Raw genomic sequence first — 57671 nt, forward strand, 5'->3', positions numbered from 1 at the left:
CAATAGTTTAAATATCAGTAAGTTAGATACCCTTACTATTATCCCATTATCTACCTGTACCTTTATGTAATTCTATGTCCTTTTTTAACCAGTCTCTTACCAACCCTAGTTTTGCTCAGCAGTTTTTTGCAGCCCCTGTACGCTTACTTGCGCCTATGGAGGGGCTTACTGACCCGTTAATGCGACAAATATTAACCCAAATCGCCAGTGATTTAGGGCGTCCTTATGATTGGTCAGTGAGTGAGTTTATTCGAGTCACGCAGCATGTATTGCCTAACCATGTTTTTTATCGCTTTGTTCCAGAACTCAAAACGGACAGTAAAACTCAAAGTGGTACCCCTATTCATGTACAGCTACTTGGTAGCGAGCCTGAGCTGATGGGTGAAAATGCGCTAGCTGTATGTGATCTGGGCGCACCCGCTATTGATTTGAATTTTGGTTGCCCTGCCAAGACGGTCAACAATCACCGCGGCGGTAGTGTACTACTTGATGAGCCTGCGTTAATGCGCGATATCATTGCCGCAGTGCGAGACAAAGTACCTAATAATATTCCAGTTTCGGCAAAGATACGACTCGGTTATACCGATACGGATAATATGGACTCTATAAGAAGTGCGATTGCAGATAGCGGTGCAGACTGGCTAACGATACACGCCCGCACCAAAACGCAAGGATACAAACCGCCAGCGTACTGGGATAAAATTGAGCGCTTTACTCAGCTTCCTATTCCAGTTATTGCTAATGGTGAAATTTGGAATCGTGAACAGGCTCAGAGCTGTATAGACAAATCCAATACCGAACACCTTATGTTAGGTCGTGGCGCAGTGACTCGACCAGATTTGATCGCTCAAGTAGATGGTATGCAACGCGATTTGGCGTGGCAGAGTCTGATAGCGTATCAGATTGAATTTTTAAATGGTGATGCTAAGAATGATACCGTATTGGTTGGACGATATAAACAGTGGCTAGGTATGCTTAGTAAAGGCTACACTGAAGCGAGAACCTTATGGGAGAAAATCAAACGTATTCGTGAAAAGCAAGTGATTATTGAATTACTAAAACAACAAAATTAGGCTTTATAAATTCAGGCTTAAATAACCAGCCAACCTTCATCTCTTATCGACAACATTTAAGTCGCCATTCTTATCGAAAGATAAAACAACATAATACAGCACACCATTGATAATCCCCAAAGAATAGAGCGAAGCGTTGGTAAGTTTATTATATAAGCAATGCCGTAAAACACCCTTAGCGATACATACAATACTGCCAAATAATTAATCACCATTTGCGGCACAAAAAATAGCATCGACACAATCACCGCTGCCAAAAATATAGGCAAACTCTCAAAGCTATTTTGCTGTGCTGCATTAGCGCGTGCTGCATGCCCCTCATACTGATTGAGCCGTGCCCGGGGATGAGCGTTGTCTTTAAAACTAAATCCACCCAATGCCTTAGCGATGATGGCAAATAGCAGAGGTAACACACTGGCGATGATCATCGACCAAATTGCGGTACTTGGAGAATTCGGTATTAATGTAAATAACCAGCTCATGTGTTTTCCTTTTACTTGTCTAGCTTCACTTGTTGTCTAGCTTTACTTGTCTAGCCTAGCGTGTACTGACCAAACTGTGAAGCACACTCATCTTTAGCCAAAGATTAATCGCTATATACGTATTTAATAATAAAGCTTATAGGTCAACTATGACATTGTGCTCTTTATAAACAAGGGTCATTATGCTGACCTCTATTCGATAGTTTATGCGTCCATATTTAAGACAACCGGATTTAAGAGACGCTGACTATGCTATAGGCATTGTTATGCGCTTAATTTAATACTCTATCTTATCCGTTTATAACGTCATAACTGTGAGTTATATGCACGCCTCCAGCGGCTAACATTTTACTTGCTGAACAGTATTTTTCTGCGGATAGCTCAACTGCTTTGGCAACTTGTTTGTCTTTGATGTCGCTGCCTGTAACGATAAAATGTAAATGAATATCAGTATATACCGCAGGCACTGAATCTGCACGTACTGCTGATAATTCGCAGCGCACATCATTGATGTTTTGGCGACTTTTTTCTAATATACCAACCACATCGTAGCTTGCACAGCCTCCCAAACCCAACAGTATAAGCTCCATTGGACTGGCGCCCTCAACTTTATTGGCATCAATATTAACGCGTTTGCCTGAGGGCGCTGTACCAATAAAATGTCTATCTTGTTGCCACGTCACCTCACCTTGTAATGGCATTTGTTTTGGCTCAAGATTGGGAGTGTCGTTATTCATAGAATATTCCTAGTTAGCGTAATTGGTCAGAGTAATTAAACAAGTATATTTAGTAAACGCGCAGCCGTTAGACACCCATTAACTTTAAAAGTCTTTTAGTTTTGTTATGCCTTATTATAAAAAATCTGCAAATCGAATAAGACAATCAAAACAAGATAATCCAGCTTAAATAGAGTCGAAGAAGTCTAAAATGGTTACAAGGCAACCGAGCGCAAGTAGCAATTAATACTAAGGCAGGAGTAGGCTTAGCGAGGTTAACGCCGTAACCGTCTAGTAGTTCGCTGACTATAGATAACTGCTATTATAAACGTCAAAAAGGTTAGACAGTACCCTGTTTAACCTTTTATTTGCATCACTTAAACATTTACTATATACAGTTAGCTGGTGAGTTAGCTAATAAATATATGAAGAGTAGGGACTTATGGATTAAAACGAACTACTTAGCTCAATAAATACGCTCGTCGCTTCATCATCATCACCTGAGGCATGCGACACCCCCGCACTGGCGATTATTTTATCAAATTTACGCGCCAAGCCTAACGTGACGTCGATACTTTCATCATCTATACTCGCTGTGGGCGTTGTAAAGATCATATCAGAGACCGTATTCAAGCGAGTTTTGAGCTCTTCATGGTCATCATCAATCTGCTTTTGAAAGCTAATATCGCCAAACAGGTTGAGGTTATCATCCACATAAGTATTGGCCTTAACCCCTAAGGCACCATACACGGTATCGTACTTTTGCTCATCAAACTGCATGCCAACGGGGTCGCTCATATCCGCATCTCCAAAAGCATCCAGTGTCACCCAACTTCCTGACGCCCCTAGATAAGGCGTGAACGTGGTATTGGTAAACTGCGCTTTGTTGCTAACGCTTATCGGATAGCCTGCTTGGACGGTGGCAAAATACCGCTCGCCACTTGTTTCAGTTTGATATTGGCGGGTGTAATTGTCTAAGGTAACCTGACGGTTAAGATCCATATCCAAATCATCATAACCTATGGCTGCACTCAATTGTATATTCGCAATGTTTTGTCGGTGATACAGCCCCAAGCCCAATTCATCAAAATCAATATTATTAATACCTGATCGAACGCTACTATCTAGCTCTGCTTGACCCATGCGCGCATATATACCGCTAGTAGCATGTGGCATATTGTTATGATGAAAGTCTACGCCCAGTAGTAGCTGCGTATTCCCGCTACTCTCGAACCCTGCCACATCAAGTGCGTTCACATCTACCGATGCCCATACTTTAGGGCCTTGTTCATTATGAGTTATTGACCCTTGTTGAAGCTGATTGATGTGATTTTGTACACGCTTGCTGGTTGCTAAACCTGACTGAGTCGCAATATGGGGCAATAAGCCCACTTGGCTTGGTGTGGTCACTACAGAACTTGCAAAGTCGGCTATCATACGGTGCGCTCGTCCTGTAGGATGGATGCCGTCTGCAAAGAAATAGCTGTTATTGGCATCAGGTTCAACCAAGTCGTCTGGCCCACAGGTTAAAGAACTAACCTCTCCACATGCCTTGTCTGTCACATTTGTATAGCCATATGCAGCGGAGTCTTGAGAGACTTGTTGCAACAGGGAGAAAGTATCTAAAGGTATAATATTGGCCCCTGTTGCTTTAGCGCCATCATATAATGCTGTGTTGTACTGAGTAGCAAACTGAGTGCTTAAGTTTTGTACAAATTCTCCCCCTGCAATCGCATTAGGGGTCAAACCCACATCAGGTATATTAGGTACCAAAATATAGTTGGCACCATTTTGATCCAATCTCTGGATAATCCCAATCTGATCTTGTGTGGCCTCAGTAATAATACTATTGGCATTGCCCAAATCCTGCACAACAGATAATAAATCGTTGGCACCAATCCACACTGTATATAGCCCATCGCTGTCAACGGTATTGGTGGACAAATAGTCATCCAATTGACTTTGCGCAGACGCCACGGTGATACCCTCTCTTTGGACATCAACACCCGCTCGCGCTCCGCCGATGGCATAGTTATTAATACCACTATTGGCGTCGGCGCTATTCGTACCTATCGTATTAGGAACAGCTGTTAAGCCTAATTGCTCTGCGAAAGGGGTTGCCCATGTATTATCTGGGTTGGTGGTGAATTGACCTGCATTATCTTGCGATAACGTGGGTTTGAAGTAGCCCCCATCTGTCAGACTGTCACCAAAAAATGTCAAGCTACTGTATTCACTGGCATAGGCAGTGCTACATGCTGCCATTGTTACAGCTAATATAGCTTGCGACAATTTCTTGATGGTTGGATAAACTTTATTGTTAGCATCTAAATCACGACGATTCGCCATGATGGACTTTGCTATAGCTTTATTAGTCGTTTTGGTTAAATCCGTAGAGGCGTGATCTATATTGGAGCAGGTAGATAGCTTAGAAATATGCTTTGGCATCTCGACTTCCTTGTCATAAGTACTGCTTATGAGTACAAGTAATGAATACTTATTTTAAATACTCTTCTATTAATCTGTTAAGTGGGTGTTTATAAGAGTATCACCATGATTGACTAGGCTTTACTTCTTTGCCTAATTAAAATGTAATTAAAACCCAATTAAAACCTAAATAATATTAGGTACGTCGCATCGACTTTATATAATCATATAAACAGGGATACCAGTGTATACCCTGATATAAATTCTAGCAACCAAACCCATCTTAACTATCGTCTTGCTACTGACATAAATACGTTATTTAAAACTTTTATAATTTATTGATTTTGCTTGAATTTAATCAATTATAACGCTTTGCAAAGATAGAATAGCTAAGTAAACCTAATGAAACATTTTATATCAAAATAATATTATCATTTAACTTGAATTATTGCTTTAATAGTAAGTAATGATTATCAATCTGTCTGTTTGTATTTTATACGTTTGTTTATGATGGTTATAACTATGCGTATTTTTTTAATTTGAATGATGAATAAAGACAAGATTGATTTTATATTTTAATAACATTTATTTTTATAATTTTTAAAACATCTAATAATTGCTATTTTAAGGATTTAGTCATGATTGATGCAGACGGCTTTAGAGCCAATGTCGGTATCATCTTGGCAAATACACGAGGTCAAGTACTATGGGCAAAACGTGTTGGACATAACTCATGGCAATTCCCTCAAGGAGGGATAGATACAGGTGAAACACCGATTGATGCTATGTATCGAGAGTTATGGGAGGAAGTTGGATTATATCCTAAACATGTACAGCTTTTAGCTGCTACTAACAATTGGTTGAGATATCGTTTACCCAAACGTTATATCCGCCATGGACAGCATCCTTTGTGTATTGGACAAAAACAAAAGTGGTTTTTGCTCAAGCTAGATGAGCCGAATACGCAACATATTCGATTTGACACAGCCAAGCCAGAGTTCGACCATTGGGAATGGGTGAGCTATTGGTATCCGCTGGGTCAAGTTGTTCATTTTAAACGAGGGGTATATCGCCGCGCTTTGCGAGAGCTGGCACGCGAATTACCACTAAAAAAAGAGTTGGTTCTCCCTGAGAATACAAATCATCTACTTCCAGTGTGATTTGACAACTCTATATAATTTTATTGTGATTTTAAGGCTTGTATCTATTGGTACAGGCCTTTCTTTATGGGCTCAGGCATCATTGATACTTAAGACCTTTTATAGTCGTCGAACACCTAAACGGTTACGGTGTTAACCTCGGTAAGCCTATGTGAGTAGCCCTTGCACTCGTCTGCCATGTAACTCTTTTAGACTTGTTCACTATAGTTTGTCCACCTTTTCATTCCTTTTCTATTTCTTCTACCTTTTAAGTGACATCCTGTATCATCTCTACGCAGACTGGTGATCGTAGGAGCGACTGTTTAATATCAGTTTGAGAGAAGAGGCGAGCTGAGTATCGTCTGATTTAGCGCGCTGTATGGTTAACACACTTTGAGTACGCGTGCCATAGGTAGGCATCTCGGGAGTATCTATGCAGATAGAAGATAGCGACTGTTCAAGCTTAGGTGGCATGCCCGTATCAGGTAATTGATCGCCTGGTGCTTCAAGGGTATCGGATAGTACCCAGAATGCGGCGGGTTGCCAATAGCTAAAGTCGCCTTGATGCCGTTCTATACTTTCACTGATTAATGGCAGCACTTCTTGTCTGACTCGGCCACGTAACCGTTCAGACTTAAACCACGCTTCATCGGGTTGTCCGTTTGAAATAATGTGTAATCCATTATGTAGTGCCGTTGGTGGAAAGCCTCTATTGTTCACCAATACCGCTTGTTTATCATTACCAATGATAAGATTGAATCCTGCGTAAGCTTGCTGATCTAATTGTCTGGCGTATGCTAAAGGCGATAATGTGCTTGTTAAGAAGTTAGTCACTAACTCGCCGCGTGAGCGCTGATCAGCACTAGCCTGCACCCCATCACGGAAATTTAATACAGCGGCCCAGCGGCCATTTTGATACCCAATGCTATCTGCACTTTTGGTCTGCTGTTGATGAATACCTAGCCACGTTCCACCACTTTTATCATCTCGCCCCGCATATATGGGCGCATCTTCCCATTGATGTGCCTTAGTCGTAGGTCTCGCCAAAAATTCATCACGATTAGACAACAGCACTAGTGGCATGTCCTCAAATAACTGCCACGCTATGGCAACAATACACATAACTTATCCTTTTTGATGATTAGAGTCATATAAAAACTAAACATTGATGGTTTTGACCTCGCTAAGCTGACTTAATTAGGGTCTGTTGAACATTTTATATTGTCTATAGGTCTTAAACCTTATCACTGTTATTGACAAACTCAAAAGGTTTGAATTTGAATGGCCTGTCTATTTTAAGCCTCTCCACCAATGCGATTTGAAAAACGCAATATATTGAAACTCCTGAATATCTGAAACCCTAAATGTTTGAATAAATTGATTATTAGACATTGTTCATGGATTTACTGCTTTTTTTAAACGCTAAATAACTTAAAAGTAGTGCAATTATCAAACTATTTGTTCAATTTGGTGCAGTTTATTTAATAATTGCGCTCATTATGGATAAAAAATACGTTATTAAGGTGGCACAGATATTGAATTATTAAATACAGTTGTGCCTCAAACGCACTGATAACTCAAATTCAAAATTTAGGAGCTCTTCATGTCTGTTCAAACCACCTTAAATGACTTTAATCAACAAAACAGCAAACATAACATTTTTAACTCTAAACTGTCTTTGATGGCAGTGGCGATAGCGGGCAGCCTAAGCCTTATTGGTTGTCAAAAACCAGCAGAGACAGCAGCTCCAGAAGCTGAGCCAGAAGCGACTACAGAAACGACCAAGACGACCGAACCTGCAGCGGATGGCGATACGATTAAAGTTGGTATTTTACATTCTTTATCAGGCACCATGGCTATCTCTGAAACCTCGCTAAAAGATACCGCCTTAATGACTATTGATGAAATTAATGCCAATGGTGGTGTGCTTGGTAAGCAGCTTGAGCCAGTTGTCGTTGATCCTGCCTCTGATTGGCCACTGTTTGCTGAAAAGGCGCGTCAGCTGTTAACGCAAGATAAAGTAGATGTTATTTTTGGTGGGTGGACATCTGTATCACGTAAGTCTGTATTACCTGTTGTTGAAGAACTTAACGGGTTGATGTTCTACCCTGTTCAGTATGAGGGTCAAGAACAGTCAGAAAACATCTTCTATACGGGCGCTGCGCCAAATCAGCAAGCCATTCCAGCGGTCGAATATCTCATGAGTCCAGAGGGCGGTAGCGCCGAGCGTTTTGTATTACTAGGTACTGACTATGTTTATCCCCGTACTACCAATCAGATTTTACGAGCTTTCCTAAAATCTAAAGGCGTGGCAGAAGAAGACATCATGGAAGAGTATACGCCATTTGGATTTAGCAACTATCAAACCATCGTATCTAACGTTAAGAAATTTGCAACTGGCAAGAAAACTGCGGTGATCTCAACCATTAACGGTGATTCTAACGTACCGTTTTATCGTGAGCTTGCCAACCAAGGTATCGAAGCTTCTGACATTCCAGTCATGGCTTTCTCAGTAGGTGAAGAAGAGCTACGCGGTATTGACACCAGCTTATTACAAGGTCACTTGGCGGCATGGAACTACTTTATGTCGATCAAAAACCCTGCAAACAACGATTTCACATCTAAGTACAAGAAGTTTGCACTGGATCAAAACTTACCAAATGCCGAAAAAGTCGTGACGAACGATCCTATGGAAGCCACTTATGTGGGTATCAACATGTGGAAGCAAGCGGTGGAAGAGGCAGGCAGCACGGATGTTGATAAAGTACGTATGACCATGGGCGGTCAAACCTTTGATGCCCCTTCTGGATATACACTAAAAATGGATGAAGAGAACCACCATTTGTGGAAGCCGGTTATGATTGGTCAGATCCGTGCAGACGGTCAGTTTGATGTGATTAACAAAACGCCTGAGGTGATTCGTGCTGAGCCTTGGAGCCAGTACATTCCAAAATAACTCGTGCCAGCATAGCCTTAGAAACTATGCTACATAAGTAAGTCGGCAAATGTCGTATTTATCATAAAACCTAACCTTTTATATAGCGCGGATAGCCAAATGTATGGCTATCCGTTAAACACCTGATAAAAGTAAGCAAAGTAAGCCATTATATAAACGATGCATCAAAAAGCTTTTGTTTATAGTTTGTTATATAGCTTTCTTCTATTGGTACCCGGCGCATCCAAATTACCGCATTTATCTCGACTTCTACTTAGTTTAATTGACGTTAGTTGTAATCCTGTCAGCTTAAACGCAGTTAAGTTATGGTTTGAATGCATTAGGGTGCATCGATTTTAAAATCGCTATGGAGCCGTTAAAGATGTTACCTTCCATTTTACAGCCAACACCTGCCCTACTAAAGACAATCACTAAAAAACCCATTTCATTAAAAATTGTCACAGCCGGTCCGTTTAGAGACTTTAATCAGTCGTTTCACTCTAGATATAAGATGCATAAACAAGGGTTGATAACCCCATTGGTAAACCTTTGTTTATGGGTACTCATATTAATTGCGGCTGTTTGCGTTAGCCTGTCGTTAAGTATCGCGCCAGCTTATGCAAGTAGCAGTGAAGCGTCAAATGCTGTAGCGTCAAATGCTGATCAGCAACAAAACTCGCTACCTCTTGATACTGCGACTATCACTTCAGACATGGTGAATACACCCAATAGCAATGTTATGCAGCAAAACGAGCAGTCTTTAACGACTCCCGCTGCGGATGGCGCTACAGAAGCTTTAAATTCGCAAAGCAATATAAATACTGATCAGGATGCTATTGAGCAATTCGTCGCAGGAGACTTTACCCAGCGTCAAGCTATGCTAAATGACTGGCCAGGTTCTGTTGAAAACTTAGACACTTTGGTTGAGCTTATTAGTAACGATGAGTTATACCAAGGAAACGGCGGCCAAACGTACCTATTAAATAGTGACGATCAGCTGTTTACCTATCCAGACAGACAAGAAACCAGCGACTGGCCAAATGACTTATCGCAAGTGACTTTAACCAATACACTGCGCTCAGCGCTAATATTTGGACAAGCCAAAGCAAAACTCAATTCAGAAAATCCAGTTCAACGCTTAGAAGCCGTAGAAATATTATCTGAAAATATCAATCAAGTAGATCCGGCTACCATCACAACTGCCGCTGCCTCAGAGAGCAATAGTAAGGTCGCCGACGCATTGGCTGAGCTTCAAGCCCGTATTGATTTTAAACAAGGGGATGAAGCCACCAAGCTTGCTGCAGTCAATGTGTTGTCAAAAAGCGACAGCCCACAAGTCTTGGTAAATATTCAAAATGCACTAAAAGATGACACCTTATCCGCTGATTTAAAAGCGGCTTTGATAAGCGCAGAGAGCAGCGTTGCCAATCGCATCAAGATCAGTACGTGGGCGGGTCATTTGTTTACCGGTATGAGTACCGCTAGTATCTTGCTATTGGCAGCACTTGGTCTAGCAATTACTTTCGGCCTGCTGGGCGTAATTAATATGGCTCATGGCGAGCTGATTATGATCGGGGCTTACGCAACGTATGTGGTACAAAACCTGTTTCAAACCTATTTACCCAGTATGAGTGGCTGGTATCTCATTGCTGCAATACCTGTCGCATTTTTGGTCAGTGCCATTATCGGCATGATCATCGAACGTATTGTGATTCGCCCTTTATACGGACGAGAGCTTGAAACCCTGCTTGCTACGTTCGGTATTAGCTTAATATTAATGCAGCTAGTACGTATGACCTTTGGCGCGCAAAACGTCGAGGTGAGTAATGTGGATTGGCTAAGCGGTGCATATCAAGTGTCGGCAAGCTTATCGCTACCTTACAACCGTATTGCGATTATCGGCTTTACCGTAATCGTCTTGGCGCTTTTAATCTACCTACTCAACAAAACCCGCTTTGGATTGTTTGTTCGTGCGGTTACTCAGAATCGTCAAATGGCGCGTGCGGTTGGTATCCCGTCCGCTCGCATCGATATGCTTGCGTTTGGTCTTGGCTCGGGCTTAGCTGGACTTGCAGGCTGTGCTTTGGCGCAAGTAGGTAATGTGGGCCCAGATTTAGGACAAACCTATATTATCGACGCATTTTTAGTCGTCGTGGTAGGCGGTGTTGGTCAAGTTTGGGGTGCTGTTTTAGCTTCTCTAGGTCTTGGCATTAGTGGTACTGCGCTTGAAATCGGTATCGGCGCTGTATTGGCTAAGATTGTGTTATTGGTTCTTGTGATTCTGTTTATTCAGAAACGTCCACAAGGTTTATTCGCCCTAAAAGGCCGCTTTGTGGATTAAGGAAAACATCATGCGATTTACTCAACTACTGTCTGATTCACCACGTAACTCTATATTGATTGGATTATGTTTTTTAGTACTACTGATTTTACCGTGGCTGCACTTGATGCCAGAAACCTCAAGCCTACATTTATCTGCATATTGGATAACGCTTATCGGCAAAATTATGGCCTTGGCCATGGTGGCACTTGCTCTAGATTTGGTATGGGGATATGCAGGTATCCTAAGCTTGGGACACGGTCTTTATTTTGCCTTAGGCGGTTATGCCTTTGGTATGTATCTTACTCGGGAAACAGCTGGACCAGGTCTTCCTGATTTTATGCGGTTTTTAAGCTGGACTGAAATGCCATGGTATTGGGCGGGCACACAGCACTTTTGGTGGGCGATGGCCTTAGTGGTCTTAGTACCAGGTTTGGTAGCGTTTATTTTTGGTTTCTTTGCATTTAGATCCAAAATTAAAGGAGTTTATTTTTCTATCATTACTCAGGCCATGACCTATGCCGCCGCTCTACTGTTCTTTCGTAATGAAACTGGGCTTGGCGGTAATAACGGCTTTACTGGGTTTACCACTTTACTGGGTTACGACATTACCGCAGCATCTACCCGTGCCATGTTGTGCTTTGTGACGGCTTTAGCGCTATTGTTATCCTACCTTGGATTGCGTTATTTGATGAATCAGCCTTATGGACGGGTGCTGGGTGCCATTCGTGACAGCGAAAACCGTTTGCAATATTTAGGCTATCGTACACTGTGGTATAAGCTATCGGCTTGGGTACTTTCAGCAGTGATTGCGGGTATCGCAGGCGCACTGTATGTACCTCAAGTAGGTATTATTAATCCAGGTGAGATGAATCCGGTGAACTCTATTGAGATGGCCGTGTGGGTAGCCGCTGGCGGACGCGGTACTTTAATAGGCGCTATTGTTGGTGCAGGCGCTGTCAATGCCATTAAAACCTATTTTACTGTCGCCTACCCTGAATTCTGGTTATTGATACTAGGGGGATTGTTTGTGGTTGTGACGCTGTTTTTACCCAATGGCATTATCGGCCTACTGGACCGCTTTAAAAAGGAGAAGGAATAATGTCTAAACCATCCATAACACCTAATGCCAGTATCGAAAACAGCAATCAAAGTAGCACTGTCTCAACAAATAACGGAGCGAATAATAATTTGTCTACGATACCGTCCACTCAAGACATAACGGCTGCTAAAGATACGGTCAGTCAGGCGACTAAAACTCAACCGGTGCAATCGGTTACGGCGATGACTGGCCATGCGGATGACCCTCTTATCGATGAGGACTTTGGAACCGGAATAGATGGCCTTGTGCATCCCGTACCCAAATCGGGGCCTGATTTGAGCCACGGTATTGCCCTATATCTTGAAAATGTGAGTGTGTGGTTTGATTCATTTCGCGCGCTAAACGATCTATCGTTATACATTGAAGAAGGTGAGCTTCGCTGTATTATTGGTCCTAATGGGGCGGGTAAAACGACGTTGATGGACGTCATTACAGGCAAGACACGTCCTACAGAAGGCAGTGCATTCTTTGGACAAGTACATAACTTAGCGACTTTGTCGACGGAGCAAATTGCCGAAGCAGGTATTGGACGTAAGTTTCAAAAACCCACGGTATTTGAAAACTTTACCGTGCTAGATAATCTCATGCTTGCTGCGCCAAAAGATAAGCGTGTATCAAAAAGTTGGTTTACCAAGATGGATGCCGATACCCAAAACACGTTAGATTCAACATTGGATCAGATTCGTCTGCATGACATGATTAATAAGCCTGCAGGTTTGCTGTCACATGGACAAAAGCAGTGGCTTGAAATTGGTATGTTATTAATGCAAAGCCCAAAGCTCATCTTACTTGATGAGCCAGTGGCGGGCATGACAGATGCAGAAACAGAACACACTGCTGAATTGTGCTTACGATTAAAAAAAGACCACACCTTAGTCGTGGTCGAGCATGACATGACCTTTATTGACGCCATCAGCGAAAAAGTAACCGTACTGGCCAATGGGGCTATATTAGCTGAAGGTACTTTGGATGAAGTCCAAAACGATGAGGCGGTGATTGAAACTTATTTGGGTCGCTAATTAAACTGGTCAACAAAGCTTGACAAAAAAGCTTTTTAAAAAGCTGGTCTAGAAAACTAGTCTGAAAAGCTAGTCAATAAGTAGGAATCACCTACTTTGGTTAGAGAAGAAACAGCATTGTATTCATAAATTTTAGGGCGTTTATATGTTAGAAGTTAATGCTATAAATCAATATTACGGCGGCAGCCATATCTTACGAGATGTGTCATTTATGGCGCCAATTGGCGAGTGTAGTGTGGTACTTGGGCGCAATGGCGTTGGTAAAACTACCTTACTTAAATGCTTGATGGGCATTTTACCTATTAAGTCGGGCGAAATAATTTTAAATGGCAAAGACATTAGCAAGCTTACGCCTGAACAGCGAGTACGCGCAGGACTTGCATATGTGCCTCAAGGTCGGGATATTTTTTCAACCTTAACCGTTGAAGAAAACATTCTTATCGGTATGGCCAAGTTTTCTCAACGTAAAGCCAGTAAAGTGCCTGAACATTTGTATGACATATTTCCGGTGCTCGATGAGATGAAACATCGCCGCGGCGGTGATTTGTCTGGTGGTCAGCAGCAGCAGCTTGCTATTGCTCGCGCACTGGCTTCAGAACCTACCGTACTAATTTTGGATGAGCCTACCGAGGGTATTCAGCCGTCTATTATTAAGGACATAGGGCGCGTAATTCAAGATCTCGGACGTCAAGGCAATATGGCGATTGTTTTGGTAGAGCAGTTTTATGAATTCGCCGAAGAGTTGGCAGACAACTATACCGTGCTGTCGCGTGGTCAAGTAGTGGCGCAAGGACGCGGCACTACAATGGCTGCCGATAATATACAAGAGTTAGTTGCGATATAAAGTTTTATATCTTAATTATAAAAGAGCACTTTTTATGGCAATATTATCAAATATTGCCATTGTCACATGATATATAGCGGCATAGTTTTATCAGTCGTACAGATTAATTAGTTGCACAGATTAATTAGTCCACTGATTAATGCCCTATCTCCTATTTTTTGTTATCATGACGCTTATTCGAATAACAATGTAGACTGATGTCATGATGATTCATCCCCAGTTTGACCCAGTAGCTTTATCACTCGGACCTATACAGGTGCATTGGTATGGCTTTATGTACTTATTGGCCTTTGCCGCCGCCTATGGATTAGCGTGGTATCGCAGTACCAAACGTGAAGGCTGGACCACCGACATGGTATCAGATCTCGTATTCTTTGGTGCCCTCGGTGTTATTTTAGGCGGTCGCATTGGGTATGTACTGTTGTATCAATTCGGTGAGTTATTGCAAAACCCGGCCTATCTATTAAAGGTTTGGGAGGGTGGTATGTCGTTTCATGGCGGTTTCGTCGGTGTCGCCTTAGCCATGATATATTTCGCTAAAAAATACAAAAAGCCGATTTTTAGTGTGCTCGATTTTATTGTACCTTGTGTGCCAACGGGCCTACTGTTTGGCCGTCTTGGTAATTATATTAATGGCGAGTTATGGGGACGTGTCTCCGATGGCGGCTATAATTGGTTAACCTATTTCCCCCAAGCTGCACAATTTGACTCTGCGCTTATCACCACCAACCCTGCCATGCAGTCGCTGATGACTCAAGTAGATGGCAACTATCTTTTGCCACGTCATCCTTCACAGCTTTATGAAGCCTTAGCTGAAGGATTACTGACGTTCATTTTTGTATGGTGGTTTTCATCCAAACCACGCCCACGTATGGCGGTCACCGCTTTATTCATGCTATGTTATGGTATTAGCCGCTTTGTGATTGAGTTTTTCCGTCAGCCGGACCCAGGCTACGAGCTACTGATGGGCTGGATGAGTAAAGGTCAACTATACACGTTACCCATGATTATCATTGGTATCGTGCTTATGGTATTGGCTTATCGCCGCCAAGTGTACGATTGGGGCAAATACGCAACCAACTAATAACAATCCCTACTTTGATAAGACGTATACTCTAATAGGTTTTAACGCGCTATAAAGTAGCTATTTACTGATTAAAATATGTTAGGGTCTGTTGAACATTCAAATATGGAACTGGCGGCAGTTATTTTTTAGTCAATATGCAGGGAAATTTTAGACACTTAGTTATTCTAAGTTAGAAAATTTCACAATATATTGACAAAAAATAGCCCCGCCCCGTAGGGCTGATGCTAAAATTACCCCAAACGTTGTTATAAACCTAGCTAAGGTCTAGACATTATCGTCGGTTTATGCCTAGTTTGGAACAATTTTAGCTATCAGCAGTCCTAATATTTGAATGTTCAACAGACCCTAAATAAGCTATCAGATATAACGATACTTCTGAATTTTTAAAGATTATATTTTATACCAAGTATGAAAATTAACCTATTAAGCAAAACCAGTGCAAACGCTACCAGTAGTAGGGTGGGCGAGTTTGACAAGGATAGGTTATTTTTTAGAACAGGTATTATTATTCGGTTACTGCAACTATGATAACAACCAAAAATGAAGCCGCTTATCTTGATTTGATCCGATATGTTCGCGATCATGGTGCTGAAAAAGGCGACCGTACGGGTACGGGCACACGCAGTCACTTTGGGGCGCAAATGCGCTTTGATTTAAACGATGGTTTTCCGCTTTTAACCACCAAAAAAGTACATATGAAATCTATTACCTATGAGCTATTTTGGTTTTTAAGTGGTGATACTCATGTTAAGTACTTGCAAGATAATGGGGTCCGCATTTGGAATGAGTGGTCCACTGCAGAGCAAACGGCACGCTTTGGGCGTCCTGAGGGTGATCTTGGTCCTATTTACGGTCATCAGTGGCGTAATTATGGTGCAACCAAAGACGCTAAGGGCAACTATAATCAAGACGGTGTTGACCAAATCAAAAACGTGGTTGAGCAGATTAAAAACAATCCCAATTCACGTCGATTGATTGTCTCTGGCTGGAATCCTGCTGAAGCCAATCAAGTCGCGCTCCCCCCATGCCATACTTTATTTCAATTCTTTGTCGCAGACGGCAAATTATCTTGTCAGTTATATCAGCGTTCGGCCGATTTATTTTTGGGTGTCCCTTTTAACATTGCCAGCTACTCACTTCTTACGCATATGATTGCTCAAGTATGCGACTTAGAGGTCGGTGAATTTGTTTGGACAGGTGGCGATTGTCACTTATATCAAAACCATATCGATCAAGTTAATGAGCAGTTATCACGTACCCCATACGCGTTGCCAACACTGTGGTTAAACCCTGAGGTTAAAGATATTTTTAGTTTTACTTTTGATGACATTATGATAGAGGGTTATGAGTCTCACCCCGCTATCAAAGCTCCTGTCGCGGTTTAAAATCGGTCCGATGCCTTGTAACAGGCGCTATCCTTGTGACAGACACTGTTCTTGTGACGGACACTATTTAATAACCATGAAAGTAGTTAAACTAGGGTCTCTTGAACCAATAACGTAGCTATAAAGCATAATAAACATATTTGCATATAAGGACATCCTCATGAGTTACGCGCATACCCAAGTTGCTCAAATAGCGGCCATTAGCAACAACCGTTGTATTGGTAAAAATAATGAGCTACCTTGGCATATATCTGAAGATTTAAAACATTTTAAAGCCAAAACAACCGCTGAAACTGATCCATATTCTGATAGTGGCATGAAAGGTATTGTCATTATGGGTCGTAAAACCTTTGAATCTATGGGGTCAAAGCCACTACCAAACCGAGTGAATTTCATCATCACCACTCAGTTAGATTATGCTCAAAAAATGGGACTAGAAGACAATGATGATGTACACATTGTGCATAATTTAGACGATGCCTTAACGCATTGTGCTAACGTTGCGCACGGTCTGAACTTCGATACCATTTGGGTGATAGGCGGCGAAAAAGTGTTTACCAACGCTATGATGTTTACCGATCGTCTTGAATTAACCATTGTCGATACTGAGATTGAAAACGGGGATGCCTTTTATCCTGAAATCCCAGAGAATTTTGAGCTTACAGAGGAATCTGAATCATTTACCGATGAAAAAAGCGGTATGAGCTATAAGTTTGTGACTTATATGGCGAAGAAGGGTTAATCGTTTTAATAATACTGCAGTCGAAATAAATTATATGCGTGATTTCTTGAACGAGGTTAAAACTATATCCCTTTTTATAGCGAATTGACCTCACCTGTCTATTAATAAATAGAATATCATCACAATCTGTCTCATATGTTTAACTATAACTATTTAAGTATAAGATTCTCACATGCTAAAAAATATTTTTACATTATCATTTACGATGGCATTAGCAGCATTAAGCTTTGGCTGTCAAGAGTCGACATCAACTGCTACTTCATCAAATCTCTGCAGTGATGAAGCCTTTTTAAGTATGACTGATGAAAGTTTGAGAATGTCAACTACTATGGAATTTGAATCAAACTATGACGAGGCGAATAAAATTGTTGATACTCTTAACATACAGCTCGACCCACTTTCAAAGCCTAATAATGTCGACAGTGACGGATATGAATGTGAGATATTAGTCAAAATTAATTTTGACAATGCCAGTCATAATGCAGAAGGATATGAGTCAATTGAACAACAGGTAACTGTTATAACCAATGGTGGTTTTAATGAAGATTCTGAGTTTTTAGTAACAATAGGTATTGTTGATGAAGGATTATTAAACGATATACGCAAGAAAGTTATTCAAATTATCTCAGAAAACCAATAAAATTTTATAGGTTTTACGCACCTACCTTACCAATTAATTATTATATATAGTCAGCGAACTACTAAACGGTTACGGTTTAAACCTCGCTCGCCCTAATATAGTAGTACTTGTACTCGGTTGCCTTGTAACCATTTTAGATTTCTTTGGCTATAATTGGTGTAAGAATAAGCCCCTCTTTTAAAACTAAAAGAGGGGCTTATTAATAAAACAGATGTTTACGAATATGACTTTATTCTTAAATCGCCTTCGTACGCTCTGTTAACCACTCCAGAGCATCACCATCTACTCTATCTTTTAACTCATTATAAACCGTATGATGATAGTTATTTAGCCACTCAATTTCTTCTGAATTAAGCAGCTGAGTTTGAATCAACCGAGTATCAATCGGGCACAGTGTCACGGTTTCAAAATATAAGTAGTTACCAAACTCTGTTTCAGTTGGCGTAGAGACTGGCTGATTGACAACTAGGTTCTCAATACGAATCCCCCATTTGCCCTCACGGTATAAGCCTGGCTCATTGCTGGTCAGCATGCCCACTTTCATTGATCTCTGAACAGTAGGTGGCGCTGTGTAGGAGATACCTTGTGGCCCTTCATGGACATTTAAGAAATAACCCACTCCATGACCAGTACCATGCCCATAATCAAGCTGCTCTCTCCATAACGGCGCTCGGCATATGGCATCTAACAAGGGAGCAGATAGCCCGTCTGGAAAATGCGCGCTCGCCAGTGCAATATGTGCTTTTAGGACGATAGTAAAGTCTCGTCTTTGTGCCTCACTTACTATGCCGATACCCACCACACGAGTGATGTCAGTAGTACCGTTTTGATACTGAGCCCCCGAGTCGATGAGCAATAAGCCATCGCCATCTAGGTAGCTAAACTTGTCTTCGGTTGCACGGTAATGTGGCAGTGCGCCATTTTCATTATAGCCTGCGATGGTTGGGAAACTAGGTGATACGTAGTGTGGCTGCTTACTACGCACATCAATAAGCATGCTGTCGACGTCCAGCTCACTGAGTCGCTCGCCTTGATTAAGGCGGGCTTCAAATTCGGAGAAAAACTGACACAGGGCCGCGCCATCTTGACGCATGGCTTCACGTACATGCTCAATGTCTTCTTTAGATTTAACCGATTTTAATAGGCTACTTGGGGCAATTTGCTCAATCATTGCAATGTCATCGCCCAGCTTATCCAGTGTGCCTACTGCGACTTTGCTTGGGTCTAATAGCAGTAAGTCGTCTGGTGTGAGCTGACTTAAAGCTGATTGCACTTGAGCGTATTCTCCAGTCTCAATGCCTGCCACGTTCAATAACTCGCCTATGTCTTCCCCTACCTTGCTGCTATCGACAAACAGCGTCGCTGTATCTGTACTAATGAGTATGTGCGCTAAAAATACAGGGTTATAATCGACATCACTGCCGCGTAAGTTGGTGAGCCAAGCAATGTCATCCAAACTTGAGACGAGATGATGAGAGGCGCCAATTTGTTGCATTTGCGCACGTACCTGTGCCAGCTTCTCTTGGGCAGTTTGGGACAAGAACTGCGCTTCGTGCGCATAAAGTGGTGCACTTGGTAACGCAGGGCGATCTTCCCATAACGGTGTCAACAAGTCCATTTCAGTAATCAATCGAATACGTTCTTTATCATCGTTTGAGCCCTTTTCATCTAAGCACTTTTCATCTAAGCCCTTTTCATCAGAGCCAGTAGCATCAGAGGCAGCATCAAAGGCGTCTAGCAGACGATCTTGTTCAGACAGAGACAGGACATTGCCATCAATCGCTACATTATCGCCTGCCTGCAAATGTGTGGCCAGCCACTCGATATGATCGGGCGCACCTTTTTGCAGCTTCATAAAGCGAATACCCGTATCGGACAACTGATCTTCGGCTTGTACCCAGTAGCGGCTATCTGTCCACATACCGGCAAAGTCTTTGGTGACCACCAGCGTGCCTACAGAGCCTGTAAATCCAGTCAGCCACTCGCGCGCTTGCCAATATTCAGGCAGATACTCTGATAAGTGCGGGTCGGCAGTGGGTACCACAATTGCATCAATATCTTGGTTAATAAGCAGCTGTCTTAGAGCGGCGATACGGGCTTTATAAGTTTGTTTATCATAAGTTTGTTTACTACAGACAGCGTTATCTGCGGCACTATTGTTTGAAGTAGCGTTATTATTTGAGGTAGCGTTATTATTTATGGAAGTACTATTATTCATATTAAATCCTAATAAGGTTTTAAAGAGGCTTTAAATTTTAATGAAGGGTCTATTGTTTAATGGGTCTTATATAGCCAGCGAACTAGTAAACGGTTACGCCCTTAACCTCGCTAAGCCTACATGAGTAGTACTTGAACTCGGTTGTCTTGTCACCATTTTAGACTTCTTTGACTATACAGGGTAAAGCATCCAGTACAAAACTATAAAACCCGCTTAATCTAAGATTAAGCGGGCATTAGCATTTATAGACTCAATTAAACGAGCTTGAACTGGTTGACAGTTGTAGTGCTGTATTTAGCTTATAGTTGATGGCTGTTTTACGTCCACAGTCTTATTCAGTAACCGCTTCTTCACCGCCAAGACTCATGTCATCAGCAACTTCTACATTTTCAGAAGTTTGAGAGCTTGTATCTGGTTCACCAGCAACGGTAGCCGCCGCTTCTGCCTCATCAGTTGTTGCTGCGACCGCTTCTTCGGCACTTTGTACAGGTTCTTCAACCTCAGTTTCTGTACTTTCGGTAGCAGCACTAACTAAAGCAGTATCATCTGCCGCGCCTACAATATCTGTTGCCGTGCCTTCAGTTAAAGGAACTTGTGCAGCGTCAGTATCTACCACTTCTTCATCGATAGTAACAGTTTCTTCAGCTTCAACAGGCTCAGGCTCAATATGGTCGCCTGCGGGACGTAAGAAAGCCGAAATACCGATAAGCAGTACAAGGGCTAAAAAACCAACAATACCAATTAAAGCGTAAACAAGTTCTTTTTTGGGTTTATTTTGGCTTGCATCTGCCATAGGTCACCTATCTATATGAATAATAAAGGTTGAAGGATATGTTGTCAGTTTATATGGTCAATTGTTAGGGCCATAAATAGTGACGGAACGGTTTATATTTCTTGTCATTATATCTTAATTTGCTACGTTTTGTTAAAACGCCTTAGTCTTTTTGTGGATTAACAGTCTATTTTAAAACACCATTATGAACGGCTTGCTCGTCTACCCACGATACTGAGCAGTAAGATTAGCGCTATAATGAATAATATAGGATAATTTCCAAATCGCACAAACGGCGTTATGCCTGTACGAGATTCAACTTCGCCGCGCAGTACGGTACGCTCAAACTGCGGGGCGCGAGCCACTATTTTGCCGCGATGATCGATAATAGCGGTGACTCCTGTGTTGGTGGCTCGCATAAACCAGCGGCCCGTCTCTAACGAGCGCATTTGTACCATTTGTAAATGCTGTAGAGGGCCTGCTGAAGTACCAAACCAAGCATCATTTGAAATGGTTAATAAAAAATCAGTATCTTTCGCATTACGGCGTGTGGTCTCTGGATAAGCCACTTCATAGCAGATTGCTGATCCCATATTATGCCCTCGGACTTGTATGGGCGATTGATTGCTGCTACCTCGGCTATAATCCATAACCTCATCACTACCTGCTAGATTCGGGAACAGGTTCAAGACGCCTTTAAAGGGAATGTATTCGCCAAACGGTACTAGGTTTTGTTTTTTGTACAGTCCTTCGGCTTGCGACCCTAATGCAATGACACTGTTATAAAAAGGCGCGTAGTCTTGCGTTGCTGGATCGTAAGCATCTTGATCTTTGTAAGGAATACCTGTCACCCATGTGGTGTCAGTTTGCTTAGCCGCTTTTACCACTTCTGATATAAAAGGCCATGCTTCGGTCTGAAACATAGGTATAGAGGATTCAGGCCATATCACCATATCCTGATCCCACTCCGTTCGAGTCATCGTGGCATAAATCTCAAGTGTCTTATAACGGTACTGAGTTAACCATTTCAAATCTTGTGGGATATTGCCTTGAATTAGCGAGACTTTTAAAGGCTCTGTATTTGGTTTGGGCTGAGTCCACGCAGGATTAAATAACCACAGTCCTATACTCATAAGCAAAAGTATCGCTGTTGCCACAAGATATCCTGCCCGTTTGCGAAACACCTCAACCACACTGGCACCAAGCAGCACTGCCACAAACGACACTGCAAAGACACCAGCGACTGGTGCCAATGACGACAGCCAATATTGTTCTGTAAAAGCATAGCCCACAAATAGCCAAGGAAAGCCTGTAAATAGCCACGTTTTAAGCCACTCTTGTAGCACCCAAAGCGCCGCAAACGCCAAAGGCTGCTTGCCAACAAAACGGTTAAAAATGACTGCAAGCACTGCATGAAACAGCCCCATGCCAAGCCCCATAATGGCTATAGCCAGTAGTGCAAGCGGTACAGAGACATTGCCATACTCATGAATAGAGGTATATAACCAAAACGCGCCCACACACCATAGCCCCATGCCATAGGCTTCACCAATAAAAAAAGCACGTTTTTTAAACATCGGCGCCAATAATAGCGCATACAAAATGGCGGGGGAGACTAACGCAATAATCCAATATCCATAAGGGGCCAGCGATAGCATAAACATCGCTCCTGCCAACCACGCGACAAGCAGCGCAATACCGATTGGTAGTTTAGGAGCGTCTGAGGTAGCACTTAACTTGGATACAGGCGTTAGGCGGTTACTAACGTGTTGGGTTGAGGCGCGCATGAAGGCTCCAAGCAATAATTCAATAGGTTTTTAAAGTATTATTTGACAGTTTAATTCGTAGGGGTCTATTTATTATAGGCGTATCATAACAGCCTTAAACCAAAAAATCTTAAGCCGTGTACAGTATCTGCAAGTGGTAGTGCGGAAATATTATAATATGTTCTATAATCAATAGCATTAAGGTCTGTTGAACTGATCCTAATTACATACCGCTTCGTGTTATCTTTATATTTTAATAAGAGCTTCTAATGCCAACATCGTCAAACGCTCCTCAGCATCCTTTAAAAGACAAACTGCCACCCAGCGCGGTCGACTTGCCTGTTAATGCCTTATCTGGTGTTGGGTCAAAGATTGAAGGTCAGCTTGAGCAATTGGGTGTGACCCGTTTGTTTGATTTATTGCTTCATTTGCCAAGAGATTATGAAGATCGTAGCCGATTGGTATATATCAGTGACTTACAAGATGGACAATCTGCACTCATAGAGGGTGAAATAACGTATGTAGATAATAAGCGCGGCGGTATGACCGTGGTCATAGAAGATGCTACGGGTGCCATTCAGCTACGGTTTTTTAAAGTATATGCCTCATTAGTACAGTCCATGCGTCTTGGTGCGCGCTTACGTCTGTTTGGCGAGGTTAAGATAAGCCGATACGGCATGCAGATGGCACACCCTGAGTATACGATGGTAAGTGCAGGCACCCCTGTGGTTAATACCGGTCTACAGCCCATTTATCCCACCGTAAAAGGACTACATCAAAACAAACTGCGTACCCTCGCAAAGCTTGCACTACATACTATTAATCAGCAAGGAACAACGCTTAGTGTCTTTACAACTACTGATTGGGAGGCGGTTAATCAGTTGCCTGCACCTCTACCCGGTTTATCTGCCACCCCTCCCATATACCCCAAATCCTCACCTGACACGACCACTACAACAGCACACAATGTACCAAGTTGGCAGACGCTAACATTATTTGAAGCACTGACCTTAATACATACGCCGCCGATGCATACAGACATAGCATTGCAAGCGGCTCAATTAGAACAATTAAAAGACCGTACTCATCCTGCGTGCCAGCGTCTGATTGTTGAAGAGCTGACCGCACATCAGTTAAGTATGTTATACCGCCGTAAGCAGCTGCATCAGCATAAAGCACCTAAATGTGATGACACCAGCCCATTAGCGGACAAACTACTGGCTAACCTGCCGTTTAGCTTAACTAACGCTCAAAACCGCGTGATTAAAGAGATTACCAATGACATGAGCACCTCAATTCCAATGCTCCGCTTAGTACAAGGCGATGTGGGTGCTGGTAAAACCCTAGTAGCGGCACTGTCGGCTTGCTATGCGTTAGACAGTGGGTGGCAAGTGGCAGTGATGGCACCGACTGAAATCCTTGCCGAGCAGCATTTGATTAACTTTAAGGCGTGGTTTGAGCCTTTGGGTATCGGGGTGGGATGGCTTGCGGGCAAACAAACCGCCAAGCAGCGCCGAGACGCTTTAGAAGCCGTGGCAGAAAATGAGGTGCAAGTGGTGGTCGGTACGCACGCTTTGTTTCAAGACAAAGTAGTTTTTGCCAAGCTTGGTATGGCCATTATAGATGAGCAGCACCGCTTTGGGGTTGAGCAGCGAATGGCCTTGACCAATAAAGGCGTAGCAGACAGCACCCCGCATCAGCTTATCATGACCGCCACTCCGATTCCGCGTACGCTTGCGATGAGTGCCTATGGTGATATGGACACCTCAATCATAGATGAGCTGCCGCCAGGTCGTACGCCGATTACCACGGTTACCATTGACCGTGCACGCCGTGATGAGGTGATTGACCGTATTGCTGCTAACTGCGCTGAGGGCAAACAAGCATACTGGGTGTGCCCCTTAGTTGAAGATTCTAATACCTTAAACGCTCAAGCTGCCGAAGCGACTTATGCCGACCTCGACGACCGCCTTGATATCCGCATTGGCATGGTGCATGGCAAAATGAAGTCAAAAGAAAAGCAAGCGATCATGGCAGCGTTCAAAAATGCGGAGCTTGATTTACTGGTTGCGACAACGGTTATTGAAGTGGGTGTGGATGTACCAAACGCCTCGCTGATGGTGATAGAAAATGCGGAACGCTTGGGCTTATCGCAATTGCATCAGCTACGCGGGCGCGTAGGGCGCGGCTCGACCAAAAGCTACTGCGTACTGTTGTATCAAACCCCGCTATCGGAGACAGGCATCGAGCGTCTAAACGTACTGCGTGACAGTAATGACGGCTTTGTTATTGCCCAAAAAGACTTGCAACTGCGCGGTCCTGGCGAGCTGCTTGGCAAACGCCAAACCGGTAACGTGGGCTACTATGTGTCCGACTTGATGCGCGATGAAAACCTATTAATGATAGCCAGTCACCTTGCCAAACGGTTAATTGATGACGACGCGCGTAAAGCTGAGGTCACTCAGTTGATTCACCGCTGGATGCCAGAGGCCAGTAAATATACCAATGTTTAGGGCTAAGCGCATTAAGATGATATTGTGTCTGTCTTAACCCAAATCTTTCATTCTATTTGAATAGAGTCTATCTAATATGGAAACCTTAAACATCGTCTACCTTGTTGGATCGCTACTTATATTCTCTAGCGTGATGGCAAGTACCTTGTCGGCACGTTTGGGCATGCCGCTGTTACTCCTATTTTTAGTCATAGGTATGCTGGCAGGTGAAGAAGGGCTGTTGGGCATTGAGTTTTCGCAGTACACAATGGCGAATCTAGTGGGGCAAGCGGCACTGGCGTGTATCTTGTTAGATGGTGGGCTTAGAACTTCATTCCAGTCCTTTAAGGTCGGGTTAAAGCCCGCAGTGACCCTTGCCACATGGGGTGTGTTCGCCACGGTGGTTATTCTAGGTCTGTTTGTGACGTGGCTGCTGGGTGTTGATTGGCGTATTGGATTGCTGATGGCAGCCATTGTTGGCTCTACTGATGCGGCGGCTGTATTCTCCTTATTGCGACATGGTGGCGTTAAACTCAACGACAAAGTGCAGGCGACGTTAGAGTTAGAATCGGGCGCTAACGATCCATTCGCAATCTTACTAGTGACGGGACTTATCGCCCTTAATGTCGACCCTGCTGGCCAAACCTTTTTAGGATTTATTGGGCTATTGGCACAGCAATTGGGCTTTGGTCTACTGATGGGCGTGCTATTTGGTTACGCACTGGCAAAGCTATTGCCCAAGGTGCATCTGCCTGTGGGCATGTATGCCATATTTATTTTATCGGCCGGACTTGCGGTGTTCGCAGCCACCAACATCATTGGCGGTAGTGGATTTTTGGCGGTATATTTGGCCGGTGTGGTGGTGGGTAATCATAAAGTACGCGCCACCGAGCATGTCCTTAGGGTGATGGACAGCTTTGCGTGGCTGTCCCAAGCGGTATTATTCTTAGTACTGGGTCTGCTCGTGACCCCCTCTAATGTTATTAACGTGTGGTATCACTCGGTAGCGATTGCCCTATTTATGATATTTATTGCCCGCCCTATCGCGGTATTTACCAGCACGCGATTTTTTGGTTTTAAGTTCAATGAGATAGGCTTTATCTCTTGGGTCGGTCTGCGCGGCGCCGTACCAATCACCTTAGCGATACTTCCCATTATCGCGGGCGTTGATGATGCCTTTTTGCTATTTGATATTGCCTTTGGCGTGGTTATTTTATCCTTGGTTTTGCAAGGCAGCACCATACCTATTGTGGCAAATTTATTTAAAGTCAGAGTGCCTAGTACGCCTGAACCTGAGGAAGAGATGGAAATATGGGTCTCGGACGATGCTAGCATTACCTTATACGAGTTTGAGGTGAAACCCGGGTCGTTTGCTATCGGTCGTTATCCTAAGGATCTATCTTCAAGAGTAAATAATGATGAAATTGAGCTATTTGCGTTGGTGCGACACAATAAAATTATGCGTGTCGATGAAGACACGCGGTTAAATATGGGCGATCGGGTTTGGTACGGTTTACGTGGTGATCATGCCAGTACGATTGCGCGTATATTTAATGACTTTAAAATTGATACCAGACAGGTAGACAGCTTTTACGGCGATTGGGTCGTGTCGCCGCATGTAAAGCTGGGCGATTTACCCATCTTTAAAGGCCGCCAGCCCAAAGCGATGGATGAAGATGCACTCGTTAATACTGAGATTGCGTTGTGGGAGCAAACGGCAGCTGAGTTTATTCAATCAAAGTTAATAGCGCCTATCGTGACTGGGGATAAGGTGGCGATTAATGAGGAGTGGTCGTTTATTGTGAATGAGGTGGATGAGCGTGGTGGGCTTAGGAGTGTGGAGCTTAAGCATTATGAGGTTGAAGAGGATTAGGTTATAGGGTAATAAAGACCAAATCATCAAGCCTGAAACTGCGCCTTATATCTTCACCATTATTACACAAGCGACAGTGATTGTGATGAAAGATGTGGGTAATGTACCTTTGATGAATGCTTTAGCTTTAATAGCATTAGATCATAAGATTATGAATAAATACGATAGTGTAAAAATTTACTCAAGCATTGCTTTTAACCTCATATAATTATTTCTAACAGTTTGCGTATTAGGATGCGATGTGCCCAACGCCTTTTCAAGAATTTCTAATGCTTGCTCAAATAACGGTAAGGCTTGCTCATAATCGCCTGTGCGTTGATATAAACCAGCTAAGTTATTAAGGCTGGTGGCATAATCAGGGTGAGTCTCCCCTAAGCTATGTTTTCTTATTGCCAGTGCTTGCTCACATAACGGCAAAGCTTGCTCATAATTGCCTATTATTTGATACAAACCAGCTAAGTTATCCACACTGGTGGCATAATCAGGGTGAGTCTCCTCTAAGCTTTGTTTTTTTATTGCCAGTGCTTGCTTATATAACGGTAAAGCTTGCTCGTAATCGCCTATGATTCGATATAAATCAGCTAAGTTATTGAGACTGGTGGCATATTCAGGGTGAGTCTCCCCTAAGCTTTGTTTTTTTATTTCCATTGCTTGCTTATATAATGGTAAAGCTTGCTCATAATCGCCTATGCTTTTATATAAACCAGCTAAGTTACCTACACTAATGGCATAATCTGGGTGAGTCTCCCCTAAGCTTTGTTTTGTAACTGCTAGTGCTTGCTTATATAACGGTAATGCTTGCTCATAATTGCCTGTATTTCTGTATAAGCTAGCTAAGTTGCCCGCACTAATAGCATAATCAGGATGAGACCTCCCTATGCTTTGTTTAATATGTTCAATAGAATCTTTTAACGTAGTTATACCCAATGCGTAAACACCATTATTATACAAAAAAAAAGCAAGACGATTTAAATGGTTAACTAATAACTTTGACGATTTTGACTCTTTGACTAAACCAATACTACTCCTTATATAGCCTGCTATAGCAGGTAGGTAAGTTGGATTAAGTTGTTCTTTTATTGATTGTGCTGGATTGGCTCCTTTATCAGTAAAATTGTTGTCATTATCTAAAAGTGCGGTAGGAAAATTTAAACGACTAATTAAATACTTGAATAATTCTTTGCCGACTAAAAACATATTACTCGCTGTATAGCTTACTATAGCAAGTAAAAAAGTTAGATTGATTTGTTCTCGTTTAGATTGCGATATATTGTCTTTACTACCAATAATGTGCGCATCAAACTGACGATAGTAGCTCTCCATATTCTCAATGACGGGCTTCACAAACTCATATCGTGCCTCGTTATTTTTATAGTCGTCACAAAATTGACTGCATACGGCGTGGCTGATGACTTGGTGCATTCTGAAGTATCTTGAGTGGCTATCTTCTGCTGTTTCGTTAGCAGTCGCCATCTGCAACCAACCGCTTTTTACTAGTTTATTTAGAATAGATTTTTTATCAATTTCATCAAGCCATGTCAGCAATAAATCAAAAGTAATAACTTGACTGTCCATTAACGAAATATGATACAAGATATATTTCTGTGTTTCATCTAACCTAGCAAGCACAAAGAGTTTACCTAATGCGGTATTTATATCTTCTTCAAATGAGGTGTTATCTTTGTCGTATTCTGCCTCACCTTCTATATTAAATTTATTATTTTGTAGCTCATTCAATAGCTGTGTTGGTGTATATGGTTCCGCTTCGGCAAGTTTACTAAGCAATTCAATCAATAAGGTATGGCTGCCGGCTAACGTTACTATTTTTGTGATTTCATCATAATAATCCGCTTTATGAAGCTTTATAGATGCGTCACTATGCACTAAGAACAAATCAATACACTTATCGAGCGGTAAACTTACTATGGACTTTATATCAAAATTAGAATAGCGTTTACTTCTTGAGGTTGCCATAATATGGCAACGATTAGTGGGCAATATACTAAGCATATTAAGCTCGTTTCTACTATTCAAAATTGATGACTCATTGTAGGGCAAATCATCCAACACCAATAATAAATTATCGAGTTGCATCAACACGCTGATGATACGTTGTAATTTGTTAGGGTCATCATCTGTGGTTAAATGCTTTAGACCAAGCGCCTCTAATAGGTTTTCATCGGTCAGAAAACCTGCTTCAATACCATTGCTACAGTTGATAGCGATAACGTTTTGATAATTAACATTCTCAAACTCGCCAACAAACGCCTTATGTACCCAATGACTCATTAAAGCACTTTTACCCATACCACCCATACCTTGTAGTAGTACAGGGGTTTGGTAGTCTCGCATGGCTTCAGTAATGGCTACCAACTCTTTATCTCGACCAACAAAGGTCAAGTTTGTAGTATGAAGCGGTAGCCATTCTACTTTTTTGGTGTTTCTTCCTTTGAATAGTGATGATGGGTTTCGTGATATCCACCTTCTTCAACGATAATTTGACGACTGTTACCACTAAAAATATTTATACACTTCTCTTCAAACGTTTTTTTATCCACGCTTTTTACTTGAGTTTTCAAGTTGTTTGAATCAATAACTTTAACTATTTGCTCAGCCTGTTGTGGTTCAATAACAATGGACTTTTTATCAGAATAGTATTGAATCAAATCATTTGCAGTAACGTGAGTCGCTGCTTTTAAATAGTCGTATAACCCATTTATAAACACTCCTGTAGCAACAACACCAACCATATCTTCTGACATTTTTTTAATTCCTTAAGATAAGCTTATTTTTCTGATAAAAACGCTTAATAGATATCATGCCACAGTGATAACTTTAGGCAAGAGTTTATTGTTGACGTAGGGTGCTTTCCACGCATCCAACTAGATATTGCAGTTCTAAACGTTCATAAACGTCGCCTTAAGTGTGGTTTAGCCCTGATTGTAGCGGATATACTGGTAGACTTGGCAAGTTGCGGAGGTTTGGTTTGGGGTGGCATGGCGTCTAGCCAATGACACTCCAAACCTTAGCCACCGCCTTGCCAAGACTGGCAGATAGTAGCGTAAAGCAGGTTTCCGCTGCTTATTTTTTGTTTTAGGGCGTGCCTTAATCTCTGTGTTGATTGCTGTCTTCACAAATGGTTATCGCAACCTTGCAATAATCGCCACTAAATAACAAATGCGCCACGTAATTTACGTTGTGCGACTGGTCTAGAACGTGACCTATTGGCATACTTTTAAGCAGTGATTAACGCAGATAACTACTATATAACCATAAGTCAGATAAGCTTAAGCCAGATAACCATAAGCGTTAATTACTTTAACAAACAAAATAATAAGTGATAAGGAGTATAACGATGGCACGTTTACAAGATAAAGTCGCAATTATTACCGGCGCGGCGCAAGGTATGGGCAAGTCGCATGCCGAACTGTTTGTAGCTGAAGGTGCAAAGGTAGTGATTACCGATATCAATAGCGAGAAAGGCGAGGCGGTCGCCAAAGCGCTTGGCGATCAGGTGTTGTTTGTTAAGCAAGATGTAACCGATGAGCAGGATTGGCAAAACGTGGTTGAGCAAACCAAAACGGCGTTTGGCAACATTGATGTGTTAGTCAACAATGCGGGCATTACCATGCGTAAGTCGCTGTTGGATACGTCGGTAGAGGATTATATGCGTATTTTAAAGATTAACCAGTTGTCGGTATTTTTGGGTATGAAAGCGGTGATACCGTCTATGCAGGAAGCGAAGCAAGGCTCGATTATTAATGTGTCGTCTTTAAATGGTTTGGTGGGTGGTGCGATTGGTTATACGGATTCTAAGTTTGCGGTACGTGGGATGACCAAAGCGGCGGCGCTGGAGTTTGCACCCGATGGTATTCGTATTAACTCGGTGCATCCGGGGGTGATTGAAACGCCGATGATTACGCAAGGTGACACCAAAGATGCGGTAGAACAGTTTGCAAAATCGATTCCGTTACGCCGTATGGCAACATCTGAAGAGGTTAGCAAAATGGTACTGTTTTTGGCATCGGATGAGTCCAGCTATTCTACTGGGTCAGAGTTTGTGATTGATGGTGGTTTAACCGCTCAGTAGAGTTTGCTTTCGGCCATAATAACAATTATTGCGGTCATTAATATTTGTAATAATAGTGTGCAGCCAAAAGCCTATTAGGTTGATTTATAAGTTTTTAGGTGGATTCATTAACAGGGCGCACACTATTTTTTCGTCCCAATTTTATATCAATGTACGTTACAATTAAGAGGCGTAATTGGTGATTTAGTATTAGTTATTGAACCATAAATTGTATAGTCAAAGAACTTTAAAGTAGTCACAAGGCAACCGAGTGCAAGTACTACTAGGGTAGGCTTAACGAGGTTAACACCGTGACTCTTTATAAGTTCGCTGACTATAGTTATAAACTCTCAAGGATGAGCGACATCATGTTTCCTTTCATCAAACGTCATCATAGGTCAGCATCTACGGCAGCTGACTCTAGTCCTAGTTCTAGTCCTAAAAATGATGACAATAATAATACGCCGTATATCTCCTTTCGGCAGAAGCTGCCACAATTGCCAAGCCTGCCCAATTTGCCTAAACAAGCGGCTGCTAAGGTGCGTAAATTTAAGCCTACCCTGCCTTATAGCGCAAAAAAATCCCCCCAACTGGATGTTTTAATCATCGGTGCGGGGATATCGGGTGTCGATATGGCAAACCATATAAAGCGTGACACGCTGCTGTCCAAATCTATAAAAAAAGGACGGGTTAAGGTTGTTGAGAAGCGCAATGCGATTGGGGGTACGTGGGATCTGTTTAAGTACCCTGGTATTCGCTCGGATTCGGACATGACCACATTTGGCTTTGCTCATCGTCCGTGGATGGGCACAAAAACTTTGGCAGATGCCGATTCTATCAAGCACTATATCGAGGCGGCAGCAAGAGACGCTGCTATCGATAGCTTGATTCAGTTCAATACCGAGGTGACACAGATTGAGTGGTCAAGCCCGCTTAAGTATTGGACGGCCACGTTGACAGATACTCATACTGGCGAGAGCCAAACGGTGACCAGTCGCTTTGTTATCGGGGCGACAGGTTATTACGACTTTGAGCAAGGTTATCAGCCGCATTTTAGAGGTGAGGAGCAGTTTGAGGGTCAGATTATTCATCCTCAGCAGTGGCGCGAAGACACGGATTACGACAACAAACGTGTGGTAGTGATTGGTAGTGGGGCTACGGCGGTTACTCTCGTGCCAGCACTGGTGGATCAAGCAAATACCTCTGATGTTGATAGCGTCCAACGTGCCGCGCATGTAACCATGCTACAGCGCTCGCCTACCTATATCGGCAGCGTGCCTAGCGAAGACGATAGCTTAAACTTACTCACTAAGTATTTAAGACTTAGTGATAAGACAGCATACGACATCGTGCGCTGGCGTAATATTCTTATTCAGCAAGGGCTGTATCAGTTTGCTCAAGCAGCCCCTAAGCTTGTGCGAAGAAGCCTACTCAATAAGGCCAAAGATGCGCTTAAGGGTAGCGATGTCGATATCAAACATTTTGAGCCAGAGTACAACCCGTGGGATGAGCGTTTGTGTGCAGTGCCTGATGGGGATTTATTTAATGTATTACAAACGGATAAGGCAGATATTGTCACCGATACCATTGAGTACTTTACGCCCACTGGGATTCAATTGACCTCAGGACAGCATTTGCCTGCCGATATTATTGTTACTGCCACAGGGCTTAAGCTTCAAATGCTGGGCGGCGCTAAGGTGATTGTCGATGGGGAGGTTAAAGAAGTGAGTGAGCGTATGACTTATAAAGCAGTCATGGTAGATAGCACGCCTAATTTGGCAGTTTTATTTGGATATACGAACGCCTCATGGACGCTTAAAATTGACTTGGCGTGTCATTACATCACTCGTCTTTTAAGGCATATGGTTTTGTACGGTTATTCAACCGCTGTTGCCAGTCCCGTTGCTAAAGATGGTGAAACGGTTTCTAAGCTGCCTGATACGGTCATGGGGTCTTTAACTGCTGGATATATCAAACGAGCAGAAAATGTGCTACCAAAACAAGGCGATCGTTATCCTTGGTACGTGACCAACAGCTACTTTAGCGACCTTATAATGCTTAAGCATCAACGGCTTGAGGATAAATGGCTAAGGTTTGGCAAATAGATTTTACCAATTTTATGACTTAAGGTTTGTGAATTTGTTATAACCACACACTAAAAACGCTTAATAGCCAATTCTTTATGAATGACTATTAAGCCTTTTGTTAAGCGTTTTGGTAAGCGTTTAATTGCTATGTAGCTACTAGAAATTAGTACTTAATATAATACAATATAATTTAATTAAGCTTTATCTTACAGAGTCCAGCAAAGTGTTCACTGCAAGCTTACCAAAGTCATTAGCGGCAAGTGGACCATCTCCTGAGATTAAGTTTCTATCTTTGTGCGTGTTGCCAGTGGCCAGTCTATTAGAAATTGTAACGCCAAGCGCTTCTAGCTTTTCGTTAAAGTACCAAGGCATCTCACCCGGTAAGTAGCCCATCTTCGGCATTTGTTTGTCCATAACATCTGGGAAAGCAACAATGTCATAGCCTTCATAGATAAAGTCTTGTTCTAAATTCGAATCTGTATCTGTATTAGCGCTCATACCTTCTGGACGATCCAAATCAGCTGCCAATAATGCGGCTGGACCATGACAGATGACTAAGGTTAGCAGCTCATTTGATTTACCCCAGCGCAGTAGCTCCCCTAAATATTTGTCTTCAGGAAGCCCTAACATCGCCCCATGACCACCAGGTATAAAGATGGCGGCATACTCATCATTGTCTGCCATTTTGTTTTTGACAAAGTCTTCAATGCTATTAGGCGCTTCAAGTTTTGTCTTATACTCTTTATAGATGTCTTTTACCTTGTCATCCTCTTCTGGCATCGCCCATTGTTCAATTTTGACCGCCTCGCCAGTTGGGGTGAAAATATCTACGTCAAATCCTGCTTTTTTAAAGTGCAGTAATGGCACAAACATCTCAACAGGATGGTTACCTGTATCAAACTTCTTACCATCCGCCATTGTCATGTACTGCTCCTGAGTACAAACCATTAAAATACGCTTATCGCCTGCATATGGCATGTCATAATCGCTATCGTCATAGTTTGTTTTGTTTGGCGCAGCAATCTTAAGTGCGGACTTCGCAGGAATGTAGACGCCTTCTTCCACTTCTTGTGGCTGTATGCCTAGGGTTTCTTTGATATTGTCTAGTTCTACATTATCAAGCTTTTCCTCGATCTTTTTCTTAACCGTATTCAACGCGTCGTTTAAAGTGTCTTTGATAGTCATTATTCAATTGCCTCTTTTTAATTTTCAAGTGAATGTTTTAATTTTAAAGTGAATGTTTTAATTTCGAAGTGAATGTTTTATAGCATATAGGATTTAATTGATATATTCCCTTATACATCCATGCTTTGTTATATGTTTCAATTTTATTTTCTTTAGTTCTAGCTATATAAAATGGATAGGGTAATCGATCTCTGTGCTAATAACTGCCAAGTAGTCTGTGTGTTAAAACCATACTTTATTAAGATATCAAATTCGTCACCGTTTATAACGCGATTCGTGTGCTTTAATTTTGGGTGTTTCGTAAGCTATGTTAAGACTAAGTATCTATATTTGCGCGACAGTTTGCGCGGGTCGTGAGCTACGGTTGTGCATGTTTTGCGACGGTTTGCATGGATCTTGATAGCTTATGAATTTTAAAACACTGTTTTTTATTTTTGAAAAGTTCTAACGCGTTCCACTTTATTCTTATTTATATTTTATTTAATGGGTCATATTAATAACTTTGTAACACCAAACTGATAAAACTGAAATTGAAACTCTTATTGATAGTTAATTTATGGTTTACCTAGGATGTGAATATGACCTCTACCCCCTCTTTTAAAAATGATAATAAATACTTAATACCGTCGCCACTTTTTAAGACTGCCTATACCGCATTGACAGCCTTTATGATGACGATTACTTGTAGTACTGCCATGGCAGACGTATTGCCCGCCTATCAAACCAACGATCCTTGGTTTACCGATGCCAAAGCCAGCGTTCAGCAAAAAGTCAACAGCTCAAAAGACGTAGGCCGCGCCAAAAACGTTATTTTATTTGTGGGCGATGGTATGGGCATCTCAACCTTAACCGCAGCGCGTATTTTAGACGGTCAACAAAAAGGGATGATGGGAGAGGAAAACTACTTAAGTTTTGAGCGTTATCCCAATACCGCCCTTATTAAAACTTATAACACCAATCAGCAAACGCCCGATTCGGCAGGTACTATGACTGCGATGGTATCTGGCGTTAAGACTCGAGCAGGGGTTTTAAATATTGCCCCTGATGCACGGCGCGCAGACTGCGCCAGTGCCAGCGGTCGAGAGTTAAACACCTTATTTGAATATGCTGAAACTCAAGGGCTATCCACTGGTGTGGTGACCACTGCCCGTTTGACCCATGCAACACCTGCTGCAACCTATGCCAAGTCTCCTGAGCGTAATTGGGAAAGTGATGACAAGCTCACTGATGAAGCAAAACTAAACGGCTGTCAGGACATCGCCACACAATTTGTCGAATTTGGTACCAAGCCTGGTCAAGGCGATGGTATAGATGTCGCCTTTGGTGGGGGTCGTCGTCACTTTATCAGTAAAGAGGCGGTAGATAATGAAGGCCAAAATGGCAAACGCACGGATGGTAAAAACCTTATAGAAGAATGGCAATCTCGTACAGGCGGCGTATACGTAGAAGATGAAACTGGGTTTAATACTATTCCAAGCGATGCAGACAAGGTACTGGGCCTATTTAACGCCTCCCACATGCAATATGAGTCTGATCGTAGCAATGACGTGTCTGGTGAACCTTCACTTATTGACATGACTACCAAAGCCATCGAATTGTTAGAAAATCGCAGCGCAAAAACAGACAAAGGTTATGTGCTGGTGGTTGAATCAGGGCGTATTGACCATGCCCACCATGCAGGCAATGCATATAACGCGCTAGAAGACACCATCGAATATTCAGAAGCGGTGGATGCGGCGCAAAACATGGTAGGCGACGATACCTTAATCATGGTAACCGCCGATCATAGCCATGTGTTTACCCTAGCCGGCTATCCAAAACGTGGGAACCCCATCTTAGGTAAAGTCGTGGGAACGGATGAGCACGGGCTTCCAGAATCAGCGCCAAAGCTTGCATTAGATGATATGCCTTACACTACCGTAACGTATGGTAATGGTCTTGGTTATCGCGACTTAGGTGATAACACCAATGCAGATAAATCGTACGATTCTGGCCCTGAAACAGGACGCCGTGATTTAACCCATATTGACACGACTCGCCCAGGATATCATCAAGAAGCCTTAGTTTCTCTTGACTCAGAATCACATGCGGGCGAAGACATCTCATTACATGCTAAAGGCCCAGGATCAGCTTATGTACAAGGGGTTATGGAACAAAATGCTGTATTTCATGTCATTAACAAAGCGCTTGGGCTTGGTGTCGTAGCCAAATAGCCTTATGTTTTTCGATCTGTTTAGCGGTTTGTATAGCGCTCTGTATGACAATTTATATAACTAGCTATAGCCGTTGTTAGATGAACAAGTCATACAGCAACCGACTCAAGTACAACTAAAGCTACTAAAAAACGATCAAGATACCAAAACGATCAATCATTTTACATATAACAATTAAACTTATTCGTCGTTAATTCGGCAGGAGAAACTTATGTTGCACCGCAGAACCGACAACATTCATAAAAACAATACCTCTAGATATAGCCTTAAAAAAAGCCGTCTAAATACCGCCCTACTGACTGTAAGCATGACTCTACTAACAGCCACGATTACCAGCTGTACTAGCCTGTCTGCACAGCAAACAAACTATCAAGATAATATGTCCCCCATTCAAGCGCCATTAAATGAAAAAAGCGAAGCTTGGTTTGAGGCGGGTGCTCTAAAAGTGGCGCAAAACGAAGCTGAAATAAATAAAATTATTTCAGAGTCAAAACAAACCACTATCGATCAAGGTAAAGCCAAGAACATTATTCTATTTATAGGCGATGGCATGGGCGTATCTACCGTGACCGCCGCGCGTATCTTAGAGGGTCAAAATCAAGGCAATACGGGGGAGGAGAACTTATTATCTTTTGAAACCCTACCTTATACTGGTTTGATCAAAACCTACAATACCAATCAGCAAACACCCGATTCGGCAGGCACAGCGACGGCAATGCTCACCGGCGTTAAGACAAAAGCTGGGGTACTAGGGATTACTGACCGTGCCAACCGCGCAACATGTACCGGATTTAAAGGTGAGAAGCATGCAGAGCTAGTGACAGCGCTAGAGCTGGCATCTATGGCGGGCAAGGCCACCGGGATTGTCACCACCGCACGCTTAACGCATGCAACTCCAGCTGCCGCTTATGCCAAAACCTCTGAGCGTAACTGGGAAAGTGATGACAAATTAAGTGACGAAGCCAAACGTGGCGGCTGTAAAGATATTGCCACCCAGTTCGTTGAATCGCCTTATGTCGATGTGGCATTTGGGGGTGGTCGCCGTCATTTTATTGATAAATCCAGCACTGATCTAGAAGGTAAGACAGGTAAGCGTCGAGATAACACTGATCTCACTCAAGTATGGCAACAGAATACAGGCGGCGTGCTGGTACAAAACAAGGCCCAGTTTGATGCCATACCCAATCATGCCAAAAAAGTCCTTGGTTTATTTAATTCCTCGCATATGCAGTACGAAGCAGATCGGCATAATGATAAGTCTGGCGAGCCTTCGCTGACCCAAATGACCACCAAAGCCATAGATTTGTTAAATCAAGACGAGGATGGTTTTTTTATGCTGGTTGAGTCAGGGCGTATTGATCATGGCCATCACGCGGGTAGTGCTTATAATGCGCTAACCGACACTATTGAGTTCTCTAACGCGGTTGAAGCCGCCATGCGCAAGACATCCCCTGAAGATACTCTAATCATCGTTACCGCAGACCATAGCCATGTATTAACCTTGGCAGGCTACCCTACCCGTGGCAACCCAATCTTGGGTAAAGTTGTGGGCAATGACAAATACGGTGAGCCTAAAACAACGCCTGATTTGGCGATGGACAACAAGCCTTATACCACTTTAAGTTATGCAAATGGCCTAGGACATCATGACTTAGGAGACGAAACGAATGCGGATGTGGTGTATGATAATGACGCCGTTAGTGGCCGAGATGCGCACGATTTACACGCAGTCGACACCTTAAGATCGGGCTTTCATCAAGAAGCCTTAGTACCTTTAAAATCAGAAACTCACGCTGCTGAAGATGTGGCTATTTACGCCCGTGGTCCTGGTGCCCGACTGGTCTCTAGTACCAGCGAACAAAATGAGATCTTTCACATTATGGATTATGCTGGTAATTTGACGAATTTAGCACGGTCTAAGGCAGCCGCAAACTAAATAGTTAAATACATACATTTTATAAATCATTTATTGTTATTGATACTGACATCAAAAAGGACAGCACATAGGCTGTCCTTTTCAATACATCAAATTATATACGTCATATACAGAGCAATAATTTGATACGATAGACTAATCTATTCGATTTAAAATTTAAACAGCATTTATAATTTATATTCTATAACTTATAAATAAGTTAAACGCTTATTTCATAGATTTTTTTGACGCTTTTTTCTTCGCTTTTTTCTTTTCTACCTTTTTGTCTATCTTTTTTTCATCTTTAAGCTTATCGAGCTTTTTGACCTTTTTTTCGATCTTCTTTTCAGCTTTTTTGATGTCTTTTTTCAAATCTTTAATCTTTGAGTTATTCGCCATAGTGATTTCCTTATTTTCTAGTTAACGGTCTTAATTGCGTCTTAATCACAAGCTATAGTCAGCGAACTACTAAACGGTTACAGTGTTAACCTCGTTAAGCCTACTGCAGTAGTACTTGCACTTGGTTGCCTTGTAACCATTTTAGACTTATTTGACTATATCTGCAATGAAGCTTCGCTTATAAGACGGATTGCACTCATCAAGATAACACCTATTTTGTATATTGACTGCAAGAGAAGCTGTTACTGCAAAAGAGGCTAACGCTTTACATTACTATTTTACTTTAACCTTCAATCGACCATAGCCTAAAAGCGGTTGTCCTATTGCAGACTCATTAAATGAGGCTTAATTAAATACTAGCAAAGTAGGGTATAAATACAAATTTATACTGTATAAGCTGTGTACTATTAAGGTAGCTTCATATCACCGTAATTTATCAATCCAATACGGCGCATAACCCATGCTACCCCTCCTGCGATTAAGGCGGGTAAGACAAACATTAACAGCACAATCCCCATCCACATCATGGTAGGTGACAAGATGTCTTTGGATGCTTCAAGTACCCCAAATACACCCACAAAACCTGCGGTTCCCATACCTGAGCCGCTCGCGGTACTCATTAGCCCAAATCCAACTGTGGCAATAGGGCCCACAATCGAACTGGCGATCACCACAGGCAGTAAGATAATGGGCTTTTTAAATATATTGGGTATTTGTAGCATACTTGTGCCCACCCCTTGTGCAATAAGCCCACTCATTCCATTGTCTTTATAACTTGCGACGGCAAACCCGACCATATGCGCAGCACAGCCAACCACCGCCGCCCCGCCAGCCAAACCATCTAAACCAATAGCGATACAAATAGCAGCGCTAGACGTCGGCATGGTCAGTAGCAATCCCACCACTACCGCAATCACTACCCCCATCATCAACGGTTGTAATTGAGTGGCCACTTTAATGCCTTCACCAATGCTATTAACAACGCTGACCACAGGTGGATTTAACCAGGCGCAAACTGCCAACGCCAACAGCCCGACAACAGCAGGGACCAAAATAATATCAAGCTTTGTCTTACCTTGAATCCATGTACCAGCGCGATAAGCAAACACAGTGGCAAGATAAGCGCCAATAGGATTACCTGGAAGCGCTAAAAAGGTAGAAGGCGCTCCTTCTTGCGGTATAAACAAACGCCCAGCCATTAAAGCCTCTGAATGTGCGCCCATCATACCAGCCACCAAACACGCAAATACGACCAATGTGGGCGCTTTTAGATAATAAGCAATCCCTACCCCAATTCCCGCACCCATTAATATTGAGGCAAGCTTTCCTAAGTCAATTAAAAGGGGTAAATCTAGCGCACGTCCTACTTGAGAGAAGATCAGCCCTGCAATCAAGGTCACAAATAAGCCTAGCGCCATACCCGTAAAGGCGTCAATAAAATATTTATTAAAAAAAGCTTTTACCGGGGCATGAACTGGCGTAGTAGACGGAGTCATAGACGTATCCTAAACAAAAGAGCGTATATTATAAATGTATTATTGCTAAAATAACTATAAACACTTTTTCAATGCTCTTTTTATGCACTTTTTATTCGCAGCAACTTTATTAGCATGGGTTTCATTAAACATCTACTTTAAACGACTACTTTTAGGTTATAGGAGCTCCTATGTCATCGGATTTACAACATCCCCTTTATCACACGCTACTTGATATCAGAGGTGCAGACAATGAAAAGCAGCAGGTTCGTCTTGCCGTAATTCAAGCAGACATTACCAAGCTTGAGGTAGACGCCATTGTCAATGCTGCTAACTCAAGCTTGTTAGGTGGCGGCGGTGTGGATGGCGCCATTCATCGCGCGGCAGGTCCAGAATTGGTTGAGTACTGCCGTACTTTGGGCGGTTGCCCAACTGGCAGTGCCAAAATTAGCCCTGGATTCAAACTGCCTGCAAACTATGTTATCCACACCGTTGGGCCTGTATGGCATGGTGGCGACTGCGGCGAGGCGCAGCTGCTTCGCAATTGTTATTTAAATTCAATACAGCTTGCGCAGCAAAACAATGTGACCAGCATTGCCTTTCCTGCCATTAGTACAGGCGTTTATGGCTATCCTGTTGAACGTGCTGCACGCATTGCAATCAGCAGTGTGATAGAAAACTTAACACAAGATAAAAAAGAACATGCTGCAACCGCTGACAATTCGATTAAAGACGTTATCTTTTGTTGTTTCTCAAAAAAAGATGCCGACGTTTATGTGCAAGCCATAAAGGCGCTATAACGCTTGTCTTTTAAGACCGTTAATCTGTTGACTATGCAGGCCATATCTTACCTGGGTTTAAGATATTTTTGGGGTCTAAGGCTTTTTTGATCGCTTGCATCACGCCTACCGCATCTCCATGCTCATACTGCATGTATTTTTGTTTGCCCTGACCAATACCATGCTCGCCGGTACAAGTGCCTTCCATGTCAATGGCTCGCTTAGCCAATCGTCCAATAATTTTCTCAGCTGTCTCTATTTCTTCGGCATTATAAGTATCGACAAGCAATAATACATGGAAATTACCATCTCCAACGTGACCAACTATTGGGCCTATCATGCCTGAAGCTTCAATATCTTTTGCAGTCTCGCTGACACACTCAGCGAGTCGTGATATGGGTACACAAGCATCGGTAGAAAGTGCTTGCGCTTGAGGACGTAAGGCGCAACTGGCCGGATACGCATTATGACGAGCATGCCATAGTTTTTTGCGCGCCTCTTCATTGCTGTCCCAAGCGAAGTCTGAACCGCCACACCCTTCTACAATGTCAGCAAATATTTCGGCTTGTTCTTGTACGCCAGCCGTACTGCCGTGAAATTCAACAAACAATGTGGGCATTTCTTTTAAGTTTAAATTAGAGTAGCTGTTGCACGCTTTAACTTGTAAGGTATCAAGCAGCTCGATGCGGGCGATAGGCAAACACATTTGAATGGTCATCATTGTGGCTTCACAGGCTGCTTCCACACTGGGGAAATGACATACCCCGCTAGCCACACATTCACTAATACCAAATAGCTTTAGGGTAATCTCAGTCACGATACCTAGGGTGCCTTCTGAGCCAATCATCAATCGGGTTAAGTCATAACCTGCTGCAGACTTCTTAGCTCTGCTCCCCGTTTTAATGATGTTTCCTTCGGCAGTAACGACTTCTAAAGCCAATACCACATCTTTCATCGTGCCATAGCGTACTGCATTTGTCCCTGAAGCACGCGTGGCGACCATACCACCGATGGTCGCATTGGCACCGGGATCAATAGGAAAAAACAAGCCAGTATCACGTAAGTAATGATTAAGCTGTTCGCGCGTGACACCTGGCTGCACCGTAACCGTAAGATCTTCGTTATTTACTTTGATAATATCGTTCAGGTTACTCATGTCGATACATAAGCCACCATACGGGGCGTTGAGCTGACCTTCTAAAGAAGAGCCAATCCCAAAAGCAATAACTGGCATCTGATGACGGTTACAAATCGCCACCGCTTCAGCCACATCGTCTTTACTGTTCGCCATCAATACAGCATCAGCAGGCTGGCTAGTCAGCCAAGTCATCGTATGCGCATGTTGCTCGCGAGTAGTGAGATTGGTACTTAAATCATTACCAAATTTGGCCTTAAGCTCTTTAATGGCCTCATCGAATTTGAAGTTATGAAGGCCATGCTTAGCAGTACCTTCCCCAGAAGGGCTTACTTGTTCATTCTGGTTATCAAAAGAGTTATCTAAAGAGTTATCTAAGATTTGAGTATCGGATAATAATTGTGACATGACCACCTCTTATGGTTCTTTTTAGCTTAATAATAACGACTTTAAGCAGACGGATTCTAGGATATATTTGAAGATTTACAGCAGGTTAAAATTGTAAACAAGCTCTTTATTGTCAATAAGATATCCACTATATTCAATGCACAAGTGTACAAAACAAATTTGAATTAATTGATTGACTATAGGTATTTGTTTTCTTAGAATAAAGTCCATATAAAGACTTTATTACTATCTTTGTTACTAGCATTGTTAATAGTTTTGTTACTAGGTTTAGATACTAATTTAACATGTGGCTGAGATTTAAGACATTAAAAGTTAGCTTACTATATTTGTTTATTATATTTAGCTTATCATCACCCTTTGCATGTTTTATGGCTTTATAATTCTTATCTAACTATTATATTGCTAATGATGTATATCGCTAGTAACGGTAAAATAGTAGACGCTAATCTAGTAATTGCTTATCGGTAACTGTAACATACTTTACTCGTCTTATCTGACGAGAATTCGGTGCATATGGACATCACTCTTATACCGAATTATTTATACTAAGCTGTATTTTTCGCCACAAGGACGTACCATGAAAAAATCAATCTCGCTTGCCTGCGCGCTTGCCGTACCCGCTTTATTTGCCCAATCCGCTAATGCCCAATTTGACTTTTTTAAAACTGATGGTAGTTTTAAGCGTTTCTCTGTCTCTGCAGGTTGGTTACATGCTGAACCAACTGGCGATGCAACACCCGTTAAGAATAAAACAGCCATTTATAACGGATTTTTAGCAGAAAATGGCAGTGTCACTGTAGGTCAGGTTAAAGAAGTTATTGATCCAGCACAAGGGGAAGCCCGTGTCGATCAAATCAAATCCGCTTTAGACTTACCAAGAGATCCCCAGTTAGGGGATGATACCGATCTATCTAATACGCCCCTTCTTGGTGATTTATCAGGCGTTAGTAGAAGTTACGGCTTGGAGAACTTTGCGACACCTGGTACAGGACTGGAATCAGACAGCGTTGATACTATTGGTCTCCTATTTACGTATTATATTGATGAGCATTGGGCTGTAGAATCTAAAGCAGGTATTCCACCAAAAGTTGATATTTTGGGTAAAGGTGAGGTTTTCGCGCCTTTTGAAGGCACAGTAACACCATCTGGTGTGGCAAACGATATTGTAGGCGACTTTGATATTAAAAAAGACATCCAAATCACTGACCTGACTCAAGGTAATGGGGTTTCTTCTACAGCACGAGCTTGGTTACCTGCAGCCTTAGTACAATATCAGTTCGGCAAGCCTGGGGTTAACAAATTCCGTCCTTATGTTGGCGCTGGCGTTATGTTTGCCTACTTTAATGACATTGACTTAAATAAAGGTCTGGTTAATGATTTGGCGATCTCTGCTGGTCGCTTGCAATTAATTAGCGACAACAAAGCCGGAGCTGCATTAGGAACTAAAGAAGATATTGTTAATAATGCTGATGCTCAAGTAGCCACTATGAAAGTAGAAGCAGAAGCTGACAGTGTTTTTGCCCCTATCATTAATGTGGGTGCCACCTATGATTTGAATGATGATTGGTTTGCTGTTGGTTCAATCAGCTATGCCAAGCTTGATAGTGACACGACCATAACGGTCAAAAACGCTCAAGGTGAAAAACTTATTAAAGCCGTGTCTAACATTGATATCGACCCATACATTACCTATTTAGGTGTGGGTTACCGTTTCTAATATAGTCGGCGAACTTATAAAGAGTCACGGTGTTAACCTCGTTAAGCCTACCCTAGTAGTACTTGCACTCGGTTGCCTTGTGACTACTTTAAAGTTCTTTGACTATATATTCGTATCTAGATTATTGTTAAATGCATTAGTATTAAACGCACCTATTATTTAGGTGCGTTTTTTATTTTTATTTCATTTAGGGTTTGTTGAACATTACTTAAATGATTGTTCTTAGACATAGCTGTCTATAATCGACTGTAGTCTAAATGACTATCTTTAAAACGACTGTCTTCAAAACAGCTATTTATAAAATACGGGTCTTACATGAATTAGCTTGTTTAAATAAGATGTTAAAGTATAAAACGCTAAATAGATGGCCATTTTGGGTTATAGTTAACACTATAAACTCCGCACATTGTAGAAAACTTGAAATATATAGCCAATTATATAAAAGTGTATTCAAATTATGACTCAAAACGCTATCGATCATACTCGAGATATTACCAGCACCGACCTTCCTTACCAAATCGCTAATTTGCAACAGGTTCGTACCGGACAAGCGATGCCTTTCACGCGTGAACAGCAAAGCGCCATTAATAAATCACCGACAAAAGTGCCTACTGAAGTTAATTATTTAGGTTTGGTTACGGATGAGCAAGCAGACAGACGTCATCATGGCGGTCATCTAAAAGCGATTCATCAGATGAGTACCAAAACCTATGATCGCCTTAATGAAGCTTTCGGACTTAGAGTGGAGCCTGGCCTATTAGGTGAGAACTTAATAACCACTTCTACCAATAGCGCCATGCCTATGACCGAGGCCAACGTATGTATTGGTGATATCTATCAATATGGCGACACTGAAGATTGTGTTCAACTTATGGTGGTTCAGCCAAGAAGACCTTGCTATAAAATCAATGATCAAATTGGTGTTAATACGGTTAAAACCAACATTGCCTCATGGATAAGCCGTCAAGGTATTTCGGGATGGTATTTCAAAGTCGTAAAACAAGGCGTTATACAAGAAAACATGCCTGTGTATTTGGTCGATCGCCCTTATCCTTTTGCAACTTTAGCAGCGTTATGGAAGCTTACCAATGAAAAGAATAAAGTAAATGAGACTATAATAGCGCCTTGGTTGGACATAGCCTGTTTAGAAGACAGTTGGAAAAAAGCTTTAGCTAAAAAGATACTTTAAGTCAGTTATGAAAAGAACAAAAAACTTGCAAAAAAAAAGAGAGCGTCAAGCTCCCTTTTTCATAATATGTATTTATAAATGAACGTCTTTTAGTACAATTTCAATAAATAATCCTAGTTAAATGACACTAGTTAAATGATGCTATTTATATGAGCTTATACATATAAGAACTATAAAAAAGCAAACTTAAATCTTTCATAGCTCATTAAGGTAAGCTCATATAATCAAGCTTAACGATCACTTACAACACGACGGCTCTCTTGAATTTCTATTTCGCCTGGTTGTGTGGCTTCTAATTCACCAACTCTGTCTTTGATACGTTCTTGAAGCGTAATTGGTGCAGGTTGTGTACGCTGACTAGCAGGCGTTATATTACCATATGTTTCGCCAGGTAATAACGGCGTATTGTCCATAGCTTGAGTGTTTCGATTATTGGTATTATAACTAGAATTAGAAGCTGACTGAGCGCGGTTGTTTTCACTAATCTGCACCCTACCTGGTTGAGTTGCTAGTAATTCACCATCTGGACCTACAATCTTTTGCTGTAGTGTATTATCAACTGGGTGGTTAAGCGCTCTAGCAGGTGTCACCTTACCTCTATTCACATTAGATGGAGCGTTCGCAGAACGGTTCATGTTATTCATACTATTCATAGTAGCTTGATCACTTACACTACCAGTATAGCTCGAAATCTCAACTTCACCTGGCTGTGTCGCAATTAGCTCACCACGCTCATCTTCAATCTTTTCTTGTAAGGTTATCTTAACTGGCGTATTACGCTGATCAGCTGGTGTTACATTACCATAACTTATCGAGTTTGTATTGGCCATAGCTGAGCCTGATACAGCAATCAAACCTGCCAAAACAGAGGATACAATAACTTTAGGATTTTTTAGTGTCTTATTAAATGTCATGAAGATCTCCAGAATTATAATTATTAATATTTAAAGTAAATGTTTAGATTAAAAATCAAGCAGCTATAGGCCGCTTAAAAACATTTACTAAACTTAGTATCTATTACTTATTACTTATTACTTATTACTTATTACTTAGAATATATTATAGATATTATCTGCAAAATGATAATTAAGGTTTGTTAGTTTTATTTAAAAGATGTAGCGTAGCGCTCATATGTTTACGTATATATTTTCACGATTTGCATTAAGCCAATACTTAGTTTAACTATTGTTACATTTAGAACTTACCAATATTCTATGGTCTACTCTTAAACCAGATAACCACACTATTATTTATAGTGATTTTCTATTTAAAAGCGACCGTTTTAAAAGCGACCGTTTTGGCTCAATAATAGTCAAAGTTTAGTCATTAAGGGTTAGATGTTAGCTATAAAAAAGCCTTTCAACATAATCATAAATTTTAACGTATAATTTGAATATTTGTTAACTAACTATTTAATGAGTACATCATTAAAACCATACAGACGCCACTACTTTCGTTTGTGAGACCCATATGACAAAACTTCCTAATCAAAAAGATACATCCTCCCATTCTAATAATGACAAATCAGCACCTACTTATCCTAACCTTACTTCGAAGCGTAATTACAACTGGTTATGGTTGTTGCTGGCATTAATAGCTGCACTAGCAATAGGGTTACTAGCAGGGCGTATGTGGGGTGTTAAACAAGCTACTGAATCTACAGCAGTCGGCGATGATAACAACTCTATAGTAGGTTCAAAGTCTGATAAAGCCGATTCTGAAAGTTTGGCCTCTCAAAAGCCTGTTTTGACTGTAGAAACGGTTAAGCCTTCTCAGTCTACCATTGAGAATGATATCAGTGCTGACGGTACTATCAGTCCTGAAAGCACTTCTACAGTAAGCGGTAAAATTAATAACGTGGCTATAGAAAGAGTACTTGTTAAAGAAGGCGATCAAGTTAAAAAAGGACAGGTTCTGGCTGTGTTCGACACCGATGCCTTAAACCAAGCATTGACACAAGCCAAGGCAGAGCTCGCTGAAGCTGAGACAAGCTATGAACTAGCTCAGCGAGACGCTAATCGTATTCTGCCCTTACTTGAGATTGATGCTATCAGTCAGCAAGAGGCAGATCGCTATGTGGCGACAGCAGAGCAGGCTGCTGCCGCGGCCGCCGCTTCAAAAGCACGCTTAAACACTCAAACACTTAATTTAAATAACGCACAAGTGACTGCGCCAGTGAGTGGGACGATTAGTAATAAAAACGCATATGTGGGCAGCGTACCTGGTCCAGAGCCATTATTTACAATTATTGAAAATGGTAAGCTTGAGTGGCAAGCTTTAGTCGACCCTAATAAAGTGGGTCAAATTAATGTCGGTACAGGCGTAGAAGTCAATCTACCCAACAATAAAAGCGTCTCAGGTCAAGTGACTCGAATATCTCCTACCGCTGAGGACGGCAGTCGTAAGATTGCCATTTATGCCTCATTAGCCCCGCATCCAAATGCACGTGCTGGCATGTATCAACGCGGTACATTCAAGCTGGGTGTGGATAACAAAGTGACTATTCCAGTCAGTGCGATAATTACTCAAGATGGCTATGATTACGTGATGCAAGTCAAAGCGGTAAAAGATGAGAATCGCAAGACAATATACCGTGTGAATCGCGTTAAGGTTAATCTTGGTGAGCGTCAAGGTGATCGCGTGGTATTGCTTGAGCCTTTAAAAGGAAAGGGTAATATTGTGCGTCAAGGCGGTAGCTTTTTAAGTGATGGTGACATTGTTCGAATAGTAGGTACAGATTCTAAAACGCAAACGACCACAAAAGATAATAATCTAGCTGAAAAATAATCTAGCTGAAAAATAATCTTGAAATAAACCTAAGGGCTAATCACTTAAACTTATTATCTAAACTAAGTATTGAAACGGATTACTTAAACCTAATAAATTAGCTTTTTATTTTAGACTTATTACGCCAATTACATCAATAATAATTGACGAATTTAAAAGTATTATCAAATTTTGTTTAATCCCAGGCAGGATGCACTTATGAGCCTTAACGTCTCAGCTTACTCTATTAGAAACCCTTTGGTAGCCATATTACTATTTATTCTCTTAACGCTAGGAGGTATTTATGGTTTTATGCAAATGAAAGTGCAGCAGTTTCCCGACATTGATTTACCCGCTGTGGTCGTTACTGTCACCTTACCTGGAGCCGCGCCTAGCCAGCTTGAAAATGATGTCGCCAAAAAGCTTGAAAATAAAATCTCAAGCATTGAGGGCGTTAAGCACATGCGCACTACTCTACAAACTGGAGCGGCAACCATAGCGACTGAGTTTGTTCTTGAAAAAGATATTCAAGAAGCCGTAGATGATGTGCGCTCTGCAGTTGGTGAAGTTCAAGGTGATTTACCTGCGGCGGCTAACGATCCTATAGTCACAAAGGTGACCACTGCTGGACTGCCTGTAGTTACTTATAGTGTGTCTGCCAATAATATTAGTACTGAGGACTTGTCTTGGTTTGTTAATGATACCATCAGCAAACGCTTGTCTGATATTAAGGGGGTAAGCACCGTAAGCCGTGTTGGGGGTCTTGAGCGAGAAGTGAGTGTCGAAGTCGATCCTATTACATTAAACGCTTTACAATTACCCATTACTCAATTGTCACAGCAAATTGCCAGTATTCAGCAAGACAGCTCTGGGGGTGAGGCGGAAATAGGCAGTAGTAAACAAAATATTAGAGTCTTGGGTGCGGTTGAAAGAGCAAACGAATTAAATGATCTTCAAATCACACTGCCCACGGGCGGCGCCCAGCGTCTAGGTGAAATTGCTACTATCACAGACGGTACAGCGGACCCTGGTTCTATTGCTAAATTAGATGGCGAAACGGTAGTGGCTTTTAACGTCACCCGTGCTAAAGGTGCCAGTGAGGTTGAGATTGTAGAGCTGGTCGATGCAGAGCTTGCTAAGTTACAAAAAGATATGCCCAACTATAAAATAAGTAAGGTATTCGATAGAGCAACCCCAGTCGATGAAGATTACCAAGCGTCTGTACGAATGCTAATCGAAGGCGGTATATTGGCAGTTGTCGTGGTATTTTTATTCTTACGTAACGTGCGAGCCACCATTGTATCAGCAGTTGCGCTTCCATTATCGGTAATACCTACCTTTTTGGGTATGTATCTGTTTGATTTTAGTTTGAATATTATTAGTCTATTGGCATTGTCGTTAGTAATTGGGGTTTTGGTGGATGACGCCATTGTCGAGGTGGAAAACATCATGCGGCATTTGCGTATGGGAAAAACACCTTATCAGGCAGCTATGGAAGCAGCGGACGAGATTGGGCTTGCGGTGGTAGCCACCACGTTTACTCTCATTGCGGTATTCTTACCAACTGCCTTTATGAGCGGTGTTGTTGGCCAGTTCTTTCGTCAGTTTGGATGGACAGCTGCCATATCTATTTTTGTGTCTTTAATGGTGGCGCGCCTTATTACACCAATGATGGCCGCATACGTCTTACGTCCTGAAAAAAACCATGTCGAAAAGACAAGTCGCGTGATGCAGCTATATCTAAAAACAGTAGGATGGACCCTGCATCATCGCTGGTTGACTTTAGGCATCACCTTACTGCTGTTTATGGCGTCATTAACATTAGTAACCCAATTGCCCACAGCTTTCATCCCTGAGAACAATATTGATCAAACTCGGGTTGGGATTGAGCTTACGCCAGATGCGAGTCTGGAAGATACCAGTCGCATCGCTAAAATGGTAGAAGAGCGTGTATCGCAAGTTGAGGGCGTCAAGAGCGTCTTAAGTGTCGTGGGCGATCCACAAGAAGCCAGTTTGGACTCCGCATCCAACGCCGCCAGTGTCGAAAATGCAGCCAGTTTAGATATCGTGCTAGAGCCTCGCGGCACTCGTCCAAGTAAGATTGAGATTGAGCGTGAGATCAGCGATATATTAACCTCTGTCCCAAGTGCACGCTTTGATGTCGGGTTATCAAGCGGCGGTGAATCAGGATACAGTTTTGCCGTTACGAGTACCGATCCTGAACTATTAGAACAAACCGCGCGCCAAATTATGTCCGAAATTCGCGCTTTACCTCTAGCAGGTAGCGTGACCAGCAACCGAAGTTTACCGCGTCAAGAGCTCTCCATCACCCCAGACCGCATAGCGATGGCCGATCAGGGGGCAACGACTCAAGGCGTTGCAGATACCTTACGTGTTGCTACACTTGGTGACTACGAACAGCGTCTTTCAAAATTGAATTTAGAGACGCGCCAAGTGCCTATTGTTGTACGTTTACCTGAAGAGGCTAAGGACAATGTGAGTCAACTCGGGGATTTATTTGTACCCAGTAATAGCCCTGCAGGCGCACGTGTTAGTGACGTTTCAAATTTAGACTTTGGTACTGGCCCATCAGAAATACTGCGATTTGATAGAGAACGTGCTATTACAATTACAGTGCAAGTTGCAGACGGTGAGCTTGGAGAATTGATAGAAGCCGTTAAAGCCATACCATCGCTTCAAGAGAAGAATATACCTCAAAGCATATCTATCATTGATCAAGGTCAAGCTGAGAGTATGTCTGAGCTATTTAGTGGCTTTATAGTGGCTATGAGTGTGGGTATTATCTGCATTTTTGGGGTCTTAATTTTACTTTTTGGTAAGGTGCTTCAGCCCTTTACTATTTTGATGGCCCTCCCTCTATCAATAGGCGGCGCGTTTGTCGGTTTGGTAATTACCAACAGCAGTTTGTCCATGCCCTCTATGATTGGTTTTATTATGCTGATGGGTATTGCCACCAAAAACTCAATTCTATTGGTGGATTACGCTATTTTGGCAGAAAGAGATCATGGTCTGAGCCGTTTTGATGCGTTACTCGATGCTTGTAAAAAACGGGCAAGACCCATCATTATGACCACGGTGGCCATGGGGGCGGGTATGCTTCCGTTAATATTTGGATTAGGTGATGTGGATTCAACCTTCCGCCGTCCAATGGCAGCCGCGGTATTAGGCGGGCTAGTCACTTCAACCTTCTTAAGTCTGATTGTTATTCCAATGGTTTATACTTTCATGGATGACGTTTCAAACTGGTTTGCAAAGTGGTTACGACCACATGGTAAAACACAAGAGTCGTCTTGAAGTAACCTGCACGATAGTACATAAAGATAGCTGTCTTAACACTTACTAGCTTTTGACATTTACTAGCTTTTTAAAAATTAGCAGTTAATAAGTGTTAATGACTCTATCACACTATTTTTTTGACGCTATTATCTTGGCGGCTGAGCATAGCCATTATCCGCTGGAAAAGATTGCGGGCTTTGATATCTAGGTTTATTAGGATCATAGAGCTCATAGACCACGGTACCTATAACACCCGTGTTATTAATTGATCCTGCGGAAGTGTTAGCCGCATAAGCACTTTCTGGTTTGCTGAATATAAAGGAGGCGACCGCATTTTGACTTTTGCGGAAACCTTCAATGACCAATTCATCATTTGGATATAGAACATAACCATCATTATATCTACTCGCCGAAGCGCCATTAAGAACGTCTAAACCATCCACACTGGCAACAATCTCATATATTTTTTGGCTATTATTACGATACGTCAGACGATAGGCTTGTCCAGCCTTACCTTGTAGATAGTAGTTACCTGCATCACGATATATCGGTAGCCTACCTCTATCACCCTGTACGGCGAAGTCGAGCTTCCCTGCAACCAATGAGATACTATTTAAGGCGCGCCCTGAATAATATTTATCGGCGTAATTCACTTGCATAGTATCAATTGGCTCGCTACTTACTCGGCGCATATCAACCTCATGAACTCTAGAGGTGACTTCATCGCCCCACTCTGTGCCCAGTCGCTCTGACTGTGCTGCCACTTGCGTCGACTCAACATTGTAATTATCGTTTTGCGAGGAGCACCCCACCAGTAAAGCTATTGAAGAAACAACAGCCACGCCAATAGTTTGCTTAAGCTTAAATCCTTGTAATGCCATCCGAGTTCCCTAATAGTAGTTAGTTAGTTAACAAATAAATTAATAAATGTATAGTAATTTTAGTTACTTTTTTAGTATATCTAAATAAATCATTTAAACAACTTTATGTTTATATCAAATACGCGGCCTTGTTACTATGCCCTGAAAATCAAATAGCCAGTTTTATTGAAAGCCTTTAAAATTTATTGATTGATTATAATTATATGGGTTTAAAAGTTAAGAAGAGTTTTAATAAGTACTCTACTTAAAAGATTAGAATTTACTAAAGTATGTAAACTGATGCAAGTTTATTCGTTTCTATATTGTTAAGCCTACGTTATTCTTATTTACATAGATACATATGTTGGATAATCTTTAATTAAAACAAGATTATTAAATCAAGGATAATTAAAAAAGGTGCGCATTTAGTAGTTTGATAATAACTATATATCTCATAACTTTATATGGTATTGAAATATTTAAAGTATTGAACGTTTAATGTCCTACCCCTTATTTTAACCATTAAGCCAGTATATAAGTACTAGCCAAATGAGGAAGTTATGAAGTCCATATCTGCTTTATCATTCAACAAGCTGTCCCCTCGACACTTATCTTCGATGTCGTCCATATTCATATCAAAACTCATGGCGGCTACTTTATTCTGTCTATCTTTTGGCTCAGCCAATGCCGCACCTACTATGATGCCTTCGTATAGTGAAGCAAATAGTGCGCTTGTTAATCAAGGTGCTTATGTCGCGCGTCAAGCAGACTGTATGGGCTGTCATAAAGAAAATTACTCAGGCGGTATCCCTATTGAAACGCCAATGGGTAAAGTCTATGCCACTAATATCACCCCTTCTGTAAAATATGGAATTGGTAACTACACAGAGCTGGATCTCAAAAAAGCCATCACCCAAGGTAAAACACCGACGCATCGATTATATCCAGGTATGCCTTATCCTTCCTATAGTGGTATGACAGATGAGGATATTCACGCTTTATTTGCTTATCTTCAGACGGTCACACCCGTAGACAAAGAACCCGAATACGAAACCCAGTTAAAGTTCCCATTTAATATTCGCCAGTTAATGATTGGATGGAATATTATAAATATGCCGAATTGGGAAGTTCGAGATGGCCTGACCGAACAGCAAGTTAAGGGGCAGTATTTGGTCGATAATCTGGGACACTGTGGTACTTGTCACACGCCGCGTACCTCTACCATGGGTTACAAGTTTGATAAGTACTTGACAGGCGCTATGTTAGGTAATGTATTTGCACCTAATATTACCCCAGATGATGCAAGTGGTATTGGTAGCTGGACAGAGGATGAGATTGTCGAATATCTTCGTTCTGGTGAACTACATGGCAAAGCTTTGGCAGCAGGCCCCATGGGTGAAGTAGTTATGAATAGCACTCGTTATTTAAGTGATGAAGATCTTAATGCGATTGCAAGCTATCTAAAAGCCATACCTGCTATTGAAACTGAAGATACACTGCAGCCAGTTAACCTTGCGGCATTACCCAAAAAACATAGCGATGACATCGAAATCAATTTAATGGAGCAAATTGATTATCTTGAGACGGCTAAATCTCAAGCACAGTCACCTGCAGAATCTTTATATCTATCTAAGTGTGGCAGCTGTCATGGAGTGAATGGATATGGACAATCGGATGCGGGATATGCGCCAATTATCGGTTTATCCAGCTTACGTCGTGATAATCCAGCACCAGTCATCAATGTGATCAACTATGGGGTGCATGATGTCGTCAATACCCGCCCAAAAATGCCTGGATTTGCTAACGATTTAAGTGCAGATGAAATTGCACAATTAACCAACTATGTGCGGGTTAAGTTTGGCGGGTTATCAGAAAGTAATGTTTCTGCTGAGGATGTTATTACACATCTTAATGCGAGACCTGACACCCCTTTTTTGATTAAAAATGCTGGGTGGCTTGCCATCCTAGGTATTATCGCCGGATTAATCATATTGTTCTTGATCATTCGAGCCTTTATCAAACGCAATTAGTGCGCTGACTTAGTTAGGACGATCTAAACTTAGTTAAAACAAACTAAAGCTAGTTAAGACGATCTAAACTTAGTTTAATCAGCTCAAACTTAGCGATTAAAAGTTATAAGGACAAGATAATGTTAGACAATCTTAAATCCCCAACCCGCCGGCAGCTACTCTCCATGATTGGTAAGACAGCGGGCGCTACTGCCATGTATCAGGCGATGACAACATTAGGCTTTGCATCTGAATCTAGTTTTAAAGATCAAATGGATCTTAAAGGCGCACCTCCAGGTGCTAGTATTGTTGTACTAGGCGCTGGTCTAGCGGGTATGGTAGCGGCGTATGAATTAAGAAAAGCTGGCTATAAGGTAACTATTCTTGAATACCAAGATCGTAGTGGTGGTCGTAACATAACGCTTAGAGGAGGCGATAGCTTTACCGAACTTGGGGGCGAAGAGGTTACCTGTAACTTTCAAGATGGCAACTATTTAAACCCAGGGCCGTGGCGTCTTCCCAGTCATCATTATGCCGTGTTCCATTACTGTAAGAAATTCGGGGTGAAACTTGAACCTTTTATTCAAACCAACAACCGTGCTTATCTACATCGCATTAATCATTTCAATGGTGCACCGCAGCGTTTAGGTGATGTGGAAGCCGATGTGAGAGGTCATGTCTCTGAATTATTGTCCAAAGCGGTGAATGTTGGCGGCTTAGATCAAGCCGTAACCAATGAAGATAAAGAAAAACTTTTAGAAAATCTCAAAAGCTGGGGCGCTTTGGATAATGACTATACCTACAAGCGTAGTATGGATACCGCGACATACCGTGGGTATTCTGTTTACCCTGGAGGCGGTGACATGCCCAAAGCTCAGCCCTCTACGCCTATCCCACTTGATGCACTATTAAACTCAGGCGTGTGGTCAGACATCTACGCCAACTTCACTCCGTATATGCATCATCCCACCATGTTCCAGCCAGTAGGGGGCATGGATGCCATTGGTAATGCATTTGCACGCGAATGTCAGGATATGATCACGCTAAATGCCAAAGTAACCCGTGTGCATCAAGATGATAATGGGGTACGAGTAGATTATGTGAACACTAATGATACGGGTGGCGCGACCCAATCGGTTACTGCGGATTGGTGTATTTGTACCATACCTTTATCGGTATTAACACAAATTCCTGTTAACTTCTCAAGACCTATGCAAGAAGCTATATCAGCGGTACCTTACCAAACCTCATTCAAAGTAGGACTTGAATTCAAACGTCGTTTTTGGGAAGAGGATGAGTGGATTTATGGCGGTATTTCTTACACTGATTTGCCCATTCAGCAAATTGCCTATCCGTCTCAAGATATGTTTAGTCAAGGAACTGGCGTTCTGTTAGGCGCTTATGGATGGGGTCCAACCTCGTATAAATTTAACACGCTAACTCCTCAAGAACGTATTGATGCAGCGCTTGCCTATGGTAAGCACATTCATCCGCAGTATCCTAAAGAGTTTTTATCAGGTACGTCGTTGGTTTGGCACCGTATACCGTGGACGTTAGGGTGTTACGGCATATGGACTTATGAAGCACGCGATCAATATTATAAGACCTTAACTAGCATTGATAACCGCATTGTGCTAGCAGGTGAGCATTGCTCACATATACCTGCATGGCAAGAGGGATCACTTTTATCTGGGCTTGATACCGCCAATCGTCTGCACAAAAGAGCCAAAGCGGTTTAATTTGCCCTTCAGTAGTATGACTGAATCATTGGTGATAAGTAATGCTAAGTTTCAAGAATAACAAAGGTTATTATTAAATACCGTTATTAGTTATTAACTTAGGCTTAGTAAAGTTATCTCGCACTGGTTTTTAAAACTATTGTTAATTACGACCATAAGGCTTGTCTACAAAATAATGAGATTAATATGACTTATTTTACATACCGACTCATCAGACCTATCAGTGCCCTGCTTATGGCATCCACATTAGGGCTATTATATGGCTGTTCAACCGCAGATCAAAATGCAGAAACTTTAGCAAAAACCACAGACGGCTATGCACCAACAACTCCGCAAGCACAGTTTGATCCGCAAGCCAGTCGTAATAATGGCTCTTGGGGCGCAGTTTATATGACAGAAGCGGAATTAAATGATGCGAATAGAAATGTCGTTGACTTTAGCGACATAGCCCCCTATCAAGAAGACCCTGAACTTGATAAATGGAAGCAGAAGTTTGGGGAGGAAAATTCATTTGCCACGACAGATGGCAAAAAGCTATATCATGATTCTTGTGCAGGATGTCACATGCATCAAGGAGAAGGCGCCTTTGGTGCAGGCTATTATCCACCACTTGCTAATAATACTAAGATGGATTCTAAATACTATATTATCGATATCTTGATTAATGGGTTACGCGGTATGCCATCTTTTGACTTAATGATGAACGATCAACAGATAGCGGCAGTCACACAGTATGTGATGAATGATTTAAACAACTATAATGCTGAGGTTACCGAAGATGATGTTATTCATTTACGCCCTGACCACGCGCCAGTTGAAGATGAAAGATAGCTCAAAACGTTAAGCACGCTCTGGGTTAATTATTGACTAAGCTAACTATTGATTTAAACAAGCTGCTATGATTATCAGCTTGTTTATTGCTTTTACTAGATTGCTTTTACTAGATTACTTCTATTTATTAGTACTTATCTAATAATCTCAACCACTTAATTACCGCGATAGCTGAGTGCTTCACTCAAATGAGGCGTTTGTATATCAGCACTATTTGCCAGATCAGCAATGGTGCGAGCCACCCGTAATAATCGATGATACCCTCGGGCAGATAAATTAAGCTTACTTTGAGCCATTGCAAGTAGCTGCTTTTCATTTTCTCCTAACGTGATATGTTTGTCCATTTCACTGGGCGTTAACTCACTATTTGGCTTATTCTGCCTTTTATGCTGCTGCGCATAGGCACTGGTAACTCTTGAGCGCACCGTATGCGACTGCTCGCCCGCTTGGCTATTTTGTAAATCACTGATAGGTAGTGCCGGCACACTGACCTGCAAATCTATTCGATCCAGTAAAGGGCCAGAGATTTTATCTTGATAGCGCTGGATTTGCTCCGGCCGACAGTG

42 protein-coding genes (1 of these 42 running past the window's edge) are annotated in these 57671 nt (G+C 42.0%); 25 read left to right on the forward strand and 17 right to left on the reverse strand.

Going from position 1 to position 57671, the window contains the following annotated elements; translation table 11 throughout:
* The first annotated feature begins 74 nt into the window (after positions 1-74).
* Positions 75-1073, forward strand: a complete 999-nt coding sequence (locus tag AC21OH_RS10510) for a tRNA dihydrouridine synthase (RefSeq protein ID WP_487370404.1) — start codon at positions 75-77, stop codon at positions 1071-1073.
* Positions 1074-1129: 56 nt separating this feature from the next.
* Here AC21OH_RS10510 and AC21OH_RS10515 read toward each other — a convergent pair whose 3' ends face one another.
* The 3 genes from AC21OH_RS10515 to AC21OH_RS10525 form a co-directional block, all read right to left on the reverse strand.
* A complete protein-coding gene (locus AC21OH_RS10515) occupies positions 1130-1555 on the reverse strand; it encodes an MAPEG family protein (protein WP_486535669.1) in 426 nt (141 codons plus the stop codon).
* Between the two features lie 290 nt (positions 1556-1845).
* Complete coding sequence (locus tag AC21OH_RS10520; RefSeq protein ID WP_486535667.1) at positions 1846-2292, reverse strand: OsmC family protein; 447 nt, start codon at positions 2290-2292, stop codon at positions 1846-1848.
* Between the two features lie 426 nt (positions 2293-2718).
* Positions 2719-4719, reverse strand: a complete 2001-nt coding sequence (locus AC21OH_RS10525; protein WP_487370405.1) for an autotransporter domain-containing protein — start codon at positions 4717-4719, stop codon at positions 2719-2721.
* Between the two features lie 617 nt (positions 4720-5336).
* Between AC21OH_RS10525 and AC21OH_RS10530 the strand changes: the two genes are divergently transcribed.
* Entirely contained in the window at positions 5337-5858 is a 522-nt protein-coding gene (locus AC21OH_RS10530) for an RNA pyrophosphohydrolase (RefSeq protein ID WP_487370406.1), read from the forward strand.
* Positions 5859-6128: 270 nt separating this feature from the next.
* On the opposite strand, the gene AC21OH_RS10535 is transcribed toward AC21OH_RS10530, so the two are convergent.
* Positions 6129-6959, reverse strand: a complete 831-nt coding sequence (locus AC21OH_RS10535) for an NRDE family protein (RefSeq protein ID WP_487370407.1) — start codon at positions 6957-6959, stop codon at positions 6129-6131.
* A gap of 559 nt (positions 6960-7518) precedes the next feature.
* On the opposite strand from AC21OH_RS10535, the gene urtA reads away from it, so the two are divergent.
* The 9 genes from urtA to AC21OH_RS10580 all read left to right on the forward strand — a co-directional run bounded on the left by urtA (position 7519) and on the right by AC21OH_RS10580 (position 17911).
* The gene (gene urtA / locus AC21OH_RS10540; RefSeq protein WP_487370443.1) at positions 7519-8793 is read left to right on the forward strand and encodes an urea ABC transporter substrate-binding protein; all 1275 of its coding nucleotides are present in this window, start codon (positions 7519-7521) and stop codon (positions 8791-8793) included.
* Between the two features lie 718 nt (positions 8794-9511).
* Complete coding sequence (urtB, locus tag AC21OH_RS10545; RefSeq protein ID WP_486535777.1) at positions 9512-11113, forward strand: urea ABC transporter permease subunit UrtB; 1602 nt, start codon at positions 9512-9514, stop codon at positions 11111-11113.
* Positions 11114-11123: 10 nt separating this feature from the next.
* On the forward strand, positions 11124-12194 hold the full coding sequence (urtC, locus tag AC21OH_RS10550) for an urea ABC transporter permease subunit UrtC (protein ID WP_487370408.1): 1071 nt from the start codon (positions 11124-11126) through the stop codon (positions 12192-12194).
* A gap of 182 nt (positions 12195-12376) precedes the next feature.
* Positions 12377-13213, forward strand: a complete 837-nt coding sequence (urtD, locus tag AC21OH_RS10555) for an urea ABC transporter ATP-binding protein UrtD (RefSeq protein ID WP_486535776.1) — start codon at positions 12377-12379, stop codon at positions 13211-13213.
* Between the two features lie 145 nt (positions 13214-13358).
* Positions 13359-14057: an urea ABC transporter ATP-binding subunit UrtE gene (urtE, locus tag AC21OH_RS10560; protein ID WP_486535661.1), complete on the forward strand. Its 699-nt coding sequence runs from the start codon at positions 13359-13361 to the stop codon at positions 14055-14057.
* Positions 14058-14259: 202 nt separating this feature from the next.
* Positions 14260-15141 carry a prolipoprotein diacylglyceryl transferase gene (lgt, locus tag AC21OH_RS10565; protein WP_487370409.1) on the forward strand — a complete coding sequence of 294 codons (882 nt, stop codon included), beginning with the start codon at positions 14260-14262 and terminating at the stop codon, positions 15139-15141.
* Positions 15142-15668: 527 nt separating this feature from the next.
* Positions 15669-16529 carry a thymidylate synthase gene (locus AC21OH_RS10570; protein WP_487370410.1) on the forward strand — a complete coding sequence of 287 codons (861 nt, stop codon included), beginning with the start codon at positions 15669-15671 and terminating at the stop codon, positions 16527-16529.
* 160 nt (positions 16530-16689) lie between these two features.
* The gene (locus AC21OH_RS10575) at positions 16690-17271 is read left to right on the forward strand and encodes a dihydrofolate reductase (protein WP_487370411.1); all 582 of its coding nucleotides are present in this window, start codon (positions 16690-16692) and stop codon (positions 17269-17271) included.
* Positions 17272-17443: 172 nt separating this feature from the next.
* Positions 17444-17911 carry a hypothetical protein gene (locus AC21OH_RS10580; protein WP_487370412.1) on the forward strand — a complete coding sequence of 156 codons (468 nt, stop codon included), beginning with the start codon at positions 17444-17446 and terminating at the stop codon, positions 17909-17911.
* Between the two features lie 235 nt (positions 17912-18146).
* Here AC21OH_RS10580 and AC21OH_RS10585 read toward each other — a convergent pair whose 3' ends face one another.
* From AC21OH_RS10585 to lnt, 3 genes are all read right to left on the reverse strand, one after another.
* A complete protein-coding gene (locus tag AC21OH_RS10585) occupies positions 18147-20129 on the reverse strand; it encodes an aminopeptidase P family protein (protein ID WP_487370413.1) in 1983 nt (660 codons plus the stop codon).
* A gap of 331 nt (positions 20130-20460) precedes the next feature.
* Positions 20461-20922, reverse strand: a complete 462-nt coding sequence (locus AC21OH_RS10590) for a hypothetical protein (protein WP_487370414.1) — start codon at positions 20920-20922, stop codon at positions 20461-20463.
* Between the two features lie 182 nt (positions 20923-21104).
* On the reverse strand, positions 21105-22688 hold the full coding sequence (gene lnt, locus AC21OH_RS10595) for an apolipoprotein N-acyltransferase (protein WP_487370415.1): 1584 nt from the start codon (positions 22686-22688) through the stop codon (positions 21105-21107).
* 248 nt (positions 22689-22936) lie between these two features.
* Here lnt and recG point away from each other — a divergent pair, with 248 nt between their 5' ends.
* A complete protein-coding gene (gene recG / locus AC21OH_RS10600) occupies positions 22937-25180 on the forward strand; it encodes an ATP-dependent DNA helicase RecG (protein WP_487370416.1) in 2244 nt (747 codons plus the stop codon).
* Between the two features lie 76 nt (positions 25181-25256).
* Positions 25257-27032: a potassium/proton antiporter gene (locus AC21OH_RS10605; protein WP_487370417.1), complete on the forward strand. Its 1776-nt coding sequence runs from the start codon at positions 25257-25259 to the stop codon at positions 27030-27032.
* A gap of 177 nt (positions 27033-27209) precedes the next feature.
* Here AC21OH_RS10605 and AC21OH_RS10610 read toward each other — a convergent pair whose 3' ends face one another.
* Both AC21OH_RS10610 and AC21OH_RS10615 read right to left on the reverse strand, forming a co-directional pair.
* Positions 27210-29432: a tetratricopeptide repeat protein gene (locus AC21OH_RS10610; RefSeq protein ID WP_487370418.1), complete on the reverse strand. Its 2223-nt coding sequence runs from the start codon at positions 29430-29432 to the stop codon at positions 27210-27212.
* 26 nt (positions 29433-29458) lie between these two features.
* Complete coding sequence (locus AC21OH_RS10615) at positions 29459-29794, reverse strand: hypothetical protein (protein WP_487370419.1); 336 nt, start codon at positions 29792-29794, stop codon at positions 29459-29461.
* A gap of 593 nt (positions 29795-30387) precedes the next feature.
* Here AC21OH_RS10615 and AC21OH_RS10620 point away from each other — a divergent pair.
* The gene (locus tag AC21OH_RS10620) at positions 30388-31122 is read left to right on the forward strand and encodes a glucose 1-dehydrogenase (protein ID WP_487370420.1); all 735 of its coding nucleotides are present in this window, start codon (positions 30388-30390) and stop codon (positions 31120-31122) included.
* A gap of 347 nt (positions 31123-31469) precedes the next feature.
* Positions 31470-33206, forward strand: a complete 1737-nt coding sequence (locus tag AC21OH_RS10625) for a flavin-containing monooxygenase (protein ID WP_487370421.1) — start codon at positions 31470-31472, stop codon at positions 33204-33206.
* 183 nt (positions 33207-33389) lie between these two features.
* Here AC21OH_RS10625 and AC21OH_RS10630 read toward each other — a convergent pair whose 3' ends face one another.
* On the reverse strand, positions 33390-34373 hold the full coding sequence (locus AC21OH_RS10630) for a DJ-1/PfpI family protein (RefSeq protein WP_487370422.1): 984 nt from the start codon (positions 34371-34373) through the stop codon (positions 33390-33392).
* Positions 34374-34951: 578 nt separating this feature from the next.
* Between AC21OH_RS10630 and AC21OH_RS10635 the strand changes: the two genes are divergently transcribed.
* Both AC21OH_RS10635 and AC21OH_RS10640 read left to right on the forward strand, forming a co-directional pair.
* Positions 34952-36586, forward strand: coding sequence for an alkaline phosphatase (locus AC21OH_RS10635; protein ID WP_487370423.1), 1635 nt, complete (start codon positions 34952-34954; stop codon positions 36584-36586).
* A 211-nt stretch (positions 36587-36797) separates the two neighbouring features.
* The gene (locus AC21OH_RS10640) at positions 36798-38522 is read left to right on the forward strand and encodes an alkaline phosphatase family protein (RefSeq protein WP_487370424.1); all 1725 of its coding nucleotides are present in this window, start codon (positions 36798-36800) and stop codon (positions 38520-38522) included.
* A 207-nt stretch (positions 38523-38729) separates the two neighbouring features.
* On the opposite strand, the gene AC21OH_RS10645 is transcribed toward AC21OH_RS10640, so the two are convergent.
* A complete protein-coding gene (locus AC21OH_RS10645; protein WP_487370425.1) occupies positions 38730-38900 on the reverse strand; it encodes a hypothetical protein in 171 nt (56 codons plus the stop codon).
* Positions 38901-39307: 407 nt separating this feature from the next.
* A complete protein-coding gene (locus AC21OH_RS10650; protein WP_487370426.1) occupies positions 39308-40396 on the reverse strand; it encodes a PTS sugar transporter subunit IIC in 1089 nt (362 codons plus the stop codon).
* Between the two features lie 170 nt (positions 40397-40566).
* Between AC21OH_RS10650 and AC21OH_RS10655 the strand changes: the two genes are divergently transcribed.
* Entirely contained in the window at positions 40567-41175 is a 609-nt protein-coding gene (locus tag AC21OH_RS10655) for an O-acetyl-ADP-ribose deacetylase (protein WP_487370427.1), read from the forward strand.
* Positions 41176-41206: 31 nt separating this feature from the next.
* On the opposite strand, the gene AC21OH_RS10660 is transcribed toward AC21OH_RS10655, so the two are convergent.
* Positions 41207-42697, reverse strand: a complete 1491-nt coding sequence (locus AC21OH_RS10660; protein ID WP_487370428.1) for an FAD-binding oxidoreductase — start codon at positions 42695-42697, stop codon at positions 41207-41209.
* A 577-nt stretch (positions 42698-43274) separates the two neighbouring features.
* Between AC21OH_RS10660 and AC21OH_RS10665 the strand changes: the two genes are divergently transcribed.
* Together AC21OH_RS10665 and AC21OH_RS10670 are read left to right on the forward strand one after the other, a co-directional pair.
* Positions 43275-44414 (forward strand): OmpW/AlkL family protein, encoded by a 1140-nt coding sequence (locus AC21OH_RS10665; protein WP_487370429.1) that lies wholly within the window; start codon positions 43275-43277, stop codon positions 44412-44414.
* A gap of 457 nt (positions 44415-44871) precedes the next feature.
* Positions 44872-45603 carry an MOSC domain-containing protein gene (locus AC21OH_RS10670; protein ID WP_487370430.1) on the forward strand — a complete coding sequence of 244 codons (732 nt, stop codon included), beginning with the start codon at positions 44872-44874 and terminating at the stop codon, positions 45601-45603.
* Between the two features lie 230 nt (positions 45604-45833).
* On the opposite strand, the gene AC21OH_RS10675 is transcribed toward AC21OH_RS10670, so the two are convergent.
* The gene (locus tag AC21OH_RS10675) at positions 45834-46517 is read right to left on the reverse strand and encodes a hypothetical protein (RefSeq protein ID WP_487370431.1); all 684 of its coding nucleotides are present in this window, start codon (positions 46515-46517) and stop codon (positions 45834-45836) included.
* 556 nt (positions 46518-47073) lie between these two features.
* Here AC21OH_RS10675 and AC21OH_RS10680 point away from each other — a divergent pair.
* Together AC21OH_RS10680 and AC21OH_RS10685 are read left to right on the forward strand one after the other, a co-directional pair.
* Positions 47074-48390 (forward strand): efflux RND transporter periplasmic adaptor subunit, encoded by a 1317-nt coding sequence (locus AC21OH_RS10680; protein ID WP_487370432.1) that lies wholly within the window; start codon positions 47074-47076, stop codon positions 48388-48390.
* A gap of 198 nt (positions 48391-48588) precedes the next feature.
* Positions 48589-51684, forward strand: a complete 3096-nt coding sequence (locus AC21OH_RS10685) for an efflux RND transporter permease subunit (protein WP_487370433.1) — start codon at positions 48589-48591, stop codon at positions 51682-51684.
* Between the two features lie 128 nt (positions 51685-51812).
* Here the strand turns inward: AC21OH_RS10685 and AC21OH_RS10690 are convergent, their stop codons facing one another.
* Positions 51813-52547 (reverse strand): hypothetical protein, encoded by a 735-nt coding sequence (locus AC21OH_RS10690; protein WP_487370434.1) that lies wholly within the window; start codon positions 52545-52547, stop codon positions 51813-51815.
* Between the two features lie 520 nt (positions 52548-53067).
* Positions 53068-53211 carry a hypothetical protein gene (locus tag AC21OH_RS10695; RefSeq protein WP_486536276.1) on the reverse strand — a complete coding sequence of 48 codons (144 nt, stop codon included), beginning with the start codon at positions 53209-53211 and terminating at the stop codon, positions 53068-53070.
* Positions 53212-53224: 13 nt separating this feature from the next.
* Here AC21OH_RS10695 and AC21OH_RS10700 point away from each other — a divergent pair, with 13 nt between their 5' ends.
* The 3 genes from AC21OH_RS10700 (at position 53225) to AC21OH_RS10710 (ending at position 57105) form a co-directional block, all read left to right on the forward strand.
* On the forward strand, positions 53225-54556 hold the full coding sequence (locus AC21OH_RS10700; RefSeq protein WP_487370435.1) for a cytochrome c: 1332 nt from the start codon (positions 53225-53227) through the stop codon (positions 54554-54556).
* A 119-nt stretch (positions 54557-54675) separates the two neighbouring features.
* On the forward strand, positions 54676-56274 hold the full coding sequence (locus AC21OH_RS10705) for a flavin monoamine oxidase family protein (RefSeq protein WP_487370436.1): 1599 nt from the start codon (positions 54676-54678) through the stop codon (positions 56272-56274).
* Positions 56275-56460: 186 nt separating this feature from the next.
* A complete protein-coding gene (locus tag AC21OH_RS10710; RefSeq protein WP_487370437.1) occupies positions 56461-57105 on the forward strand; it encodes a c-type cytochrome in 645 nt (214 codons plus the stop codon).
* Between the two features lie 155 nt (positions 57106-57260).
* Here the strand turns inward: AC21OH_RS10710 and AC21OH_RS10715 are convergent, their stop codons facing one another.
* On the reverse strand, positions 57261-57671 hold the 3' portion of the coding sequence (locus AC21OH_RS10715; RefSeq protein WP_487370438.1) for a YifB family Mg chelatase-like AAA ATPase. The gene runs 1188 nt beyond the window's last position; only the last 411 of its 1599 coding nucleotides appear in the window; the start codon falls outside the window, past its right edge; the stop codon is at positions 57261-57263.

This window comes from Psychrobacter sp. CX10 (assembly GCF_057621575.2).

Coding starts and splice junctions, on each gene's coding strand:
- AC21OH_RS10510 (WP_487370404.1), top strand. CDS start 75: ATGTCCTTTTTTAACCAGTCTCTTACCAACCCTAGTTTTGCTCAGCAG.
- AC21OH_RS10515 (WP_486535669.1), bottom strand. CDS start 1,555: ATGAGCTGGTTATTTACATTAATACCGAATTCTCCAAGTACCGCAATT.
- AC21OH_RS10520 (WP_486535667.1), bottom strand. CDS start 2,292: ATGAATAACGACACTCCCAATCTTGAGCCAAAACAAATGCCATTACAA.
- AC21OH_RS10525 (WP_487370405.1), bottom strand. CDS start 4,719: ATGCCAAAGCATATTTCTAAGCTATCTACCTGCTCCAATATAGATCAC.
- AC21OH_RS10530 (WP_487370406.1), top strand. CDS start 5,337: ATGATTGATGCAGACGGCTTTAGAGCCAATGTCGGTATCATCTTGGCA.
- AC21OH_RS10535 (WP_487370407.1), bottom strand. CDS start 6,959: ATGTGTATTGTTGCCATAGCGTGGCAGTTATTTGAGGACATGCCACTA.
- urtA (WP_487370443.1), top strand. CDS start 7,519: ATGGCAGTGGCGATAGCGGGCAGCCTAAGCCTTATTGGTTGTCAAAAA.
- urtB (WP_486535777.1), top strand. CDS start 9,512: ATGCAGCAAAACGAGCAGTCTTTAACGACTCCCGCTGCGGATGGCGCT.
- urtC (WP_487370408.1), top strand. CDS start 11,124: ATGCGATTTACTCAACTACTGTCTGATTCACCACGTAACTCTATATTG.
- urtD (WP_486535776.1), top strand. CDS start 12,377: ATGACTGGCCATGCGGATGACCCTCTTATCGATGAGGACTTTGGAACC.
- urtE (WP_486535661.1), top strand. CDS start 13,359: ATGTTAGAAGTTAATGCTATAAATCAATATTACGGCGGCAGCCATATC.
- lgt (WP_487370409.1), top strand. CDS start 14,260: ATGATGATTCATCCCCAGTTTGACCCAGTAGCTTTATCACTCGGACCT.
- AC21OH_RS10570 (WP_487370410.1), top strand. CDS start 15,669: ATGATAACAACCAAAAATGAAGCCGCTTATCTTGATTTGATCCGATAT.
- AC21OH_RS10575 (WP_487370411.1), top strand. CDS start 16,690: ATGAGTTACGCGCATACCCAAGTTGCTCAAATAGCGGCCATTAGCAAC.
- AC21OH_RS10580 (WP_487370412.1), top strand. CDS start 17,444: ATGCTAAAAAATATTTTTACATTATCATTTACGATGGCATTAGCAGCA.
- AC21OH_RS10585 (WP_487370413.1), bottom strand. CDS start 20,129: ATGAATAATAGTACTTCCATAAATAATAACGCTACCTCAAATAATAAC.
- AC21OH_RS10590 (WP_487370414.1), bottom strand. CDS start 20,922: ATGGCAGATGCAAGCCAAAATAAACCCAAAAAAGAACTTGTTTACGCT.
- lnt (WP_487370415.1), bottom strand. CDS start 22,688: ATGCGCGCCTCAACCCAACACGTTAGTAACCGCCTAACGCCTGTATCC.
- recG (WP_487370416.1), top strand. CDS start 22,937: ATGCCAACATCGTCAAACGCTCCTCAGCATCCTTTAAAAGACAAACTG.
- AC21OH_RS10605 (WP_487370417.1), top strand. CDS start 25,257: ATGGAAACCTTAAACATCGTCTACCTTGTTGGATCGCTACTTATATTC.
- AC21OH_RS10615 (WP_487370419.1), bottom strand. CDS start 29,794: ATGTCAGAAGATATGGTTGGTGTTGTTGCTACAGGAGTGTTTATAAAT.
- AC21OH_RS10620 (WP_487370420.1), top strand. CDS start 30,388: ATGGCACGTTTACAAGATAAAGTCGCAATTATTACCGGCGCGGCGCAA.
- AC21OH_RS10625 (WP_487370421.1), top strand. CDS start 31,470: ATGTTTCCTTTCATCAAACGTCATCATAGGTCAGCATCTACGGCAGCT.
- AC21OH_RS10630 (WP_487370422.1), bottom strand. CDS start 34,373: ATGACTATCAAAGACACTTTAAACGACGCGTTGAATACGGTTAAGAAA.
- AC21OH_RS10635 (WP_487370423.1), top strand. CDS start 34,952: ATGACCTCTACCCCCTCTTTTAAAAATGATAATAAATACTTAATACCG.
- AC21OH_RS10640 (WP_487370424.1), top strand. CDS start 36,798: ATGTTGCACCGCAGAACCGACAACATTCATAAAAACAATACCTCTAGA.
- AC21OH_RS10645 (WP_487370425.1), bottom strand. CDS start 38,900: ATGGCGAATAACTCAAAGATTAAAGATTTGAAAAAAGACATCAAAAAA.
- AC21OH_RS10650 (WP_487370426.1), bottom strand. CDS start 40,396: ATGACTCCGTCTACTACGCCAGTTCATGCCCCGGTAAAAGCTTTTTTT.
- AC21OH_RS10655 (WP_487370427.1), top strand. CDS start 40,567: ATGTCATCGGATTTACAACATCCCCTTTATCACACGCTACTTGATATC.
- AC21OH_RS10660 (WP_487370428.1), bottom strand. CDS start 42,697: ATGTCACAATTATTATCCGATACTCAAATCTTAGATAACTCTTTAGAT.
- AC21OH_RS10665 (WP_487370429.1), top strand. CDS start 43,275: ATGAAAAAATCAATCTCGCTTGCCTGCGCGCTTGCCGTACCCGCTTTA.
- AC21OH_RS10670 (WP_487370430.1), top strand. CDS start 44,872: ATGACTCAAAACGCTATCGATCATACTCGAGATATTACCAGCACCGAC.
- AC21OH_RS10675 (WP_487370431.1), bottom strand. CDS start 46,517: ATGACATTTAATAAGACACTAAAAAATCCTAAAGTTATTGTATCCTCT.
- AC21OH_RS10680 (WP_487370432.1), top strand. CDS start 47,074: ATGACAAAACTTCCTAATCAAAAAGATACATCCTCCCATTCTAATAAT.
- AC21OH_RS10685 (WP_487370433.1), top strand. CDS start 48,589: ATGAGCCTTAACGTCTCAGCTTACTCTATTAGAAACCCTTTGGTAGCC.
- AC21OH_RS10690 (WP_487370434.1), bottom strand. CDS start 52,547: ATGGCATTACAAGGATTTAAGCTTAAGCAAACTATTGGCGTGGCTGTT.
- AC21OH_RS10700 (WP_487370435.1), top strand. CDS start 53,225: ATGATGCCTTCGTATAGTGAAGCAAATAGTGCGCTTGTTAATCAAGGT.
- AC21OH_RS10705 (WP_487370436.1), top strand. CDS start 54,676: ATGTTAGACAATCTTAAATCCCCAACCCGCCGGCAGCTACTCTCCATG.
- AC21OH_RS10710 (WP_487370437.1), top strand. CDS start 56,461: ATGACTTATTTTACATACCGACTCATCAGACCTATCAGTGCCCTGCTT.